Annotated in this window: 50 protein-coding genes and 1 tRNA gene; 29 read left to right on the top strand and 22 right to left on the bottom strand. The window is 61.9% G+C overall.

Annotated features, from left to right (window positions below; all coding sequences use genetic code 11):
* The 21 genes from dusB to ureC form a co-directional block, all read left to right on the top strand.
* The coding region (gene dusB / locus Q8M42_RS07190) for a tRNA dihydrouridine synthase DusB (RefSeq protein WP_305283877.1) at positions 1–715 on the top strand (715 nt) is incomplete at its 5' end.
* Entirely contained in the window at positions 712–1,032 is a 321-nt protein-coding gene (fis, locus tag Q8M42_RS07195; protein ID WP_160013071.1) for a DNA-binding transcriptional regulator Fis, read from the top strand. The genes dusB and fis, both read left to right, overlap by 4 nt.
* An 89-nt stretch (positions 1,033–1,121) precedes the next feature.
* Complete coding sequence (purH, locus tag Q8M42_RS07200; protein ID WP_304869455.1) at positions 1,122–2,729, top strand: bifunctional phosphoribosylaminoimidazolecarboxamide formyltransferase/IMP cyclohydrolase; 1,608 nt, start codon at positions 1,122–1,124, stop codon at positions 2,727–2,729.
* A gap of 175 nt (positions 2,730–2,904) precedes the next feature.
* Positions 2,905–4,194 carry a phosphoribosylamine--glycine ligase gene (gene purD / locus Q8M42_RS07205; RefSeq protein ID WP_304869453.1) on the top strand — a complete coding sequence of 430 codons (1,290 nt, stop codon included), beginning with the start codon at positions 2,905–2,907 and terminating at the stop codon, positions 4,192–4,194.
* A 150-nt stretch (positions 4,195–4,344) separates the two neighbouring features.
* Positions 4,345–7,077, top strand: coding sequence for a hybrid sensor histidine kinase/response regulator (locus tag Q8M42_RS07210; RefSeq protein ID WP_304869451.1), 2,733 nt, complete (start codon positions 4,345–4,347; stop codon positions 7,075–7,077).
* A 75-nt stretch (positions 7,078–7,152) separates the two neighbouring features.
* Positions 7,153–7,749 carry a MarC family protein gene (locus tag Q8M42_RS07215; RefSeq protein WP_090249576.1) on the top strand — a complete coding sequence of 199 codons (597 nt, stop codon included), beginning with the start codon at positions 7,153–7,155 and terminating at the stop codon, positions 7,747–7,749.
* 225 nt (positions 7,750–7,974) lie between these two features.
* Positions 7,975–9,789 carry an allophanate hydrolase gene (gene atzF / locus Q8M42_RS07220; protein ID WP_304869448.1) on the top strand — a complete coding sequence of 605 codons (1,815 nt, stop codon included), beginning with the start codon at positions 7,975–7,977 and terminating at the stop codon, positions 9,787–9,789.
* 9 nt (positions 9,790–9,798) lie between these two features.
* Positions 9,799–13,428 carry an urea carboxylase gene (uca, locus tag Q8M42_RS07225; protein ID WP_304869446.1) on the top strand — a complete coding sequence of 1,210 codons (3,630 nt, stop codon included), beginning with the start codon at positions 9,799–9,801 and terminating at the stop codon, positions 13,426–13,428.
* Between the two features lies 1 nt (position 13,429).
* On the top strand, positions 13,430–14,161 hold the full coding sequence (locus tag Q8M42_RS07230; RefSeq protein WP_304869444.1) for a GntR family transcriptional regulator: 732 nt from the start codon (positions 13,430–13,432) through the stop codon (positions 14,159–14,161).
* 95 nt (positions 14,162–14,256) lie between these two features.
* Positions 14,257–15,522 carry an urea ABC transporter substrate-binding protein gene (gene urtA / locus Q8M42_RS07235; protein WP_275960590.1) on the top strand — a complete coding sequence of 422 codons (1,266 nt, stop codon included), beginning with the start codon at positions 14,257–14,259 and terminating at the stop codon, positions 15,520–15,522.
* A gap of 175 nt (positions 15,523–15,697) precedes the next feature.
* Entirely contained in the window at positions 15,698–17,269 is a 1,572-nt protein-coding gene (gene urtB, locus Q8M42_RS07240; protein WP_304869442.1) for an urea ABC transporter permease subunit UrtB, read from the top strand.
* A 148-nt stretch (positions 17,270–17,417) separates the two neighbouring features.
* On the top strand, positions 17,418–18,509 hold the full coding sequence (gene urtC, locus Q8M42_RS07245; protein ID WP_304869440.1) for an urea ABC transporter permease subunit UrtC: 1,092 nt from the start codon (positions 17,418–17,420) through the stop codon (positions 18,507–18,509).
* The gene (gene urtD, locus Q8M42_RS07250) at positions 18,509–19,360 is read left to right on the top strand and encodes an urea ABC transporter ATP-binding protein UrtD (RefSeq protein ID WP_304869438.1); all 852 of its coding nucleotides are present in this window, start codon (positions 18,509–18,511) and stop codon (positions 19,358–19,360) included. Before urtC ends, urtD begins: the two co-directional genes overlap by 1 nt.
* 106 nt (positions 19,361–19,466) lie before the next feature.
* Entirely contained in the window at positions 19,467–20,165 is a 699-nt protein-coding gene (gene urtE, locus Q8M42_RS07255) for an urea ABC transporter ATP-binding subunit UrtE (RefSeq protein ID WP_304869437.1), read from the top strand.
* Positions 20,166–20,228: 63 nt separating this feature from the next.
* Complete coding sequence (locus Q8M42_RS07260; RefSeq protein WP_304869435.1) at positions 20,229–20,645, top strand: hypothetical protein; 417 nt, start codon at positions 20,229–20,231, stop codon at positions 20,643–20,645.
* Entirely contained in the window at positions 20,642–21,475 is an 834-nt protein-coding gene (locus tag Q8M42_RS07265; RefSeq protein WP_304869433.1) for an urease accessory protein UreD, read from the top strand. Before Q8M42_RS07260 ends, Q8M42_RS07265 begins: the two co-directional genes overlap by 4 nt.
* Before the next feature lie 3 nt (positions 21,476–21,478).
* A complete protein-coding gene (ureA, locus tag Q8M42_RS07270) occupies positions 21,479–21,781 on the top strand; it encodes an urease subunit gamma (protein WP_304869431.1) in 303 nt (100 codons plus the stop codon).
* Positions 21,782–21,936: 155 nt separating this feature from the next.
* Positions 21,937–22,449 (top strand): GNAT family N-acetyltransferase, encoded by a 513-nt coding sequence (locus Q8M42_RS07275; protein ID WP_304869430.1) that lies wholly within the window; start codon positions 21,937–21,939, stop codon positions 22,447–22,449.
* Positions 22,449–22,979 carry a GNAT family N-acetyltransferase gene (locus Q8M42_RS07280; protein WP_304869428.1) on the top strand — a complete coding sequence of 177 codons (531 nt, stop codon included), beginning with the start codon at positions 22,449–22,451 and terminating at the stop codon, positions 22,977–22,979. Before Q8M42_RS07275 ends, Q8M42_RS07280 begins: the two co-directional genes overlap by 1 nt.
* Positions 22,976–23,281 (top strand): urease subunit beta, encoded by a 306-nt coding sequence (locus Q8M42_RS07285; protein ID WP_304869426.1) that lies wholly within the window; start codon positions 22,976–22,978, stop codon positions 23,279–23,281. The genes Q8M42_RS07280 and Q8M42_RS07285 overlap by 4 nt, the downstream gene beginning before the upstream one ends.
* 221 nt (positions 23,282–23,502) lie before the next feature.
* Complete coding sequence (ureC, locus tag Q8M42_RS07290; protein WP_304869424.1) at positions 23,503–25,203, top strand: urease subunit alpha; 1,701 nt, start codon at positions 23,503–23,505, stop codon at positions 25,201–25,203.
* A gap of 99 nt (positions 25,204–25,302) precedes the next feature.
* On the opposite strand, the gene Q8M42_RS07295 is transcribed toward ureC, so the two are convergent.
* The 7 genes from Q8M42_RS07295 to Q8M42_RS07325 all read right to left on the bottom strand — a co-directional run bounded on the left by Q8M42_RS07295 (position 25,303) and on the right by Q8M42_RS07325 (position 30,961).
* A complete protein-coding gene (locus tag Q8M42_RS07295) occupies positions 25,303–25,845 on the bottom strand; it encodes a transposase (RefSeq protein WP_304869422.1) in 543 nt (180 codons plus the stop codon).
* Positions 25,846–25,931: 86 nt separating this feature from the next.
* The gene (locus Q8M42_RS07300; RefSeq protein ID WP_304869420.1) at positions 25,932–26,198 is read right to left on the bottom strand and encodes a DksA/TraR family C4-type zinc finger protein; all 267 of its coding nucleotides are present in this window, start codon (positions 26,196–26,198) and stop codon (positions 25,932–25,934) included.
* A gap of 74 nt (positions 26,199–26,272) precedes the next feature.
* Positions 26,273–27,136 carry an oxaloacetate decarboxylase gene (locus tag Q8M42_RS07305; RefSeq protein ID WP_304869418.1) on the bottom strand — a complete coding sequence of 288 codons (864 nt, stop codon included), beginning with the start codon at positions 27,134–27,136 and terminating at the stop codon, positions 26,273–26,275.
* 136 nt (positions 27,137–27,272) lie between these two features.
* On the bottom strand, positions 27,273–28,271 hold the full coding sequence (locus Q8M42_RS07310; RefSeq protein WP_304869416.1) for a type II secretion system F family protein: 999 nt from the start codon (positions 28,269–28,271) through the stop codon (positions 27,273–27,275).
* A gap of 72 nt (positions 28,272–28,343) precedes the next feature.
* Complete coding sequence (locus Q8M42_RS07315; RefSeq protein ID WP_304869414.1) at positions 28,344–29,099, bottom strand: ABC transporter substrate-binding protein; 756 nt, start codon at positions 29,097–29,099, stop codon at positions 28,344–28,346.
* 53 nt (positions 29,100–29,152) lie between these two features.
* Entirely contained in the window at positions 29,153–29,914 is a 762-nt protein-coding gene (locus tag Q8M42_RS07320) for an ABC transporter substrate-binding protein (protein ID WP_304869412.1), read from the bottom strand.
* A gap of 105 nt (positions 29,915–30,019) precedes the next feature.
* A complete protein-coding gene (locus tag Q8M42_RS07325; RefSeq protein ID WP_304869410.1) occupies positions 30,020–30,961 on the bottom strand; it encodes a substrate-binding domain-containing protein in 942 nt (313 codons plus the stop codon).
* A 337-nt stretch (positions 30,962–31,298) separates the two neighbouring features.
* Between Q8M42_RS07325 and Q8M42_RS07330 the strand changes: the two genes are divergently transcribed.
* From Q8M42_RS07330 to Q8M42_RS07340, 3 genes are all read left to right on the top strand, one after another.
* Positions 31,299–32,027, top strand: a complete 729-nt coding sequence (locus tag Q8M42_RS07330; protein ID WP_304869534.1) for a VC0807 family protein — start codon at positions 31,299–31,301, stop codon at positions 32,025–32,027.
* A gap of 24 nt (positions 32,028–32,051) precedes the next feature.
* Complete coding sequence (locus Q8M42_RS07335) at positions 32,052–32,504, top strand: YqaA family protein (RefSeq protein WP_304869408.1); 453 nt, start codon at positions 32,052–32,054, stop codon at positions 32,502–32,504.
* A gap of 140 nt (positions 32,505–32,644) precedes the next feature.
* On the top strand, positions 32,645–33,910 hold the full coding sequence (locus Q8M42_RS07340; RefSeq protein ID WP_304869407.1) for an Hsp70 family protein: 1,266 nt from the start codon (positions 32,645–32,647) through the stop codon (positions 33,908–33,910).
* Positions 33,911–34,179: 269 nt separating this feature from the next.
* Here Q8M42_RS07340 and Q8M42_RS07345 read toward each other — a convergent pair whose 3' ends face one another.
* Positions 34,180–36,495 carry a YgiQ family radical SAM protein gene (locus Q8M42_RS07345; protein ID WP_304869532.1) on the bottom strand — a complete coding sequence of 772 codons (2,316 nt, stop codon included), beginning with the start codon at positions 36,493–36,495 and terminating at the stop codon, positions 34,180–34,182.
* Positions 36,496–36,728: 233 nt separating this feature from the next.
* Between Q8M42_RS07345 and Q8M42_RS07350 the strand changes: the two genes are divergently transcribed.
* Positions 36,729–38,606 carry a diguanylate cyclase gene (locus Q8M42_RS07350; RefSeq protein WP_304869406.1) on the top strand — a complete coding sequence of 626 codons (1,878 nt, stop codon included), beginning with the start codon at positions 36,729–36,731 and terminating at the stop codon, positions 38,604–38,606.
* Positions 38,607–38,811: 205 nt separating this feature from the next.
* Positions 38,812–40,644, top strand: coding sequence for a diguanylate cyclase (locus Q8M42_RS07355; RefSeq protein ID WP_304869530.1), 1,833 nt, complete (start codon positions 38,812–38,814; stop codon positions 40,642–40,644).
* A gap of 1 nt (position 40,645) precedes the next feature.
* Here Q8M42_RS07355 and alr read toward each other — a convergent pair whose 3' ends face one another.
* Positions 40,646–41,725: an alanine racemase gene (alr, locus tag Q8M42_RS07360; protein WP_304869405.1), complete on the bottom strand. Its 1,080-nt coding sequence runs from the start codon at positions 41,723–41,725 to the stop codon at positions 40,646–40,648.
* Between the two features lie 250 nt (positions 41,726–41,975).
* On the opposite strand from alr, the gene Q8M42_RS07365 reads away from it, so the two are divergent.
* Both Q8M42_RS07365 and Q8M42_RS07370 read left to right on the top strand, forming a co-directional pair.
* Positions 41,976–42,341, top strand: coding sequence for a VOC family protein (locus tag Q8M42_RS07365; RefSeq protein WP_275960567.1), 366 nt, complete (start codon positions 41,976–41,978; stop codon positions 42,339–42,341).
* Between the two features lie 63 nt (positions 42,342–42,404).
* Positions 42,405–43,106, top strand: a complete 702-nt coding sequence (locus Q8M42_RS07370; protein WP_304869403.1) for a YafY family protein — start codon at positions 42,405–42,407, stop codon at positions 43,104–43,106.
* 33 nt (positions 43,107–43,139) lie between these two features.
* Here the strand turns inward: Q8M42_RS07370 and dnaB are convergent, their stop codons facing one another.
* The 7 genes from dnaB to rnr form a co-directional block, all read right to left on the bottom strand.
* Positions 43,140–44,534 carry a replicative DNA helicase gene (dnaB, locus tag Q8M42_RS07375; protein WP_304869401.1) on the bottom strand — a complete coding sequence of 465 codons (1,395 nt, stop codon included), beginning with the start codon at positions 44,532–44,534 and terminating at the stop codon, positions 43,140–43,142.
* A gap of 115 nt (positions 44,535–44,649) precedes the next feature.
* Positions 44,650–45,096, bottom strand: a complete 447-nt coding sequence (rplI, locus tag Q8M42_RS07380) for a 50S ribosomal protein L9 (RefSeq protein ID WP_275960565.1) — start codon at positions 45,094–45,096, stop codon at positions 44,650–44,652.
* Positions 45,097–45,117: 21 nt separating this feature from the next.
* Positions 45,118–46,011, bottom strand: coding sequence for a hypothetical protein (locus Q8M42_RS07385; protein ID WP_304869399.1), 894 nt, complete (start codon positions 46,009–46,011; stop codon positions 45,118–45,120).
* A 36-nt stretch (positions 46,012–46,047) separates the two neighbouring features.
* Positions 46,048–46,278, bottom strand: coding sequence for a 30S ribosomal protein S18 (rpsR, locus tag Q8M42_RS07390; RefSeq protein ID WP_069519637.1), 231 nt, complete (start codon positions 46,276–46,278; stop codon positions 46,048–46,050).
* A gap of 28 nt (positions 46,279–46,306) precedes the next feature.
* A complete protein-coding gene (gene rpsF / locus Q8M42_RS07395; RefSeq protein ID WP_090249650.1) occupies positions 46,307–46,729 on the bottom strand; it encodes a 30S ribosomal protein S6 in 423 nt (140 codons plus the stop codon).
* A 252-nt stretch (positions 46,730–46,981) separates the two neighbouring features.
* Positions 46,982–47,737, bottom strand: coding sequence for a 23S rRNA (guanosine(2251)-2'-O)-methyltransferase RlmB (rlmB, locus tag Q8M42_RS07400; protein WP_304864138.1), 756 nt, complete (start codon positions 47,735–47,737; stop codon positions 46,982–46,984).
* Positions 47,734–50,283 carry a ribonuclease R gene (rnr, locus tag Q8M42_RS07405; RefSeq protein ID WP_304864136.1) on the bottom strand — a complete coding sequence of 850 codons (2,550 nt, stop codon included), beginning with the start codon at positions 50,281–50,283 and terminating at the stop codon, positions 47,734–47,736. The genes rlmB and rnr overlap by 4 nt, the downstream gene beginning before the upstream one ends.
* 215 nt (positions 50,284–50,498) lie before the next feature.
* On the opposite strand from rnr, the gene Q8M42_RS07410 reads away from it, so the two are divergent.
* Positions 50,499–50,585 (top strand) — tRNA-Leu (locus Q8M42_RS07410).
* Positions 50,586–50,690: 105 nt separating this feature from the next.
* Here the strand turns inward: Q8M42_RS07410 and Q8M42_RS07415 are convergent.
* The 6 genes from Q8M42_RS07415 to hflK form a co-directional block, all read right to left on the bottom strand.
* Complete coding sequence (locus tag Q8M42_RS07415; protein ID WP_304864134.1) at positions 50,691–52,625, bottom strand: methyl-accepting chemotaxis protein; 1,935 nt, start codon at positions 52,623–52,625, stop codon at positions 50,691–50,693.
* 137 nt (positions 52,626–52,762) lie between these two features.
* On the bottom strand, positions 52,763–54,058 hold the full coding sequence (locus tag Q8M42_RS07420; RefSeq protein WP_167142979.1) for an adenylosuccinate synthase: 1,296 nt from the start codon (positions 54,056–54,058) through the stop codon (positions 52,763–52,765).
* Positions 54,059–54,122: 64 nt separating this feature from the next.
* Positions 54,123–55,310, bottom strand: coding sequence for an ATP phosphoribosyltransferase regulatory subunit (locus tag Q8M42_RS07425; protein WP_304864130.1), 1,188 nt, complete (start codon positions 55,308–55,310; stop codon positions 54,123–54,125).
* 37 nt (positions 55,311–55,347) lie between these two features.
* Positions 55,348–55,533 carry a DUF2065 domain-containing protein gene (locus Q8M42_RS07430; RefSeq protein WP_160016276.1) on the bottom strand — a complete coding sequence of 62 codons (186 nt, stop codon included), beginning with the start codon at positions 55,531–55,533 and terminating at the stop codon, positions 55,348–55,350.
* A gap of 100 nt (positions 55,534–55,633) precedes the next feature.
* The gene (hflC, locus tag Q8M42_RS07435) at positions 55,634–56,503 is read right to left on the bottom strand and encodes a protease modulator HflC (RefSeq protein ID WP_160013032.1); all 870 of its coding nucleotides are present in this window, start codon (positions 56,501–56,503) and stop codon (positions 55,634–55,636) included.
* The gene (hflK, locus tag Q8M42_RS07440) at positions 56,503–57,660 is read right to left on the bottom strand and encodes an FtsH protease activity modulator HflK (RefSeq protein WP_304864125.1); all 1,158 of its coding nucleotides are present in this window, start codon (positions 57,658–57,660) and stop codon (positions 56,503–56,505) included. The genes hflC and hflK overlap by 1 nt, the downstream gene beginning before the upstream one ends.
* Between the last annotated feature and the right edge of the window lie 11 nt (positions 57,661–57,671).

A 57,671-nucleotide genomic window follows, 5' to 3' on the forward strand; every position in this document is an offset into this window, starting at 1 on the left:
GATCATCGACATCAACATGGGCTGCCCGGCCAAGAAGGTCTGCAACAAGGCCGCCGGCTCCGCCCTATTGAAAGACGAAGTGTTAGTTCGCGAGATTCTTCAGGCCGTGGTCGCCGCCGTGAATGTGCCGGTGACCCTGAAGATCCGCACTGGCTGGGACCGTGAGAACAAGAACGGCATTGCCGTGGCGAAAATCGCCGAAGATGCCGGCATTGTCGCGCTGGCCGTGCATGGCCGCACCCGCGCCGACCTGTATATGGGTGAGGCCGAGTACGACACCATCGCCGCGATCAAGCAGGCGGTGTCGATTCCGGTGCTGGCCAACGGCGATATCGATTCGCCGCAGAAGGCCAAAGCCGTACTCGCCGCCACTGGCGCTGATGGCCTGTTGATCGGTCGCGCGGCACAGGGCCGGCCGTGGATATTCCGTGAGATCGAGCACTACCTGCGTACCGGTGAACAACTCCCGGCACCTAGCCTGCTCGAAGTGGAACGCATTCTGCTTGAACATCTGGCTGCACTGCACGCCTTCTACGGCGATGTAATGGGCGTTCGCATTGCCCGCAAGCATGTCAGTTGGTATCTCGCAACCTTGCCGGGCGCCAGGGAGTTCCGCGCCCAATTCAATCGTCTGGACAGTACGGACGCGCAGTGCACCAACGTTCGCGAGTTCTTCAGCGAACGTCATAACAATGGAGAAGGGGTGGCCGCATGACGATGTTGACTGAGACCTTAGAGAGTGGAATGGCTCCCGTGAGTGACAACAGCAGTTTGAAGCAGCATCTCAATACGCCAAGCGAAGAGGGGCAAACCCTGCGCGGCAGCGTTGAGAAGGCCCTGCACAATTATTTCGCCCATCTTGAGGGCGCCGACGTCAGTGACGTGTACAACCTGGTGCTCACCGAAGTGGAAGCGCCACTGCTGGAAACCGTGATGAACTACGTCAAGGGCAACCAGACCAAGGCCTCCGAGCTGCTCGGCCTGAATCGCGGCACCCTGCGCAAGAAGCTCAAGCAATACGACCTGCTGTAACCCCGAACTCCCGAATAGGGCGGCCCACATGAGCCGCCTTTTTTGCTGATAACGCCTTTGCCAATACTTCTGCTCTGATGGATTCTGAAATGACCGACCAGACCACCCGCCTCCCCGTTCGCCGTGCCTTGATCAGTGTTTCCGACAAGACCGGCATCCTTGAGTTTGCCCGCGAGCTCGTCGCCCTGAATGTGGAAATCCTCTCCACCGGCGGCACTTACAAGCTGCTCAAGGACAACGGCATCGCTGCTGTGGAAGTCGCCGACTACACCGGCTTCCCGGAAATGATGGACGGTCGTGTGAAGACCCTGCACCCGAAGATCCACGGTGGCATCCTCGGCCGTCGCGCCATCGACGGCGCGGTAATGGACGAGCACGGCATCAAGCCAATCGACCTGGTCGCGGTCAACCTCTACCCCTTCGCGGCAACCGTGGCCAAGCCGGGTTGTGACCTGGCCGACGCCATCGAGAACATCGACATCGGCGGCCCGACCATGGTCCGTTCTGCAGCGAAGAACCACAAAGACGTGGCCATCGTGGTCAACGCTGGCGACTACGCCAGCATAGTCGATAGCCTCAAGGCCGGTGGTCTGAGCTACGCCCAGCGCTTCGACCTGGCCCTGAAAGCTTTCGAGCACACTGCGGCCTACGACGGCATGATCGCCAACTACCTGGGCACCATCGACCAGAGCCGTGACACCCTGAGCACCGAAGAACGCGGCGCTTTCCCGCGCACTTTCAACAGCCAGTTCATCAAGGCCCAGGAAATGCGCTACGGCGAGAACCCGCACCAGAGCGCGGCGTTCTACGTGGAAGCGCAGAAGGGCGAGGCCAGCGTGGCCAGCGCCATCCAGCTGCAGGGTAAAGAACTGTCGTTCAACAACGTGGCCGACACCGACGCCGCGCTGGAATGCGTGAAGAGCTTCGTCAAACCCGCCTGCGTGATCGTCAAGCACGCCAACCCGTGCGGCGTGGCCGTGGCCCTGGACAGCGAAGGCGGCATCCGCCAGGCCTACGAGCTGGCCTACGCCACCGACACCGAATCCGCGTTTGGCGGCATCATCGCCTTCAACCGTGAGCTGGACGGTGCCACCGCCCAGGCCATCGTCGAGCGTCAGTTCGTCGAAGTAATTATCGCGCCGAAAATCAGTGCCGAAGCCCGCGCCATCGTCGCCGCCAAAGCCAACGTGCGCTTGCTGGAGTGCGGCGAATGGCCGGCCGAGCGCAGCGCCGGCTGGGACTTCAAGCGCGTCAATGGCGGCCTGCTAGTACAAAGCCGCGACATTGGCATGATCAAGGCAGAAGACCTGAAAATCGTCACCCAGCGCGCGCCGAGCGAGCAGGAAATCCATGACCTGATCTTCGCCTGGAAAGTAGCCAAGTTCGTTAAATCCAACGCCATCGTCTACGCCAAGGGCCGCCAGACCATCGGTGTCGGCGCCGGCCAGATGAGCCGCGTCAACTCGGCACGTATCGCCGCAATCAAGGCCGAGCACGCCGGCCTGCAGGTCGCCGGCTCGGTAATGGCCTCCGACGCCTTCTTCCCGTTCCGTGACGGCCTGGACAACGCTGCTGCCAATGGCATCACCGCAGTGATCCAGCCGGGTGGCTCGATGCGCGATGCGGAAGTGATTGCCGCAGCGGACGAGGCCAACATCGCGATGGTGTTTACCGGCATGCGTCATTTCCGTCATTGATTTGATGGGTATCGCTGCGCTCCACCCATCCTACGGGCAGCGCAGATTCGTAGGATGGGTGGAGCCGTAGGCGATACCCATCGCAACACGATTTCAGCACGTAGCCCGGATGAAATCCGGGAGCGCCCCATTTAAAAGCCCCGGATTGCATCCGGGCTACGCTCAGGAGAACCCCATGAACGTATTGATCATTGGCAGCGGCGGTCGTGAACACGCCCTAGCCTGGAAAGTGGCGCAGGACAAGCGCGTCGAGAAAGTCTTCGTTGCACCGGGCAACGCCGGCACTGCCGTTGAGCCCAAGTGCGAGAACGTCGCGATCGACGTACTGGCCATCGAGCAACTGGCTGATTTTGCCGAAAAGAACGTGCAATTGACCATCGTTGGCCCGGAAGCGCCGCTGGTAAAAGGCGTGGTTGATCTGTTCCGTTCGCGCAAGCTGGACATCTTCGGCCCAACCGCCGCCGCTGCGCAGCTGGAAGGCTCCAAGGCCTTTACCAAGGACTTCCTCGCCCGCCAGAACATCCCTACCGCCGACTACCAGAACTTCACCGAAGTCGAGCCGGCCCTGGCCTACCTGCAAAAGGTCGGCGCGCCGATCGTGATCAAGGCCGACGGCCTGGCCGCGGGTAAAGGCGTGATCGTCGCTATGACCCTGAGCGAGGCCGAAGACGCCGTGCGCGATATGCTCGCCGGCAATGCCTTTGGCGAAGCCGGTTCGCGCGTGGTGATCGAGGAATTCCTCGACGGCGAAGAAGCCAGCTTTATCGTCATGGTCGACGGCGAAAACGTGCTGCCAATGGCCACCAGCCAGGACCACAAGCGTGTCGGCGACGCCGACACCGGGCCGAACACCGGCGGCATGGGCGCCTACTCGCCAGCTCCAGTGGTCACCGCCGAGGTGCACCAGCGGGTGATGGACGAAGTGATCTACCCGACCGTGCGCGGCATGGCCAGCGAAGGCAACGTCTACACCGGCTTCCTCTACGCCGGGCTGATGATCGACAAGGCCGGCAAACCCAAGGTGATCGAGTTCAACTGCCGCTTCGGCGACCCGGAAACTCAGCCGATCATGTGCCGCCTGGAATCTTCTCTGGTGCTGCTGGTCGAAGCCGCACTGGCCAAGGCGCTGGATAAGGTCGAAGCCACCTGGGACCCACGTCCGACCGTGGGTGTAGTGATCGCCGCCGGGGGTTACCCGGCCGATTACGCCAAGGGCGATGTGATCGAAGGTCTGGATGCTGCAGCGCAACTGGACGGTAAAGTCTTCCATGCCGGCACCGCACTGAAGGACGGCCAGATCGTCACCGCTGGTGGTCGCGTACTCTGCGCCACCGCCATCGGCCGCACGGTTGAAGAAGCCCAACAACAGGCCTATCGCCTGGCCGAGAAGATCCGCTGGAGCGGCAGCTTCTACCGCAACGACATCGGTTACCGCGCCATTGCCCGTGAACGCGGGGATAAGTGAAGGTAATTAACGACAAAGGTGGCCAATTGGCCACCTTTGTCATATTTCCCTCGCGAACAGCTTGGCTATAATCCGACCACTTATTTCTGAAGGGACTTCACTGTGCGCCGGCTGAGGATTGCCACCTACCTGCTACTCAGCACGCTGCTGATGGCGCTCCCCCTAGCGTCGGCTCAGGCAGGGGCGCAGGCATCCTGGTCCAGCCTGACCGACCCGAGCGCCGCGCTGCAATTCAATGATGTACGCAGCCCCGAGCGCCTCGCGCAGTTCCGCTCCACCGATCTCACCCAGCTTTACACTCCCGGCGGCAACAGTGCGCTGTGGCTGCATCACCGCATGCCGGCCAACACCGATGCGCAAATGCTGCGGGTATTCGCGCCCTACCTGGCCTACCTCGACCTCTACGTGTTGCAAGGCGATACGCTGATTGAGCAGGCACACACCGGCAGCAACCTGCCGTTTTCCAGCCGGCCGCTGGCCAGCCGCGATTTCCTCCTGCCGCTGCCCAAGGCCGAACAGCCGCTGGATATCTACCTGCGCCTGGCCTCGGAACACTCGCTGCGCCCCAGCATTACCCTGCAAAGTGCGCAGGCGATGGTTGCCGATGACAACCGCCCGCTGCTGTTCGGCCTATTGCTCGGCTGCCTCGGCATGCTGGTGGCCTATAACCTTGTGCGTTTTGCCTACACCCGCGCCGTCAGCGGCCTGTGGCTGGCGGCTACTCAGGTCTGCCAGCTGATCGCGGTGGTCAGCCTACTCGGTATCAGCACGCCCTGGCTCAGTGAATGGCAAAGCCTGCAGCCGCAGATTGCCAACCTATCGATGCTGCTGGCCGCGCTCTGCGCCCTGTGTTTCACCGCCAGCTTCTTCCACAAGGTCTGTCCGAGTACGCCGCTGAACCACCTGCTCACCGGCGAAGTGGCAGTTATCAGCCTGGTCTGCGTGGCGCTGCTGGTGGCGACTAATCTGCAGTTCAATCAACTGGTCTATCTGCTCAACGCCGTCGCCGGCCTGAGCATTCTGCTGGTGTCGCTGACCCACTGGCGGCATGGCTACCAGCCGGCGCGGCTGTTCAGCCTGGCAGTGCTGCTGTTCTGCGCAGCCTTTATCGGCGCCCTGCCGATCCTCTTCGGTTACTGGGCGGTGCAGAGCGAATGGATGGCCTACGGCCTGCTCGCCGTCACCGCCGTCAGCGGTTTTATCCTCAGCATGGCGCTGAGCGAGCGACAGCGACGCATCATGCAGGACCAGTTCAGCACCAGCCGTGCCCTCGCTGCCAGCTCCGCCGAACTGAAAGCCAAAGCGGAATTTCTCGCCAAGATCAGCCACGAAATCCGCACGCCGATGAATGGCGTGCTGGGCATGACCGAGCTGCTGCTCGGCACCCCGCTATCCGCCAAACAGCGCGACTACGTACAAACCATCCACAGCTCGGGCAACGAGTTACTCACCCTGATCAACGAAATCCTCGATATCTCCAAGCTCGAATCCGGGCAGATCGAGCTGGATGACGTGCAGTTCGACCTCAACGCGCTAATCGAAGACTGCCTGGATATCTTCCGCGCCAAGGCCGAACAGCAGAAGGTCGAACTGATCAGTTTTATGCAGCCGCAAGTGCCACGGGTCATCAGCGGTGACCCCACACGCCTGCGCCAGACCCTGCTGAGCCTGCTGGACAACGCCTTCAAACAGACCGACGAAGGCGAAATTCTCCTGGTTGTGGCCCTGGACACCGCCGGCGAGCAACCGCGCCTGCGCATTGCCGTGCAGGACAGTGGCAAGCCGCTGGACGCCAGCGAACGCGACGCACTGCTGAATGCCGAATTGCACAGCAAGGACTTCCTCGCCGCGACCAAACTCGGCGGCCGCCTCGGCCTGGTCATCGCCCGCCAGCTGGTACGCCTGATGGACGGCGAGTTCGGCATCCAGAGCGGCGGCAGCCAGGGCTCCACCCTGTGGCTGACCCTGCCACTGGACACCACGCGCCTGGAGCAGCCCACCGCCGATCTCGACGCCTCGTTGCAAGGCGCGCGCCTGCTGGTGGTGGACGACAACGACACCTGCCGCAAAGTCCTGGTGCAGCAATGCAGCGCCTGGGGCATGCAGGTCAGCGCCGTGCCCTCGGGTAAAGAGGCCATGGCCCTGCTGCGCACCAAGGCGCATCTGCGTGAATACTTCGATGCCGTGCTGCTCGATCAGGACATGCCCGGCATGACCGGTATGCAGCTGGCCGCGCGGATCAAGGAAGACGCCAACCTCAATCACGATATCCTGGTGATCATGCTCACCGGCATCAGCAATGCGCCGAGCAAGATCATCGCGCGCAACGCCGGGATCAAGCGCATCCTGGCCAAGCCGGTGGCCGGCTACACCCTGAAAACCACCCTGGCCGATGAACTGGCGCAGCGCGGCAAGGGCGATTCGCCGATGTTCAGCCCGACGCCGGTCAGCGCACCGCTGAACGTGCCCGGCGACTTCCGCATCCTGGTGGCCGAGGACAACACCATCTCCACCAAGGTGATCCGCGGCATGCTCGGCAAGCTCAACCTGCAGCCCGACACCGCCAGCAACGGTGAAGAAGCCCTCAGTGCGATGAAGGCCCAACAGTACGACCTGGTGCTGATGGACTGCGAAATGCCGGTGCTCGACGGCTTCTCCGCCACCGAGCAGCTGCGCGCCTGGGAAGCCGCCGAACAGCGCGCGCGCACCCCGGTGGTGGCGCTCACTGCGCATATCCTCAATGAACACAAGGAGCGCGCACGCCAGGTCGGCATGGACGGGCACATGTCCAAGCCGGTGGAAATGTCGCAACTGCGCGAGCTGATCGAACACTGGGTTGCCGAGCGGGAAATCCGCCGTCAGCGCGACGCCCTGCCTTCCTGAAGATGCGGCCGGGATTGCCCGACGGCCGCTAGACTCTTACCCTGCCACCCTTCTTTATCGAGACGAGTCCTTTCCATGGCGTCCGCGCTGTTCAGCCTGTATTTGAAACTGCTGGTGCTCTATAGCCCGTTCTTCGTGCTGTCGTGTTTTATCGGCCTAAGCCGCGGCTACACGGTCAAGGAGCGCAAGCGCCTGGCCTGGAAGGTCGCCCTCGGCGTGTTGATCGCCAGCGTACTGCTGTATCTGTTCGGCAAGCACATCTTCACCCTGTTCGGCATCACCATCGACGCCTTCCGTATCGGCGCTGGCAGCGTACTGTTTATCTCGGCCCTCGGCATGGCCCAGGGCAAGTCGGCGGTGCAAAGCGATAACGTGCAGCAGGACGTGACCATCGTGCCGCTGACCATCCCGCTCACCGTCGGCCCCGGCACCATCGGTGCGTTGCTGTTGATGGGCGCCAGCCAACCGGATTGGGGCGACAAGGCCGTGGCGGTGCTGGGCATCGCCCTGGCCAGTCTCACAGTGGGCGTGGTGCTGTATATGTCCAACCAGTTCGAGCGCCTGCTCGGTGATCAGGGTCTGCAGATCGTCAGCCGCCTGATGGGCCTGTTTGTCTGCGCCCTGGCCGCGCAGATCATCTTTACCGGGGTCAAGAACTACCTCGCGCTGTAACCCCCTGCGCGGTCAATACGGTGCCGTAGCCCTTCCCGTGTAATACCCACAACCTTGCACCATCCGCATGCAGCACAGCCCTGCTGCGGTGCATGACGGCGTGAAAAAACCCTCGCGGCGCCCGCAAAATCAATCTAACTATTTGAAAATAAAGCACTTTAAATAACTGGCACTGACATTGCTCTAGGCATTCCATCACTTGGATACAAGATGGAATTTCAGAGCATGTCCAACGCCCCTATCGCCTTCACCCTCGCCGACTGGCAACAGACCTACCGCGATGGTCAATCGCCCGCCGAGCTGCTACATAGTCTGCGCCTCGAACTGAGCACAGAGGACAATGCCTGGATCGCCCTGGCCAGCGACTCTCAGCTCAACGCCCAGCTCGATAGCTTGTCAGCGCTACTCGACGCCTCCAACGGCGAGCTCAGCAAGCTGCCGCTGTACGGTGTGCCCTTTGCCATCAAGGACAATATCGACGCCGCCGGCTGGCCCACCACCGCTGCCTGCCCCGAGTTCGCCTACAGCGCGGCAGCCGACGCCACGGTGGTGGCCAAGCTGCGGGCGGCGGGCGCCATCCTGATCGGCAAGACCAACCTCGACCAGTTCGCCACCGGCCTGGTCGGCACCCGCTCACCCCACGGTGCGGTGTGCAACAGCTTTAACCCGGACTACGTCAGCGGCGGTTCCAGCTCCGGCTCGGCCAGTGTGGTCGCGCGCGGCCTGGTGCCTTTCTCGCTGGGCACCGACACCGCCGGCTCCGGCCGCGTGCCGGCTGGCTTCAACAATATTGTCGGGCTCAAGCCGAGCAAGGGCTGGCTGTCCAATAGCGGCCTGGTGCCGGCCTGCAAGACGCTTGATTGCATCTCGGTCTTTGCCCTGACCGTCAGCGATGCCCTGAGCGTGGCGCAGATTGCCGGCGGCTATGACGCAGCCGATCCCTACAGCCGCAAAAACCCAGGCAGCGCCAAAGTCGGTATGCCGGCCCGGCCGCGCCTGGCGATACCGAGCAACCCTGAGTTCTTTGGCGACACGCAGAACCAGGCCGTCTTCGAGGCAGCCCTGGGCACACTGCGCGAACTGGGCGCAGAGCTGGTGGACATCGATTTCACGCCCTTCCAGCAACTGGCTGAGCAGCTGTATTACGGCAGCTGGGTCGCCGAGCGCACGGTGGCGCTGGAAGGCGTCGACCCGGCACATATCAACCCGGTGGTGCGCGGCATCGTCGCGGGCGGCCATAAATACAGCGCCTGCGACGCTTACAAAGCCGAATATATTCGCGCCGAACTGAGCCGCACGATCAACGACATCCTGGCCGGTTTCGATGCTCTAGTCGTACCGACCTCGCCGACCCTTCGCAGCCTCGCTGAGATGGACGCAGAGCCGGTGCTGTTCAACAGCCAGTTCGGCACCTACACCAACTTCACCAACCTCGCCGACCTATCCGCGCTGGCCGTACCGGCGGGCTTGCGTGGCGACGGTTTGCCGGCCGGCATAACCCTGATCGCCCCAGCCTGGCACGACCAGGCCCTGGCTGCCTTCGGTCAACGCTGGCAGCAAGCGCTCAAGCTACCGCTGGGCGCCACGGGTAAAGCATTGCCCGAGCAGGCGCCGAGCAGCACGCCAGCCCCCGGCAGCGTGCGCGTCGCCGTGGTCGGCGCACACCTGACGGGCATGCCGCTGAACTTCCAGCTCACCACGCGCGACGCCGTGCTGGTCGAGCAAACCACCAGCGCCGCCACCTATCGCCTGTATGCCCTGCCCGGCACCGTGCCGCCGAAACCGGGGCTGGCGCGGGTGAGCGAGGACGGCGCGGCAATCATTGTCGAGCTCTGGGATATCCCCCAGGCGCGCTTTGGCGAATTTGTCGCGGAAATCCCCGCACCGCTGGGTATCGGCAATCTGCAGCTGGCCGATGGTCGCTGGGTCAAAGGCTTTATCTGCGAGCCCTACGCCCTGGATGGCGCCCGCGATATCACCAGCTTTGGCGGCTGGCGCGCGTTTATCGCCGCACAGAACGCCAACGCAGCTAAGGCTTAAGGAGAGAGCATGTTTACTACCGTACTGATTGCAAACCGTGGCGAGATCGCCGTCCGCGCCATGCGCACCCTCAAGCGTCTTGGGGTGAAGAGCGTCGCCGTCTACTCCGACGCCGACCGCAATGCCCAGCATGTGCGCGATGCTGATATCGCCATCGCCCTGGGCGGCGACAAGCCGGCCGACAGCTACCTGCGGATCGACAAGATTCTCGCCGCTGCCAAGGAAACCGGCGCCCAGGCGATCTACCCCGGTTACGGCTTTCTCTCGGAAAGCGCCGAGTTCGCCGATGCCTGCGAAGCCGCGGGCATCGCCTTTGTCGGCCCGACCGGCGAGCAGATCCGCGAGTTCGGCCTCAAGCACCGCGCCCGCGAGCTGGCAGGTGCAGCCGGCGTGCCCATGGCCCCCGGCACCGGTCTGCTCGACAGCCTGGAACAGGCGCTGGAATCTGCCGCACGCATCGGCTACCCGGTGATGCTCAAGACCACCGCCGGCGGTGGCGGCATCGGCCTGACCCGCTGCGACGATGCAGCCGCCCTGAGCGCCGCCTACGACAGCGTCAAGCGCATGGGCGAGCAGTTCTTCAGCGATGCCGGGGTGTTTCTCGAATGCTTTGTCGACCAGGCGCGGCATATCGAAGTGCAGATTTTCGGCGACGGCGCAGGCCGCGTCGCCGCCCTCGGTGAGCGCGACTGCTCGCTGCAGCGGCGCAACCAGAAAGTGGTCGAGGAAACCCCGGCGCCCAACCTGCCGCAAACCACCCGCGAGAAGCTGCATGCCGCCGCCGTGCAGCTGGGCGAGTCGGTCAACTACCGCAGCGCCGGCACCGTGGAATTTATCTACGACGGCGCCCGCGATGCTTTCTACTTCCTCGAAGTGAATACCCGCCTGCAGGTCGAGCACCCGGTTACCGAGCTGGTCACCGGCCTTGATCTGATCGAATGCATGCTGCGCGTGGCTGCCGCCGATAGCCTGGACTGGACCGCGCTGAATCGCGCCCCGCAAGGCGCCGCCATCGAGGTAAGGATCTACGCCGAAGACCCACTGAAGAACTTCCAGCCCAGCCCGGGCGTGCTTACCGACGTGCACTTCCCGGCGGATGTGCGCCTGGATGGCTGGGTCAGCACCGGCAGCGAGGTCTCGGCTTTTTACGATCCAATGATCGCCAAGCTGATCGTGCATGCCGACACCCGCGCTGATGCCATCGCCAAGCTGCAGAAGGCCTTGGGCGAAACCCGCCTGCATGGCATCGCCAGCAACCTCGACTACCTGCGCCAGGTGGTGGCCGAGCCGCGCTTTCATGCCGGCGCGGTGTGGACGCGCCTGCTCGACAGCTTCCAATTCAAGGCCAGCGTGATTGAGGTGCTGGAGCCCGGCACCTACTCCAGCGTGCAGGACTACCCAGGCCGCCTCGGCTACTGGGATGTCGGCGTGCCACCCTCGGGGCCCATGGACGACCTGGCCTTCCGCCTGGCCAACCGCATTGTCGGCAACCATAACGATGCCGCCGCCCTGGAATTCACCCTGCAAGGCCCAACCCTGCGCTTTCACAGTGACGCATTGATCGCCCTGACCGGCGCCGACTGCCCGGCCGAGCTGGACGGCGAAGCGGTTGCCTACTGGGCGCCGATCCGCGTCAGCGCCGGGCAAACGCTCAAGCTCGGCCGCGCCAGCAGCGGTTGCCGCACTTACCTGGCGGTACGCAATGGCCTGGACGTGCCGCTGTACCTGGGCAGCCGCTCGACCTTTGCTCTTGGTCAGTTCGGCGGGCATGCAGGACGCACCCTGCGCCCGGCGGATATGCTGGCCATCTCGCAACCCGAGCTTGCCGCCTGCACCACCCCGGCGCCAATCAACGCGCCGCAGGCGCTGGATGCCAGCCTGATTCCCAACTACGGCAGCACCTGGAATATCGGCGTGCTTTACGGCCCGCACGGCGCACCGGATTTCTTCACCGCGCAGTCCATCGAAGAGTTCTTCGCCGCCGAATGGCAGGTGCACTACAACTCCAACCGCCTCGGCGTGCGTCTCAGTGGCCCGAAGCCAAGCTGGGCGCGGGCCGATGGCGGCGAAGCTGGCCTGCACCCGTCCAACGTGCACGACTGCGAATACGCCATTGGCGCGATCAACTTCACCGGTGACTTCCCGGTAATCCTGACCAAGGACGGCCCCAGCCTCGGTGGTTTCGTCTGCCCGGTGACCATCGCCAAGGCCGAGCTGTGGAAGATCGGTCAGGTCAAACCCGGCGATACACTGCGTTTTCACCCCATCAGCTTTCAGCAGGCGCAGAGCCTGGAGCAGGCGCAGCTGGGCAGCATCGCCGCACTGGCGGCGATCAGCGCGGTCAGCCTGCCGGCGCCATCCTTGCTGCCATCGAACACTGTTTCCGCCACGGTATTGGCCGAACTGCCAGCCACGGCCAAGCGTCCGCATGTGGTCTACCGCCAGGCAGGGGATGCCTACATCCTGCTGGAGTACGGCGACAACGTGCTCGACCTGGCCCTGCGCCTGCGCGTGCACCTGCTGATGGAGGCACTCAAGGCCGAGCCGTTGGCTGGCCTGGAAGAACTCGCCCCCGGCGTGCGCTCACTGCAGCTGCGCTACGACAGCCGTGTGCTGCACCAGCGCGCGCTGCTTGAACACCTGCTGCGCCTGGAAGCACAGCTTGGCGACGTGGCCACCCTCAAGGTGCCGACGCGCATCGTTCACCTGCCCATGGCCTTCGAGGACAGCGCCACCCTCGCCGCCGTGCAGCGCTACCGGGAAACCGTGCGCAGCGAGGCGCCCTGGCTGCCGAACAACGTCGACTTTATCCAGCGCGCCAATGGCCTGGCCAGCCGCGATGAGGTCAAAGACATTCTGTTTGATGCCAGCTACCTGATCCTCGGCCTCGGCGATGTCTACCTCGACGCGCCCTGCGCCGTGCCGCTGGACCCGCGCCATCGCCTGCTCAGCTCCAAGTACAACCCGGCGCGTACCTACACCGCCGAAGGCACCGTGGGCATCGGCGGCATGTATATGTGCATCTACGGCATGGACTCGCCCGGCGGCTATCAACTGGTCGGCCGCACCCTGCCGATCTGGAACAAGTACGTGAAGAACCCGCAGTTCGAGAATGGTCAGCCCTGGCTGCTGCAGTTCTTCGATCAGGTGAAGTTCTACCCGGTCAGCGAGGCCGAGCTGGATGAGTTCCGCGAGGCCTTCCGCGAGGGCCGCGCGCAGGTGCGCATCGAGCACAGCGAGTTCGACTTTGCCGAGTACCAGCGCTTTCTCGCCGCCAACGCAGGCAGCATTCAAGCCTTCCAGAACCAGCAGAAAGCCGCCTTCGATGCCGAAGTGCAACTGTGGCGCGACGACGACCCCAGCGAGGCCGCCGCACTGATCAGCAGCCCGGATGAGGATGGCGACAACGACGGCCATATGGTCAACGCCGAGATGAGCGGCAGCGTGTGGAAGGTGCTGGTCGAGCCCGGCCAGCAGGTGGAAGCCGGTACGCCGCTGCTGGTGGTTGAGGCGATGAAGATGGAGCTGGCGGTCACCGCGCCATTCGCCGGCATGGTCAAGTCGGTGCGCTGCGCCCCCGGCAAGGCGGTTACCCCTGGCGATGCGCTGCTGTTGCTCGCCCCCACCGAGGCGGCCTGAGATGCAACTGGTCAGCGCGCCCGCACCTGGCAAGGAGCGCCCGGAGAACCTCGCCGAGCGCATCTATCAGCAGCTCAAGGACGACATCTTCGAGTTCCGCCTGCTGCCCGGTGATCGCTTCTCAGAAGGTGAGATCGCCGAGCGCATGGCGGTCAGCCGTACGCCGGTGCGCCAGGCGCTGTATCGCCTGCAACGCGAGGACTATCTGCAGGTGTATTTCCGCAGCGGCTGGCAGGTCAAGCCGTTCGACTTCGCGCATTTTGAGGAGCTGTACGAAGTGCGCATCGTCCTGGAACTGGAAGCCGTGCGGCGTTTGTGCGAACGCCCCCAAGACGAGCACAGCGACGCACTGGCGCAACTTCAACGCACCTGGCTGGTGCAACCCGAGCAGCGTTTACAGGACGGCCGCGAAGTCTCGCGCCTGGATGAGCGGTTTCACTGCCAGTTGGTGGAAGCCGCCGGCAACCGCGAAATGGCCCGCCTGCACGCCGAGGTGAGCGAGAAAATCCGCATTATCAGGCGCTTGGACTTCACCCAGGGCCCACGCGTAACGGCCACTTACGACGAACACGGAGAAATTCTCGCGGCGATTCTGTCGCGCCGGTGCGAAGAGGCACAGCTATTGCTCAAGACCCATATAGAGGTCAGCAAGGCGGAAGTGCGCAAGATCACCCTGCACATGCTGCATAGCGCGCGTCAGCGCACCATGCCGGCACCAGAGGTGAAGACCTGAAGTGAAGACCCAGGGCCCCGCCCTGTTTCAACTGCCAGACAAACAACTAAAAACCAGCAGCTCAAACACTTAAGTTCGTGAATGGAGATCGCACCATGCAACGTCGCAATCTGATCAAGGCCTTTACCCTATCCGCTTCCATCGCCGCCATGGGCATGACCTGGACCGTACAGGCCGCCGAGACCATCAAGGTCGGCATCCTGCACTCGCTGTCCGGCACCATGGCCATCTCGGAAACTTCGCTGAAAGACATGGCGTTGATGACCATCGACGAAATCAACGCCAAGGGCGGCGTACTCGGCAAGCAGCTGGAGCCGGTAGTGGTCGACCCCGCCTCGAACTGGCCGCTGTTCGCCGAACGCGGTCGTCAACTGCTGACCCAGGACAAAGTCGACGTCACCTTCGGCTGCTGGACTTCGGTGTCGCGCAAATCCGTGCTGCCGGTCTATGAAGAACTCAACGGCCTGCTGTTCTACCCCGTGCAGTACGAAGGCGAAGAGATGTCGCCGAACGTCTTCTACACCGGCGCCGCGCCAAACCAGCAGGCCATCCCGGCGGTCGAGTACCTGATGAGCGAAGACGGCGGCGCGGCCAAGCGCTACTTCCTGCTCGGCACCGACTACGTCTACCCGCGCACCACCAACAAGATCCTGCGAGCCTTCCTGATCAGCAAGGGCGTGGCCGAGAAAGACATCGAAGAGGTCTACACCCCGTTCGGTCACAGCGACTATCAAACCATCGTCGCCAACATCAAGAAGTTCTCTGCCGGCGGCAAGACTGCGGTGATCTCCACTGTAAACGGCGACTCCAACGTGCCGTTCTACAAGGAGCTGGCCAACCAGGGCCTGGAAGCCACCGACGTACCGGTGGTGGCCTTCTCCGTGGGTGAAGAAGAACTGCGCGGCATCGACACCAAGCCGCTGGTCGGTCACCTGGCCGCGTGGAACTACTTCCAGTCCGTGGAAAACCCGGTCAACAGCGAGTTCGTCGCCAAGTGGAAGGCCTACGCCAAAGCCAAGAACCTGCCAGGCGCCGACAAGGCCGTGACCAACGACCCGATGGAAGCCACCTACGTCGGCATTCATATGTGGGCCCAGGCCGTGGAAAAAGCCGGCACCACCGACGTCGATAAAGTGCGTACCGCCCTTTACGGCCAGACCTTCGCCGCGCCAAGCGGCTACACCCTGACCATGGACAAGACCAACCACCACCTGCACAAGCCGGTGATGATCGGTGAAATCCAGGAAGACGGTCAGTTCTCCGTGGTCTGGGAAACCAGCAGCCCGGTCCGCGCCCAGCCGTGGAGCCCGTATATCGAAGGCAACGACAAGAAGCCGGATTACGCGGTGAAGTCGAACTAAGGCAAAAGCCCCTCTCCCCCACCCCCTCTCCCGCACGCGGGAGAGGGGAGCGACAGCCACGCATCTTCAGTATGACGCGGTCAGCCCCCTCGCCCATTTATGGGAGAGGGTTGGGGAGAGGGCAAACGTGACCCGGATTAAGTCCGGGGCACGACCGTAATCGAAGGACTGCCCCATGCCCACTGCCTTTAGCCGAATTCTGCTGAGCCTGCTGTTGCTGCTGCCCCTGGCCGCACACGCCGGTGATGCCCAGGACTTTGTCGCCGCCAACCCAGCCAAGCAGGCCAGCCTGCTGGAAAGCTGGTCCGCCGCGCCGGATGCCGCGCGCCTGCCGCTGATCGAAGCCCTGCAACAAGGCCGCGTCGCGGCCGACAGCGCGAAAAATGCCTTTATCGAAGTAAGCGGCGCGTATCAGCCCGCCGAAGGCGCCACACAACCGCTCGAAACACCGAAGAAGCTGCGCCTAAATAACCGCCTGCGCGGGCTGACTGCCACTGCACTGGCCAGCCACCAACTGCTGGCCGACGACCCGGCGCTGCGTCTGGCCGCCGCCAAGCAACTGCAGAAGAGCGCCAAGCCGGCGCAGCTGCAACTGCTTAACGCCCAGGTCGCCAGCGAAACCGATGACGGCGTGCGTGATGCCCTGACCCTGGCGCTGGCCAACCTGCAACTGGTCGACAGCGACCTGGCCGTGCGCCTGGCTGCCGTGCGCCTGCTCGGTGAAACCGGCGACCCGCTGGCCCGCACCCGCCTGGAAACCCTGCTCGACCCGGCCGTGGAAAGCGACCCAACGGTACGCACCGCCGCCGAAACCAGCCTGGCCCAGGTCAAACGCAAACTGCTGATTGGTGAGCTGCTCGGTCAGGCCTTTAGCGGCCTGTCGCTCGGCTCGATTCTGCTGTTGGCCGCGCTCGGTCTGGCCATCACCTTCGGCCTGCTCGGGGTGATCAATATGGCCCACGGCGAGATGCTGATGCTCGGCGCCTACTCCACCTATATGGTGCAGGTGCTGTTCCAGCGTTTCGCCCCGGAAGCCCTGGCGCTGTATCCACTGGTGGCGCTGCCGGTGGCGTTCTTTGTCACCGCCGCCATCGGCATGGCGCTGGAACGCACGGTGATTCGCCACCTCTACGGGCGCCCTCTGGAAACCCTGCTCGCTACCTGGGGCATCAGCCTGATCCTGATCCAGCTGGTGCGGGTGATCTTCGGCGCGCAGAACGTTGAAGTGGCCAACCCTTACTGGTTGTCCGGTGGCATTCAAGTGCTGCCGAACCTGGTGCTGCCGTACAACCGCATCGTGATTATCGGCTTCGCCCTGTTTGTGGTGGTGCTGACCTGGCTGCTGCTGAACAAGACCCGCCTCGGCCTTAACGTCCGCGCCGTAACCCAGAACCGCAATATGGCTGCCTGCTGCGGTGTGCCGACCGGTCGGGTGGACATGCTGGCGTTCGGTTTGGGCTCCGGTATCGCCGGACTCGGCGGCGTGGCCTTGAGTCAGATCGGCAACGTCGGCCCCGACCTGGGGCAGAGCTACATCATCGATTCCTTCCTGGTGGTGGTGCTCGGCGGCGTCGGCCAGTTGGCCGGTAGCGTGATGGCAGCCTTCGGCCTAGGCATCGCCAACAAGATTCTCGAACCACAGATCGGTGCCGTGCTCGGCAAGATCCTGATCCTCGCGCTGATCATTCTGTTTATTCAGAAACGCCCGCAAGGTCTGTTTGCGTTGAAAGGACGGGTGATCGATTGAGCCAGATTAGCTGCAATGCAACCGTAGGAGCTGGCCATGCCTGCGACCGCGTCGCCACGATTGTTCGCGCGCATGGCGCGCTCCTACAGGCTGACGAACTCAGCCCAAACCAACAATCATTTGCCGCGACAGGATGGGTGATCAACTGATGACCATGCCACTCAACCAAACGCTATTGGCGCGCGCCAGCGCCAAGCTTGGCCCGCAAGTGTCGATTACCATCGGCCTGCTGGTACTGGCCGTGCTCGTGGCCATGCCCGTGCTGCACCTGCTACCAGCGGACAACGCCCTGCACGTCTCGGCCTATACCCTGACCCTGGTCGGCAAGATCCTCTGCTACTGCATCGTTGCCCTGGCGCTCGATCTGGTCTGGGGTTACGCCGGCCTGCTGTCGCTCGGCCACGGCCTGTTCTTCGCCCTCGGTGGTTACGCCATGGGCATGTACCTGATGCGCGAAGCGGCCGGCGACGGCCTGCCGGCCTTTATGAGCTTCCTCGCTTGGACCGAGCTGCCCTGGTACTGGTACGGCACCAGCAACTTCCTCTGGGCGCTGTGCCTGGTGGTGTTGGCGCCTGGCTTGCTGGCCCTGGTGTTCGGTTTCTTCGCCTTCCGCTCGCGGATCAAGGGCGTGTATTTCTCGATCATGACCCAGGCGCTGACCTTCGCCGGCATGCTCTTGTTCTTCCGCAACGAAACCGGTTTTGGCGGTAACAACGGCTTTACCAACTTCCGCACCATTCTCGGTTTCGATATCACCTCGGCGCACACCCGCGCGACGCTGTTCTTTGCCACCGTAGTGCTGCTGGTGGCCAGCCTGTACCTGGGCTGGCGGCTTGCGCGCAGCAAGTTCGGCCGGGTGCTGACTGCCCTGCGTGATGCAGAAAACCGCCTGATGTTCTGCGGCTACGACCCACGCGGCTACAAGCTGTTTATCTGGGTACTCAGCGCCGTGCTCTGCGGCCTGGCCGGTGCGCTGTATGTGCCGCAGGTGGGCATCATCAATCCCAGCGAAATGTCGCCGACCAACTCCATCGAGGCGGCCGTGTGGGTCGCCCTCGGCGGGCGCGGCACGCTGATCGGCCCGCTGCTCGGTGCAGGCCTGGTCAACGGCATGAAGAGCTGGTTCACCGTGGCCTTTCCCGAGTATTGGCTGTTCGCCCTGGGCTTTCTGTTTATCGTCGTGACGCTGTTTCTGCCCAAAGGCGTGATCGGCTTGTTACGCAAGAAAGGAGAGCAATGATGCGCGCCACTCCGGTACCCGAATTTATGCTCGAACCTGCCTTTGACCCGGCCGGCAGCGGCCGCGACCCGATTGGTGCCAGTGCGGCGGCAACCAAGGGCCTGAACATCCGCCATGGCACCATCCTGACGCTGGAAGACATCAACGTCAGCTTCGATGGCTTCAAGGCGCTGACCAACCTGACGCTGTATATCGGCGTCGGTGAGCTGCGTTGCATCATCGGCCCCAACGGTGCAGGCAAGACCACCATGATGGACGTGATCACCGGCAAAACCCGACCGGACAACGGCGTCGCCTACTTCGGTGAAACCCTCGACCTGACCCAGATGAGCGAAGTGGAAATTGCTCAGTCCGGTATCGGTCGCAAGTTCCAGAAGCCGACGGTGTTCGAGGCGCTGAGCGTGTTCGAGAACCTCGAACTGGCGCAGAAAACCAACAAGTCGGTGTGGGCCAGCCTGCGCGCCAAACTCAGCGGCGAGCAGCGTGACCGCATCGACGAAGTGCTGCAGACGATCAAGCTCGATGCCTCGCGCTCACGCCCGGCTGGGTTGCTCTCGCACGGGCAGAAACAGTTTCTGGAGATCGGCATGCTGCTGGTGCAAGACCCACAACTGCTGCTGCTCGATGAGCCGGTGGCGGGTATGACCGACGCCGAAACCGAGTTCACCGCCGAGCTGTTCAAGTCGCTGGCGCGCAAACACTCGCTGATGGTGGTGGAGCACGATATGGGCTTTGTCGGCAGCATTGCCGACCACGTCACCGTGCTGCACCAAGGCAGCGTGCTGGCCGAAGGCTCATTGGAGCAGGTGCAGGCCGATGAGCGGGTGATTGAGGTTTATCTCGGTCGGTAAGGGATTCGTAGGGTGGATGACGCCGTTTTCATCCACCAATGACATCGCACGGTGGATCGGTAAAACGCGAGCTACGCGCCCCGATCCACCCTACAAGGACACAACCATGCTGCAAGTTGAGCAACTGCATCAGTACTACGGCGGCAGCCATATCCTGCGTGGCCTGTCGTTCGACGTGAAGGTCGGCGAAGTCACCTGCCTGCTCGGCAGAAACGGCGTGGGTAAAACCACCCTGTTGAAATGCCTGATGGGCCTGATCCCGGCCAAAGAAGGCGCCGTGCAGTGGGAAGGCCAGCCCATCACCGGTTTCAAACCGCACCAGCGCGTGCACGCCGGTATCGCCTACGTGCCCCAGGGCCGGGAAATCTTTGGCCGCCTGACCGTGGAAGAAAACCTGCTGATGGGCCTGTCACGCTTCCCCGGTAACGAGGCCAAGGTGGTGCCGGAATTTATCTACGAGCTGTTCCCGGTGCTGCGCGAAATGAAGCTGCGCCGCGGCGGCGACCTGTCCGGCGGCCAGCAGCAACAGCTGGCCATCGGCCGCGCACTGGCGAGCAAGCCGCGCCTGCTGATACTCGACGAACCCACCGAAGGCATCCAGCCCTCGGTGATCAAGGAGATCGGCGTGGTGATCAAAAAGCTCGCCGAGCGCGGCGATATGGCCATCCTGCTGGTCGAGCAGTTCTATGACTTTGCCGCCGAGCTGGCCGACCAGTACCTGGTGATGAGCCGTGGCGAAATCGTCCAGCAGGGCCGTGGCGAAACCATGGAAGCCGATGGCGTGCGCGGACTGGTGGCAATCTGAATGGCGACGCTGGCACTGCACATTGCGCATAATCAGGCTTTCGACCATGGATTCGAGGCCCCCATGCCACCCTTGCGCACGCTCCTGCTCCCGCTGACCGCACTGGCCGGCATGGCATTGGTGATCTGGGCTGGCAGCCTGCCGGATTACTGGATGCTGCGCGCCATGCCGGTTGGCAGCGAAGCGGCCTATCCACTCAAGCCGGTGCTGATCTTCTGCGCCATCGTCCTGGCCGAATGCAGCATGCTGCTGGCGATGCTGCGTCCGCGCTCCTATTGCCGTTCCTGGGGCCGCGCCCTGTGCGCCTGCCTGCTGGCCCTGGGCCTGGCGTTGTTCTGGCTGCAAGGTGCGCTGCATGCCCCGCCCTACTACGGCCTGCACCTGCAATGGTGGCTGGCGGTCAGCCTGGGCCTCGTTCTGCTAAGTGTTTATTCCGCAGTGCAAGCCTGGCGCCAACGGCGTAACCGGGTCAGCGCATGAACGCCCCCGCCGCCGTCTTTACCCCCAGCTGGCAGGCCGAGCTGGAGCTAGGCTATGGCCGCGACGGCGACGCTACCCGGCCCACTATGCGCCGGCATAAAGGTCCGTTGCGGGTGCAAAAACATCTGTATGCAGAAGGGCCCGAGGTGTGTCAGCACATCATCGTGCATCCGCCCGGCGGAATTGCCGGCGGTGATCGCCTGGATATTTCCGCCACGGTCGGCGCCAACGCCTGGGCCCAATTGACTAGCCCCGGCGCAGCCAAGTGGTACCGTGCCGCCGGCCCGGCCTACCAGCACCTCCGGCTACGTGTCGAAGCCGGTGCCACCCTGGAATGGCTGCCGCAGGAAACCATCGTCTACGCCGGCGCCCAAGCGGAGATCACCACCGAGATCGACTTAGCGGGTGACGCCAAGCTGCTGTATTGGGACATCGTCGCCCTCGGCCGCCCGGCCAGTGGCGAACGCTTCGATAGCGGGCACTTTCAAGCGCAGCTGAATATCCGCCGCGATGGCCAACTGCTCTGGCATGAACGCCAGCGCGTGGCCGGCGACGATGGCCTGCTCGATTCGCCCATCGGCCTGAACGGCAAACCGGTGTTCGCCACCCTGCTGATCAGCGGCGAAATCGACAGCGACCTGCTGGAACACTGCCGCAACCTGAGCACACCCGTGCGCGGTGACCTGACTCAATTACCCGGCCTGCTGGTGGCCCGCTGCCTGGCCAGCGAGGCGCTACACGCCCGCGCCTGGCTGATCGAACTTTGGCGCTTATTGCGCCCTGAACTGCTTGGGCGCGCTGCCGTGCCCCCACGAATCTGGAGCACCTGACTGATGGACCTGACGCCCCGCGAAAAAGACAAACTGCTGATCTTCACCGCCGGCCTGGTGGCCGAACGCCGCCTGGCCCGTGGGGTGAAACTCAACTACCCGGAAGCCATGGCCTATATCTCCGCCGCCCTGCTCGAAGGCGCCCGCGACGGCAAGACCGTGGCCGAGCTGATGCACTTCGGCACCACCCTGCTAACCCGCAAGCAGGTAATGGAAGGCATACCGGAAATGATCCCGGAGATTCAGGTCGAGGCCACCTTCCCCGACGGTACCAAGCTGGTGACCGTCCATCAGCCGATTGCCTGAGGAAATCGCCCAATGCCTACTGCGCTTGCCCATGCTGCGTTGCAAGTCGTCTCGGATTGCTCATTGACAGACGTCAACTCCGCATCCTCTCCGACTTGCGCCTTGCCTGAGCTGCGCTCGCTACGGCCTTGGACGACTTCCTGGAGACACGAAGAATGATTATTCGCGATGCCCGCGACGACGACCTGGAAGCCATCCGCGCCATCTTCAATGACGCCGTGCTCAACACTACGGCGATCTGGATGGACGCCATCGTCGACCTGGCCAACCGCCAAGCCTGGTTGGCCGCACGCCGCCAGCAAGGCTACCCGGTGCTGGTGGCGGTAGACGCCGACGATAGCGTGCTCGGCTACGCCGCCTACGGCGACTGGCGGCCCTTCGACGGCTTCTGCAACACCGTGGAAAACTCCCTGTACGTGCGCGCCGACCAGCGCGGTCGTGGCCTCGGCGTGCTGCTGCTCGGCGCACTGATCGAGCGCGGCAAGGTCGGCGGCAAACACGTCATGGTCGCCGCCATCGAGAGCGGCAACCTCGCCTCCATCGGCCTGCACCAGCGCTTCGGTTTCAGCATTACCGGGCAAATGTCCCAGGTCGGCCGCAAGTTCGGTCGCTGGCTGGATCTGACCTTTATGCAGCTGATGCTGAGCCCCGAAAGGAGTGCGCCTTGATGCCGAGCATCGCGCGTCTCAACGCGGCTGACTTTGAGCCGTATCGCCAGGGCCTGCAGGCTCTGCTGCTCGACTGCGTGGCGCATGGCGCCTCGGTGGGTTTTCTCGCCGATCTCGATGCTGACGCGGCCAATGTCTATTTCAACCAGGTCCTGGCAGGCATACATGACGGCACTCACCTGCTCTGGCTGGCCTGTGAGCAGGGCCAGGTGCTGGGCAGCGTGCAACTGGTGCTGTGCCAGAAACCTAACGGCCTCAACCGCGCCGAAGTGCAGAAGCTCCTGGTACACAGCAACGCCCGCCGCCGTGGCATCGCCAACAGCCTGATGCAGCGCCTGGAAGGCGAAGCAGCCGAGCTGCAACGCGGCTTGCTGTACCTAGACACCGAAGCCGGCAGCGACGCCGAAGCCTTCTACCAAGCCCAAGGCTACACCTGCATCGGCGGGCTGCCTGACTACGCCTGCGGCCCTGACGGCCAGTACCGCGCAAACGCCATCTATTACAAAACCTTGTCGAGGCCACAGCCATGATTCCCGGCGAATACCAGATCCAGGACGGCGACATCGAACTCAATGCCGGCCGTCGCACCCTCAGCCTGAGCGTAGCCAATAGCGGCGACCGGCCCATCCAGGTCGGCTCGCACTACCACTTCTTCGAGACCAATGACGCGCTGACCTTTGACCGCAGCGCTGCGCGCGGTATGCGCCTGAATATTCCGGCCGGCACTGCGGTGCGCTTCGAACCCGGGCAGAGCCGCGAAGTGGAACTGGTGGACCTGGCCGGTCATCGCCGCGTGTTCGGCTTTGCCGGACGGGTGATGGGCGACCTCTGAGCTCACCGTGCATTTGTAGGATGGGTGGAGCGCAGCGATACCCATCGCCCACTACCCCCGATGGGTTAGGTCGCTACGCGCCTAACCCATCCTTGACCTTACCGCGCACACGTCGGATCGCCGCGCCTACATGTGATCGCATTCCCCTGTAGGAGCGGGCTTGCCCGCGATAGTGAGCGCAGCGAACGGTTGCAAACCCAATTGAATCTAAAGGCGAACCCATGAAAATATCCCGCCAAGCCTATGCCGATATGTTCGGCCCCACCGTCGGCGACAAGGTGCGCCTGGCCGATACCGAGCTGTGGATTGAAGTGGAAAAAGACTTCACCACCTACGGCGAAGAAGTGAAATTTGGCGGTGGCAAGGTCATCCGTGACGGCATGGGTCAGGGTCAGCTCTGCGCGGCAGACGTGGTCGACACGCTGATTACCAACGCACTGATCATCGACCATTGGGGCATCGTCAAGGCTGATGTGGGTCTCAAGGACGGCCGCATCGCCGCCATCGGCAAGGCCGGCAACCCGGATATCCAGCCCGATGTGACCATCGCCATCGGCGCCGGCACCGAGGTGATCGCCGGTGAAGGCATGATCCTCACCGCCGGCGGCATCGACAGCCACATTCACTTTATCTGCCCGCAGCAGATCGAAGAAGCGCTTATGAGCGGCGTCACCACCATGATCGGCGGCGGCACGGGACCGGCCACCGGCACCAACGCCACCACCTGCACCTCCGGCCCTTGGCATATGGCGCGCATGCTGCAGGCCGCCGATGCCTTCCCGATGAACCTGGGCTTTACCGGCAAAGGTAACGCTTCGCTGCCAGAGCCGTTGATCGAGCAGGTGAAAGCCGGCGCCATCGGCCTCAAGCTGCACGAGGATTGGGGCACCACCCCGGCGGCCATCGACAACTGCCTGAGCGTCGCCGACCAGTTTGATGTGCAGGTGGCGATTCATACGGACACGCTCAACGAGTCTGGTTTTGTCGAAACCACCCTGGCCGCGTTCAAGGGCCGCACCATCCACACCTATCACACCGAAGGTGCTGGCGGCGGCCACGCGCCGGATATCATCAAGGCCTGTGGCTTCCCCAATGTGCTGCCAAGTTCGACCAACCCGACCCGGCCTTTTACCCGCAACACCATCGACGAACACCTGGACATGCTGATGGTCTGCCACCACCTCGACCCGAGCATCGCCGAAGACGTGGCCTTTGCCGAAAGCCGTATTCGCCGCGAGACGATTGCCGCCGAAGATATTCTGCATGACCTCGGCGCGTTCTCGATGATCAGCTCCGACAGCCAGGCCATGGGCCGCGTTGGCGAAGTGATCACCCGCACCTGGCAGACCGCCGACAAGATGCACAAGCAGCGCGGCCCGCTGGACGGCGACGGCCCGGGCAACAGTAACTTCCGGGTTAAGCGCTATATCGCCAAGTACACCATCAACCCGGCGATCACCCACGGCATCAGCCATGAAGTGGGTTCCATCGAAGTGGGTAAGTGGGCCGACCTGGTGCTCTGGCGACCAGCGTTCTTTGGCGTGAAACCGACGCTGATCCTCAAGGGCGGCGCGATTGCCGCCAGTCTGATGGGCGACGCCAACGCCTCGATCCCAACGCCACAGCCTGTGCACTACCGGCCGATGTTCGCCAGCTATGGCGGCAGCCGTCACGCCACCAGTTTCACCTTTATCAGCCAGGCGGCGTTTGATGCAGGCGTACCTGAGCAGTTGGGGTTGAAGAAGAAAATTGGCGTGGTCAAAGGCTGCCGCGAGGTGCAGAAAACCGACCTGATCCACAACGATTACCTGCCAACTATCGAAGTGGACGCGCAGAACTATCAGGTCAAGGCCGATGGCCAGCTGCTCTGGTGCGAGCCGGCCGATGTGCTGCCGATGGCGCAGCGCTATTTCCTGTTCTGACATCCCCGGCTGAGACGACAATGGCGGGTTTCACCCGCCCTACGGGATAGGTGATTGCCCCGCCAGCACAAACTTGTAGGGCGGGTGCAACCCGCCAATTCATTCTCCGCCCCCCAGACCATTGACGCTTGTGTCCCCGCCCCAATCGTTGGGATAGACGCCCTGCCTCACCCAGCGATGAAACGATGACCAGGGCCAATCCTGTACACGTGAAACCAACCCATGTTTCAGTGGATTGCCATGCAGGTAATCGAAGTGCCGGGCATAGTCTTGCTCGTCACGAATCAGGTGTTCCCAGAATCGTTGCTGCCAGAGCGTGCCATGGCCTTTTGCCTGGCGTCGCTCGCTCATCAGGTCGATGCGGTTGTAGTCGCGACAGGCATGAGTAACGTGTCGCTTGATCAGCCGCCAGCGATTGGAAAAATCCGCATCTCCAGGCGGCAGGCGCCAGATGGCATGCAAGTGATCGGGCAACAATACCCAGGCATCGATGGCAAAGGGCTGGGTCAGGCGAACCGTCTCGATCGACTCGCGTAAAGCCTGGCGGATATCGGGACGGGTAAGAATCGGCTGGCGCCGCTCAGTGACGAGCGTAAAGAAATAGGTGCCACCAGGAACGGCGGCGCGGCGGTAATCGGGCATGACAACATCCTTGTTGCGATATCGCATCTTGGCGGGTTGCACCCGCCCTACGATCATTCGCCGGCCGGTGCGGCCCGCCATCAAGACTAGCGCAGCTGACTGTCCTTACTGCCCCGGCGGTTATAGCCGCTGAATTTAGCCTGCTCCTTGTCGTGCTCGGTCTGGCAGGCCACGCACAGGTGCACGCCGGGGATGGCCTGACGCCGCGCCTCGGGAATGGCGGCGGCGCATGCCTCGCAGTGGCTCAGGCTTTCGCCGCTCGGCAGCTGGCTGCGGGCGCGCTGGATAGCGTCCTCGATGCTGCTGTCGATCTGCTCCTGTACCGCGCCGTCATTCGCCCAACCACCGGCCATCGCAATTGCCCTCCGCTGTGTATGCCTCTAGATATGCGCCGTCTGCGGGCGAATCTCAAGCGCACGCGGTCGCCCTACTCCTTGACCTCCATAAACTCACGCGCCCAAACGATATAGTCCTCGGGCTGGGTGTAGGTGTGGGTCAGTTCGGTGGCGCTAAGGTCGCAGGCATCGACGCCGCGCTGTTCGCGCAGGCAGTCGTAGGTGGCCTTGATCGCCGCGAAATAGGCGGCATGGCCGTTGACCACGATGCGCACGCCCAGGCTGGCCAGGCGCGCATTGTCGCGCAGTTTGGGGTTACCGTAGGTGACCAGCATCAGCGGGATATTCAGGGCGGCGGCGATCTGCTCCAGGTGAGCAAAATCCTCGACCCCGACCAGGCAGATCGCATCGGCACCGGCCGCCTGATAGGCCTGGGTACGGCGAATCACCTCGCTGACATCCAGCACGCCGGCATGGGTGCGGGCGATGATCGCCAGGTCCGGGTCAACCCGAGCTTCCAGGGCCGCACGGATTTTGCCGACACCTTCGTCAACGCTGATCAGGTCGGTGGATTTACGCCCGAATTGCGCGGGCAGCAGGGTGTCCTCGATGGTCAGCGCAGCAATCCCGGCGCGCTCCAGCTCGACCACGGTGCGCATTACGTTGAGCGCATTGCCGTAGCCGTGGTCGGCATCGGCGATTACCGGCAGACGGCTGACCCGGCCAATCCGCGTGGCCTGCTCAACAAACTCGCTAAGGGTGATCAGGGCAAAATCCGGCGCGGCCAGAACTTGTAGTGAAGCTACAGAACCACCCAGAATCCCGACTTCAAAACCCAGGTCAGCGGCAATTCGCGCGGCCATGGGATCGAACACGGAAGCCGTGTGATAGCAGCTATTCGAAGCAAGAAGCGCACGAAATTGTGCGCGAAGGTCGTGATGCGAGGCTCTTTGCATAGGGTGCACCATCGTTCATAGTCGATTCTGAGCGAGGGATTATGTAGCAAAACTACAAAACCCGTCATGTAGTAAAACTACATAGTCGACCAACAACCTTGCACCCGCCTTTCAGTCTACCCAGCCATCCAGCGCACTAACCCAAGTCCGCCGGTAAACGTGGGCCAAAGCCGGCGCCGGTGAGCAGCCCATAGGCCATCCACAGCATCACGCCGGCATACAGCAAGCGTGGCAGCCAGGTGGCCAGCTGTTCGGTCAGGCTATCCAGCTTCTGGGTTTCCACCCCAGCGTAGTTGAGCAGGCTGGCCGGCAAGGTACCGCTGGCCTCCCCCGTACGAATCAGGCCAAGGGCCAGCCCCTGGCCGGGAAAGTCCAGACTGGCCAACGCCTGGGCCAGGCCCTGGCCGCGCTGAATAGCTATCTGCAGGCTGCTGAAGCGCTTGCGCAGCGGCGCATGGCTGATAACCGCGCAGGCCTTGGGCAAGGCCTCAAGCATAGGCATGCCGGCCTCCAGCATCAGCCCCAGACTGTCGAAAAAATCACGCAGATTACGCCGCAGCAGCGCTGGGCCGAGGATCGGCACACTCGCCAACAGGCCATCAAGGGGCGAAGCCGCACCAGCGGGCGCGTGCTCGCCGCGCCGATAAAGCCCACGCCCCAGACCATAGAGCGCCCCCAGCACCAGCAACGGCCAGAGCACGCCCCACAGATAACCGGCGATGCTCAGCTGGCCGCCGACCAACGTCGGCAGCGGCTGGATAAACAGCGCCAGCACTAACACCGCCGCCGGCATCAGCAGGCGTGATTTGACTGCAGCAGCCTGTTGCGCCCGGTGGTTATAACGCTCGGCCAGGCGCTGGTAGATCGCCGCCAGGCAGCCGCTGGCCTGAGCGGCGCGCAGCAGGGTGCTGTCCAGTGGGGTAAACAAACCACTGCGCAGCCCGGCACTGGCCATATCGCTACCGCCGGCTATCTGTGTTTGCAAGCTGGCCAGCGCAGCCTTGGCGCGCACTGGCACTTGCAGGCTGAGCAGCGCCCGCTCGACCGGCACACCGGCTTTCTCCATGGCCGCCAGATGGCCAAACAATTGTGCGCGCGCAGCAAGATCAAGCAGGGCAGGACGTGAGGTGGGCATAGGCAGGCTCAGCGAGATGGGAACGACACAACAGCCGCCAGGTTAGCAGGCCGCGCGACGCAGAGCAGCGGGCTATTCAGTGGCCGTCGGCAACTCGGCATGCGGCAGCCAGCGGCGGAATATCTGCGCGAAGCTGCCGTCCTCATGCATGGCGTCGAGGGCGCGCCGCCAGCGCTCAACCAACGCCTTATCGGTCTGCGGGGAAAAGGCGATGTAGTAGGCCGAGCGCATAAAGGGCAGGTGCGCCTGCACCTGCTCCGGGCGCAAACCGCCGCTGGCCAGTTCATCCTTGAGGGTCAGGTCTTCCGTGGCAATCAATTGCACCCGCCCGTGCTTGAGCATGGTCACCATATTCTTCGCACTGGTGACCCCGTAGAGATTGTTGAAGCCGCGCGCGCTCAGGGTTTCAAAGGTGTACCACTGTTTCGGCACGGCCAGCGGCCCGCTCTCGGCGGCCTGCTGCAGATTGTCGAAACGCAGGTGACGTGATTTCAGCGAGTAGAAGCTGGTGGTGCCGATCAGCAGCGGGCCGACCCACTGAAACTTCGCTTCACGCTCCGGCGTACGCACGGTGGAGAAGATCGCCGTATTCGGCTCGTGCTGAGCCAGGTGATAGCCGCGTGTCCAGGGCAACAGCTCGATCTTGCCGGGGTCGCCGGTGCGCTCAATCAGCGCGCGCACCACCTCTACGGCCAGGCCCTGCAGCTCGCCATCACGGCTAAAGCTGGTCGGCGGTGCTTCCTCGGTGAGCAAATGCAATTCAGCAAACGCCGCCCCGGCCAGACAGGCCAGCAGCAAGAGCAGCAGCGCGCAGCATCGTTTGAGCAAAGTGAGTTCTCCCAGCACTGGCTTCAGACTAGCTCAGAGCCGGGCCAGTCGCGTTATGGCAAGGAAGGGGTGGCTGGCATGCTGAACGGCTGGGCAAACCAGCGCTGGTGAATGCGCTCCAGGCTACCGTCACGCAGCAACTCATCAAGGGCCAGCTGCCATTGCCGCACCAGAGCCGGGTCGGTGTTGTTCGAGAAGGCGATATAGGAGTTGTTACCCATCAGGGTGAACTGCAACTCCACCTCATCACGGCGCATGCCTTGCTGCGCAAGCATGTCGTCCAGGGCCAGGTTGTTGGCCAGCAGCAGCTCGATACGACCGTGCTTGAACATCTTCATCATGTGTTGGGGTGTCGGTACGCCGTAGAGGTTTTTCAGGCCACGGTCGCTGAGGTATTCATAGGAGTACCACTGCTTGGGCACAGCCAAGGTGGTGAAGCGCTCTACATCGTTGAGCGTACGCACATTCAGCCCGGCGCCGCGCCGCGCATAGAAGCTGGTATGCCCGCGGGCAATCGGCCCGACCCACTGGAACAGCGCCTCGCGCCGGGCGGTACGCACCGTGGAGAACAAGCCGCTGTTGGCCTCACGCTGTACCTGATGGTAACCGCGGGTCCAGGGCACCAGCTCGATGCGGGTTTCCTGCCCGGTACGCTGAATCAGCAACTCGACCACTTCCACGGCCATGCCGGTCAGCTTGCCGTCCTCGGTATAGCTCAGCGGCCGGTATTCCTCGGTATACAGGTGCAGCTCGGCCGCCGGCGCCGATGTACAGCAGCCAAGCAACAACACAACCAACCAGAACTTCAACCGCATTGGGCAATACCTACAAAACATACGAACAATGGGCCGAAACGCAGAATGATAAACAGCCATTGATTCAGCAACCAGCACAGCTCTGCGGCAAATCAGCGCGAGGGGCTATGGATTGGCCGTCAGCTCCACCTCCCGCGCCCGCTGCCATTGCGCCAGGTTTTCGCGACTTACCTGCTGCACCTGCAGCGCGATATTCACCGGTTGCGCCGCTAGCTCGCCACGCAGGCTTTGCGCGGCCAGTTGCACGGCCTGATAGCCAATAGCGTGGGCTTGCTGAATCATCAGGCTGTGAATCTCGCCCTTGCTCAGCGCTTCAAGCAACAACGGATCAGCATCGAAGCCGATATGCAGTAACGCCCCGGCCTTACCGAGCCGCCGCAGGGCCGCCAGTGCGGCGCGTGAACTGGTGCTGTTGGGCGTGAACACGCCCGCCAGCTGCGGCAACTGCTCACGCAACGCCTCCACCGCGACCTGGCTGTCGTCGCCGATATAGGTATCCACCAGAATACTCAGACCACCCTGTTCCGCGCCCTGGCGAAAGCCTCGCTCGCGCTCGCTGGTTGAGGGCACGCCGGTTTTCAAGCGCAACAGCGCCACCTGGCCCTGCCCGCCGAGCGCCGCAGCCAAGGCCTGACCGGCCTGCACACCGGCGCGGAAGTTATCGGTGGCGACCACACCGCGCACTGCACTACCGGGCAAGTCACGGTCGAAATACACGGTATTGATGCCATGGGCCGCCAATTGCTGCACACGCGGCACAATTTCCAAGCCGCTGGGAGCGATAACCAGCGCCTTACAGCCATGCTCCAGCACCCAGTTGATCATCTGCAGCTGGGTTTCCACGCGCCCCTCGCGGCTGGGCCCGCGAAAATGCATGTCCAGGCCGTATTCTTTGGCAGCCTGCCGCGCACCAACCTCCACCTGCCCCCAGAAGGGCGTAGCCCCGGCTGCCACCACGCCGACACAGTCCTTTGCCAGGGCTTGAGCGGCCCAACTGGTCAACACAACGACTAGCAGCACATAGTTCGATTGGCATCGGCGGTGCATCAGCATCACTCCCAAAACGTGGCCGCATCCGGCAACACATAGAACAGGACGCAGGCGTCACCGTAGAGTTTCAATATCACTTTAGCATCAGGCTATTAGCCTCGCCGGGCGCAGGATTAGCGGTCACCTGCCAGAAAACCGTGGGTCAAAATAACAACACCCGCATCCGCTACTGCTTTTATGAACAATCCTTACTGAGCGCCATCCGCCGAACTGTTACGGCGCACCGTTAAAAATCACTCCGGGTAATTATTTTTCACACTCCAAGCGACGGCTGGGCTGGTAGCCGCCGCTCAGGCAGGCGATGATCGCGTCTCTTTCCTGCACCTTGAATGACATGACCGATACCACGCAAAGCACTCAGGCCACGCACAAACCCCGCCCGCTGATCGATTTGCTGGTCAGTATCCTGATTCCCTCCCTGATTCTGATGAAACTCAGTGGCGAGAGCCGCCTGGGTGCCGACGGTGCGCTGATGCTGGCGCTGGCCTTCCCGCTGGGCTGGGGCAGTTTCGAGCTGCTCAAGTACCGCAAATTCAACTTTATCGCCCTGCTCGGCCTGATCAGCGTGCTGCTTACCGGCGGCATCGGCCTGCTCAAACTGGATAACCAGTGGCTGGCGATCAAGGAAGCGGCGATCCCCGGCATCATCGGCATCGCTGTGCTGGTATCGACCCGCACCCGCTTCCCGCTGATCCGCACCATGCTGTTCAACAAGACCGTGCTCAACGTCGACAAGATCCATGAACGTCTGGAACAGGCCGGCAACACCGAGCGGTTCGAAGCACGCCTGCTCCGCGCCACCTACTGGCTGAGTGGCACCTTCTTCTTCTCCTCGGCGATGAACTACGTGCTGGCCAAATGGATTGTCATCAGCCCGGCCGGCAGCGAAGCCTTCAACGAAGAGCTGGGGCGGATGAACCTGCTCAGCTACCCGATGATCGCGATCCCGTCGATGATCATGCTGATGGCCATCTTCTATTACCTGTGGCGCACCATCCACGGCCTCACCGGCCTCAAGCTGGAAGACGTGATGGCCAATGCCGAGCAGGACAAGCAGCCCTAGGCGACGCTGCCTGGCGCGCCACGAATGCTGACGCTCTCCGTCTACCTGGGCCTGTTTTTTTCGGCTTTGGGCGCCGCCACCCTGCTGCCACTGCAATCGGAAAGCGTGCTGGTGGCGCTGCTGCTCAGCGGCGCCTATTCGTCCTGGGCGCTGCTGGCGGTGGCCAGTGTCGGCAATATCCTCGGTGCGCTGCTCAACTGGCTGCTCGGCCGTTACCTCGAACACTTTCGCCATAAATCCTGGTTCCCGGTCAGCGACGCGCGCCTGCAGCAGGCGCAGCGCGGCTACGCGCGCTATGGTCGCTGGTCCCTGCTGCTGAGCTGGGTGCCAATCATCGGCGACCCGCTGACCCTGGTCGCCGGGGTGATGCGCGAACGCCTATGGATTTTCCTGCTGATCGTCAGCCTGGCGAAAACCGCCCGCTATGCCGTGCTCGCAGGACTGACCCTGGGCTGGACAACGTTCGTCGCCGCATAGATCAATAAGCGCAGCATTCGCCCGGCGACTCGCATAGAATGCGCGGCCGTTTTTGCGACCACGCCCTCCATGACGGCCATCCCCCTGGCCATCAGGCAACGTCAGAACACCCCGGTACTTATTCAGGAACAGCGCGCCGCATGACTTTCTCCACTCCCGCCCGCGCCTGCGGCATCGACTTCGGCACCTCCAACTCCACCGTCGGCTGGCTGCGCCCCGACGCCGAGACCCTGATCCCCCTGGAAGACGGCAAAATCACCCTGCCCTCAGTGGTGTTCTTCAACCTCGAAGAACGTCGCCCGGTCTATGGCCGCCTGGCCCTACAGGAATACCTCGAAGGCTACGAAGGCCGCCTGATGCGCTCGCTGAAAAGCCTCTTGGGTAGCAAGCTGCTGAAAAGCGAAACCACGGTGTTGGGCAGCGCCCTGCCGTTTAAAGACCTGCTCGGCTTTTTTATCGGCGAGCTGAAAAGCCGTGCAGAAAACAACGCCGGCCGGCCATTCGAGGAAGTGGTCTTGGGGCGCCCGGTGTTCTTCGTCGACGATGATCCGGTGGCCGATCTGGAAGCGCAGAACACCCTGGTGGCCGTGGCGCATAAGCTCGGCTTCAAGGATGTGTCGTTCCAGTACGAGCCGATTGCCGCAGCCTTTGACTACGAGTCGGGCATCAGCCGCGAAGAGCTGGTGCTGATCGTCGATATCGGCGGCGGTACGTCGGACTTCTCCCTGGTGCGCCTGGCGCCCGAACGCCGCACAGTGGCGGATCGGCATACCGATATTCTCGCCACCGGCGGCGTGCATATCGGCGGTACCGACTTCGACAAACAGCTCTCCCTGGCCGGTGTGATGCCGCTGTTCGGCTACGGCAGCCGGATGAAGAGCGATGCGCCGATGCCCACCAGCACCCACCTCAACCTGGCCACCTGGCACACCATCAACGCGGTGTACTCGGCCCAATCGCAACGCCAGCTGCAGAGCATGCGTTACGACATCGTCGACCCCACCGGCATCGATCGGCTGTTCCAGCTGATCGAACGCCGCGACGGCCACTGGCTGGCCATGCAGGTGGAAGAAAGCAAGATCGCCCTGACCGAGCAGGCTGCACGGCCCATCGACCTTAGCCGCCTGGAAGACGGCCTGGTCGCCGAGCTGACCCGCGAGCTGTTTGAAAACGCCATCGAACCGCTACTGGAGCGTGTGCGCGCCAGCGTCAACCAGTTGCTCAGCGATGCCGGCGTCAGTGTCGAGCAGGTCGATACGGTGTTCTTTACCGGCGGTTCCAGCGGCATCCCAGCCTTGCGCCAGAGCGTCGCGGCGATGCTGCCCAATGCCCAGCACGTGGAAGGCAACACCTTCGGCAGCATCGGCAGCGGCCTGGCCATCGAGGCGAAAAAGCGCTACGGCTGATCTGTAGCCCGGATGAAATCCGGGGATAAGGTCTAATCGCTCCCGGATTGCATCCGGGCTACAACGGCACAGCCGTAGGATGGGTTGAGCAAAGCGATACCTATCAACACACCGCAGACCGCTCGATGGGTTACGCCGCTACAGCGACTAACCCAGCCTACAGCGGCGGTGGATAAGAAAGGCGTCATCCACCCTACGCAGCTAATTAGCCCCCTGCCTCCGCCATAAAAAACGCCAGCTCAAAGCTGGCATTTTTTATTCCTGCTTAATCAGCGCGGCACGGCCGGTTTCTTCACCGGCTTCTTGCCTTTGCCCTTGGCCGCGTCGGCACGCTCCTTGGCAGCCTGCTGGTTACGCACCTGCGCGGCCGCTTTGGCCTGCTCGCGCTTGTCCCAGGGGTTACCACCCGCAGCGCCGGTGTCACGCGGCGGCAAGCCGGTGTGCTGGGTCAGCATCGGCTTGCTCTTGGTGGTGTCCTTAGCCACTTTGTGGCTACCGGCCGGCGTCGAGTTCTTGCGGCGCGCGCTCTGGTAGCTGTCGGTAGCGGGTTGATGCAGCGGAATCAGCTGGTTCTTACCCGGCCCGATCAGGTCGGCACGACCCATACGGGTCAGCGCCTCGCGCAGCATCGGCCAGCCTTTCGGGTCGTGATAACGCAGGAAGGCCTTGTGCAGGCGGCGCTGCTCTTCGCTCTTGACGATGGTCACGCCATCGCTCTTGTAGCTGACCTTGCGCAGCGGGTTCTTACCCGAGTGGTACATAGCCGTGGCAGTGGCCATTGGCGACGGGTAGAAGGCCTGTACCTGGTCAGCACGGAAACCATTGCCCTTGAGCCACAGGGCCAGGTTCATCATGTCTTCGTCGGTGGTGCCTGGGTGCGCAGCGATAAAGTAGGGGATCAGATACTGCTCTTTGCCCGCCTCTTTCGAGTACTTCTCGAACATGCGCTTGAACTTGTCATAGCTGCCAATGCCCGGCTTCATCATCTGGTTGAGCGGACCTTCCTCGGTGTGCTCCGGGGCGATCTTCAGGTAGCCACCCACATGGTGGGTGACCAGCTCCTTGACATACTCCGGCGACTCCACGGCCAGGTCATAACGCAGCCCCGAGGCAATCAGAATCTTCTTCACGCCAGGCAAAGCCCGGGCGCTGCGGTACAGCTGAATCAAGGCCGAGTGATCGGTGTTCAGGTTCGGGCAGATGCCAGGGAATACGCACGACGGCTTGCGGCACGCGGATTCGATTTCCGGGCTCTTGCAGGCGATGCGGTACATGTTCGCGGTCGGCCCGCCGAGGTCGGAAATCACCCCGGTAAAGCCCGGCACCTTGTCGCGGATCTCTTCGATCTCACGAATGATCGACTCTTCCGAACGGTTCTGGATGATCCGCCCTTCGTGCTCAGTGATCGAGCAGAAGGTGCAGCCACCGAAGCAGCCACGCATAATGTTTACCGAGAAACGGATCATGTCGTAGGCCGGGATCTTCTCCTTGCCGTACGCCGGGTGCGGAACACGCGCGTAGGGCATGCCAAACACGTAGTCCATTTCTTCGGTGGTCATCGGGATGGGCGGTGGGTTGAACCACACATCTACTTCGCCATGCTTCTGCACCAGCGCGCGGGCGTTGCCCGGGTTGGTTTCCAGGTGCAGCACGCGGTTGGCGTGGGCATACAGGACGGGGTCGTTACGCACTTTCTCCATCGACGGCAAACGGATCACCGTCTTGTCGCGGGTCATGCGCGGGCTGGCAAGAAGCTGCACCACCTTCGCCTCGTTCGGATCGTCCTGCGGACCTTTCTCTTGCTCGATGGCGCAGGCCTGGGTGTCCTGAGTGTTCACATACGGGTTGATGATCTTGTCGACCTTGCCCGGCCGGTCGATACGCGTGGAGTCCACCTCGTACCAGCCCTGCGGCGTGTCGCGGCGGATAAACGCAGTGCCACGCACGTCGGTGATGTCTTCGATCTTGTGGCCATAGGACAGGCGCTGGGCCACTTCGACGATGGCGCGCTCGGCATTGCCATACAGCAGGATATCGGCGCTGGCGTCGATCAGGATCGAGTTACGCACACGGTCCTGCCAGTAGTCGTAATGGGCGATGCGGCGCAGCGAGGCTTCGATACCCCCGAGCACGATCGGCACGTTTTTGTAGGCTTCTTTGCAGCGCTGGCTGTACACCAGACTGGCGCGGTCCGGGCGTTTGCCGGCCATACCGCCTGGGGTGTAGGCGTCGTCGGAGCGAATTTTCTTGTCGGCGGTGTAGCGGTTGATCATCGAATCCATGTTGCCGGCCGCGACGCCGAAGAACAGGTTCGGCTCGCCGAGCTTCATAAAGTCGTCTTTCGACTGCCAGTTTGGCTGGGCGATGATGCCGACGCGAAAGCCCTGCGACTCCAGCAGGCGACCGATAATCGCCATGCCAAACGAGGGGTGATCCACATAAGCGTCACCGGTGACGATGATGATGTCGCAGCTGTCCCAGCCAAGCTGATCCATCTCTTCCCGGCTCATCGGCAGGAAAGGTGCTGGCCCGAAACACTCGGCCCAATACTTTGGATAATCGAACAACGGCTTGGCAGTTTGCATGGACATGGAAAGTGACCGGCGGTGGCGAACAGGGATGGAAAATCGCGGGCGCGGAATATAGCACAAATTTTAACCAAACCCGACTTAGACGCTAGGTTAAATGGCTGAAAGACCCATAGCACTGTAGCGGTATCGTAGTGGCTTACGGCTATACTCCGGGCAATAACATCGGTTGCTAATAGCCGGGAAAAGGGGTGAACGTGGTGCAACGCTTAGCTTTTTCAATCCTTACCATGCTGAGCCTAGCCCTCCTGCCTGGCCTGACGAGCGCTGCGCTCACGCTAACGCCTGATAGCAACGGCATTTCCCTAAACGCTGATATCGAGCTGCTGGAAGACAGCAGCGCGCAGTTGGGTATTGCCGACATGGCCGACCCTGCAGTGCAACGTCGCTTCAAACCTGCCAATGGCCGCGCCAGTGTTGGCCAGAGCACTAGCCCCTGGTGGATCAAGGTAACCGTGCAGCGTACGGCCGACGCACCAAGCCAATGGTGGTTGGAAATCAGCTCGGTCACCCAACATGACATGCGCCTGTACCTGCCTGACGAGAGCGGCAACTGGCAAGAGCGCGAATCGGGTGAGCGCGTTAACCACAAGGCTGGCCGCGACCATGACTTCCGGCACATATTGTTCAAACTGCCGGAGCTGGATCAGCAACCCCTGACCTTCTACCTGCGCAGCTATGACCCCGCGGGCAACTCATTCCCGATGCGCGCCTGGCAGCTGGACGACCTGACCCAAACGGCTGCGGAAGAGAACCTGGCGCTCGGTGTGGTCTACGGCATCATCGCCGCTCTGCTGCTGTACAACCTGTTTATCTTTTTCAGCCTGCGCGACTCGGCCTACTTCTGGTATGTGCTGACTACCGCTGGCGCCCTGCTGATGATTGTCAGCATGAGCGGCCATGGTTTCCAGTACCTGTGGCCGAACAACCCCGTTCCCTTCTGGCTGGACCGTGTGACCCTGCCATCAATCTGGGGCTTCTGCGCCTGCCGCTTCACCCAAAGCCTTATGCAAACCCGCACGCACGTGCGCTGGGCGCATCACCTACTGAGCTTTGCCTGCGTCTGCTATGTCATTGCAGTCACCCTAGAAGGTTTCGGCCAACGTCATACGGCGGCTTGGATCATTGCCCTGCTCTCACTGACTAGCATCCCGGCGGCCTTGGGCTCGGCGCTGATTCGCTGGCGTCAGGGCTATTTTCCGGCGCTGCTTTACCTCTGCGGCTACGGCCTGATCCTCGGCAGCATCAGCCTGGCCCTTCTGCGCGCCACGGGGGTCGTGCAGCCGGCTACCTGGAACGCTTATGTGTTCCCACTTTCCGTGGCCGCTGAGTCGATCTTGTTCTCCTTTGCCCTGGCGTATCGCATCCAAACGCTCAAACAGGAAAAAGCCGAAGCACTGGAACAAGCCGACCGCGAAAAGACTGCGCGCCTGGCACAGATGCAGGGCAGCGCCGACGAGCTGCAAAGTGCAGTCAAACTGCGCACTGCAGAGCTGGCACTGGCCAATCAGCAGCTTTGCGAGCGCGAACGCGAACTGCAGCATGCCGCCTTCCATGACCCCCTGACCGAACTACCCAACCGGCGTTTTCTGGTTGAGCGCTGCGAAGCGGCGCTGGCCAATGCCCGCCGACACAGTGAAGCCACCGCCCTGCTGCTGATCGACCTCGACCACTTCAAGCCGATCAACGACAAATACGGCCACGACGCAGGGGACCTGATGCTGCAAACCATCGCCCAGCGCCTGCGCGAGCATGTACGCTCGGGGGATGCTGTCGCGCGCCTGGGCGGCGACGAATTTGCTGTGCTGATCGGCGGTGCGGATGCTGAACAGCACGCCCGCGACATCGCTCGCCGCCTGCTGGACGAGCTGGCCAAACCGGTGGCCTACGGCGCTGACCGTCTGACCGTGACTATCAGCATCGGCGTGGCGCTGTACCCGCGCCACGCCAGCAACTTCACCACCCTGTACAAGGCTGCCGATGAAATGCTCTACAAGGTCAAGAGCCGCGGCCGCTCTGGCTCGGCCGTTTGCGGGGAAGACGGCGAGCTAAGCAGCAGCGCCCGCCTGCAACTGGATGTGCTGAATGTACCCAGCGGGCTGAGCTGAGTTCGACGAGGCTGCGCACACCATGCGCCGCTCGAACAAAACGCCAAACCAACGAACAGCCTGCAATTTCGGCGATCTGCCGTGCTTGTGCCTATACTCGCGAAAAACGTCACTCGACATCGGGAAGTCCGCAGTGCAGCGCATAAGCCTTTCGATCCTTCTGCTGCTGAGCCTATTCAGCGGTACGTCCTACGCGACCCCAATTATGCTGAGCGCCTCCAGCAGCGGCAGCGCATTGAATGAACAGATCGAACTGCTCGAGGATGTCAGTGGAAAACTGACGATTACCGACATGGCCGACCCGGCGGTGCAACGCCGCTTTCAACCCGCCGAAGGACGCGCCACCGTTGGTCAGAGCCGCCACCCCTGGTGGGTCAAGATAACCCTGCAACGCGCAGCAGGTGCACCCAGCCAGTGGTGGCTGGAAAACGCAGGCATCACCATCTTTAACCTGCAACTCTACCTACCCAACGGCCAGAGCGGCTGGAGCATTCGCGAAACGGGGGATGCGGTGCCTTATATGGAGGGCCGCGACCACGCTTACCGGCGCATGGTGTTCAAACTGCCAGCATTGGGCGAAGAGCCGACAACCCTGTATTTCCGCAGCTTCGACCCAGCAGGCAACTCCTTTCCGCTGAAAATCTGGCAACTCTCCGATCTCGAACAGCTGACTGCTAACGAAAACATCGGTTTCGGCCTGATCTACGGAATGATCCTTGCCCTACTGCTGTACAACCTGTTCATCCTGGCGGCCCTGCGCGACCGCGCCTACTTCTGGTACGTGATGGCCACCGCCTGCGTACTGGTGTTTATCCTCAGCATGACCGGCCATGGCTTTCAGTACCTGTGGCCGGACAACCCTGTGCCCTTCTGGCTAGACCGCATCACCCTGCCGTCGCTCTGGGGCATCTTCGTCATGCGTTTCACCCAGGAGTTGCTCTACACCAAGCGTGGCCTGATCTGGCCACACCGCCTGCTCAACGTCGGCTGCGCGCTTTATGTCATCGCCATCGTCATCAACATCTTCGGCTACCGCGCTGAAGGCGCCCTAATGATTGCCCTGACGCCCATCGTCACTGTACCCACCGCACTGTTCAGTGCCGGCGTGCGCTGCTTCCAGGGTTTTGTTCCAGCGCGGTTCTATCTGCTCGGCTACGGCGCAGTGCTGATCAGCACCGTCGTGCTGGTCATGCGCGCAGCCGGCTTGATCGAACCGAGTAACTTCACTGCCTACCTGTTCCCGCTCTCGATTGCCGCCGAAACCATCCTGTTCTCGTTTGCCCTGGCGTATCGCATTCAAATGCTCAAGCAGGAGAAAGCCGAAGCGCTGCAACAAGCCGACCGCGAAAAAACCGCACGCCTGGCCCAGGCCCAGGCCAATGCCGCAGAACTGCAGCACTCGGTTGAACTGCGCACCGCAGAGCTGGCCGCCACCAATGAACGCCTGCGCCAGCGTGAACAGGCGCTGCAACACGCGGCGTTTCACGACCCGCTGACCGAGTTGCCAAACCGCCGCTACCTGGTCGAGCGCTGCGAAACTGCACTGGCCAACGCCCGCCGGCACAGCGAAGCGATTGCCCTGCTGCTGATCGACCTCGATCACTTCAAGCCAATCAACGACAAACACGGCCACGATGCCGGTGACCTGATGTTGCAGCAGATCGCCCTGCGCCTGCGCGAGCATGTGCGCTCGGGCGACGCCGTAGCGCGCCTGGGCGGCGATGAGTTTGCCGTACTGGTGTGCGGTGCCGATGCCGAAGAGCACGCCCGGGAAATCGCCAATCGCCTGCTCGCCGAGCTGGCCAAACCGGTGATGTACGGCGCCGAACGGCTGACCGTGACCATCAGCATCGGCGTGGCGCTGTATCCGCAACACGCCGGCACCTTTACCGCGCTGTACAAGGCGGCCGACGAGATGCTCTACCGGGTCAAGACCCGTGGTCGCTCAGGCTCGGCGGTATGCGGCGAAGACGGCGAGCTGAGCACCAGCGCGCGCCTGCACCTGGATGTGCTCAGCGTGCCCAGCGGCCTGCTCTGACTCAGCTGTTGCGATAGCGCCGTGGCACCCGCACAGTGACCTTGCTGAGCAGCTCGTAGCCAATGGTGCCCGCAGCCTGCGCCACTTCATCCACCGGTAATTGCGCACCCCATAGTTCGACCGCATCACCCACGGCGGCATCGGGCAGATCCGTCAGATCAACTGTCAGCATATCCATGGACACCCGTCCGACCAGCGCCACTCGCTGACCACGGACGATAACCGGCGTGCCGGCCGGGGCATGGCGCGGGTAGCCATCGGCATAGCCACAACTCACAGTGCCTATACGCGACGGCCGCTCGGCGCGCCAGGTGCCGCCATAGCCAACCGCGTCACCCACCGCCACATCGCGGCAGGCAATCAGCTGCGCGGTCAGACTCATGGCCGGGCGCAGGCCCAGCTCAGCCGCGCACAGATCAGCAAAAGGCGTGGCGCCATAGAGCATGATGCCGGGACGCAGCCAATCCATATGTGCAGCCGGGATGGTCAGAATCGCCGCCGAGTTGGCCAGCGAGCGCTGGGCAAAATCCAGATCCAGCAGATCGAGAAACTGCTCAAGCTGTAGCTCGGTGGTTTCACTGCCGCGCTCATCGGCGCAGGCAAAGTGGCTAAGCAGATTCAGCTCGGCCACCTGCGTTGCACCCTGCAAACGGCCGTGCCATTCACGTACGGCAGCGGCGCTAAAACCCAGCCGGTGCATGCCGCTGTCCAGCTTCAGCCACAGATTCAGCGGCCGCACCAGGCTGGCGGCGAGCAAATGCTGCGCCTGCTGCTCGCTGTGCAGCACCACATCCAGGCCCAGCTGCGCGGCAAACTGATACTCCGCCGCCTCGAAGCAGCCTTCAAGCAACAGAATCCGCGCTTCGCCGTGCAAAGCACGTACCTCGGCGGCTTCCTCCAGGCTGGCCACGGCAAAACCATCGGCCAGATCGTGCAGCGCCGTCACCACCTCGCGCACGCCATGCCCGTAGGCATTTGCCTTGACCACCGCAAACGCCTGCCGCCCCGGCGCGCAACGCTTGGCCACCGCGTAGTTATGGGCGATGGCTGACAGATCGATGGTGGCAACAAGAGGACGCATGACAGGGCTCCACGGCAGGCTAAAGCCGAGCATCTTAACCCTCAGCTCCTGGGCTGCAAGCGCCAGGTAGCCCAGCACAAGCCATACACTTGCGGTGCCGCTGCGCGCGACGCAAATTTAATCGCAGCGAGGCAAAAGCTACTGACAATAAGCTGTCAGTAGCCCTCCCCTAGAGTGGGTTCCACAGGCTAAAACGCGCCGTCAGATACTGCCGTGGCCTGTCGCACCCCAACCTTCAAGGAGAGAGAACATGAATGCGATCAACTGGTTCGAGCTATTTGTCAGCAACTTCGAGCGTGCCCGTGGTTTCTATGAACGCGCCCTGGCCACACCGCTGGAGGTTATGGAGGGCATGGGCGGCCGTATGGCACTGTTCCCCCACGCACTGGAAAGCGGTGTCGGCGGCTGCCTGAGCGAGTCTGCCGAGCAACAGAGTGGCATTGGCGGCACCCGCGTCTACCTCAATGTCGAGGGCCAACTGGATGCCGTGGTAAACCGGGTGCCCTCGGCAGGCGGTGTGATTATCCACAGCAAGATGTCCATCGCGCCGCATGGCTTTATCGCTGTGATAAAAGACAGCGAAGGCAATGAAGTGGGCCTGCACAGCATGTCCTAAACCCAGCATTCCGGGCGTGCGCCAGCGCGCCCGGTAATCCAGAGCGAGAACAGCTGAGACCACATGAGACGCGCCGACCGCCTGTTTCAAATCGTGCAGTTCCTGCGCAGCCGTCGCCTGACCACCGCCCAGTGGCTGGCCGAGCGCCTGCAGGTATCGGTGCGCACTATTTATCGCGACATCCAGGACCTCTCCCTTTCCGGAGTGCCGTTGGAAGGTGAAGCAGGCGTCGGCTACGTGCTGCGCCAACCGATGGATTTGCCGCCCTTGATGTTCGAGCGCGAGGAGATTGAGGCGTTGCTCGTGGGCGCGCGCATGGTCAAGGCCTGGGCGGACCCACAACTGCAACGGGCGGCCGAATCGGCACTGGCGAAGATCCACAGCGTGCTGCCCAACGAGCTGCGCGATGAGCTCAATCGCAACCAGCTGTTTGCCCCCGAAACCAATCCGTATCCGTTGCACTGGCTCGGCCAGCTGCGCCAAGCCATACGCCAGCGCCACAAACTGCTGCTCAGCTACCGCGATGAACGCGGAGAAAGCAGCCAGCGCTGCGTCTGGCCGCTAGGGCTGTTCTTCTGGGGACAAACCTGGACCCTGTGCAGCTGGTGTGAGCTGCGCAACGACTTTCGCAACTTCCGCATCGACCGCGTGGAACAGCTGCAGGACCGTGCGGAGACCTTTGAAGCGGTACAGGGCCAACGCCTGGAGGACTACCTCAAACCGTATCTAGGTGAACACGCCACCGCGCCGTCGTACAAAAGCTAAACGCCTGAAGAGCGCGGCTTAGAGTAAGCCAGATCACTCGTCGTCGAACTGATAGCTACCCGGGGCGAGGTTTTCGAAACGCGAGAACTTGCCAAGAAACGCCAGCCGCGCCGTACCCAATGGACCGTTACGCTGCTTGCCGATGATGATTTCGGCCACGCCCTTGTACTCGGTCTCGGGGTGATACACCTCGTCGCGGTAAACGAACATGATGATGTCGGCGTCCTGCTCGATGGCCCCGGATTCACGCAAGTCAGAGTTGATCGGGCGTTTGTTCGGGCGCTGCTCCAGGCCACGGTTAAGCTGCGACAGGGCGATCACCGGGCAGTTGAATTCCTTGGCCAGGGCCTTGAGCGAGCGGGAGATCTCGGAAATCTCGTTCACTCGGCTGTCGCCGCTGGAGCCGGGAATCTGCATCAGCTGCAGGTAGTCGACCATGATCAGGCCGATCTCGCCGTGCTCACGGGCCAGGCGGCGAGTACGCGCGCGCATTTCCGAGGGCGAGATACCGGCGGTATCGTCGATAAACAGCTTGCGGTCATTCAACAGGTTGACCGCCGAGGTCAGGCGCGGCCAATCGTCGTCGTCCAGGCGACCGGCGCGCACCTTGGTCTGGTCGATACGGCCGAGCGAGGCGAGCATACGCATAACGATGGAGTCGGACGGCATCTCCAGCGAGTACACCATCACCACCTTGTCACTGCGCATCAAGGCGTTTTCCACCAGGTTCATGGCGAAGGTGGTCTTACCCATCGACGGTCGACCGGCGACGATGATCAGGTCGGCCGGCTGCAGGCCGCTGGTCAGGTCGTCCAGATCGGTAAAGCCGGTGGACAGACCGGTGATCGCGTCACCAGCATTGAACAGGGTATCGATACGGTCGATGGCCTTGACCAGAATATCGTTGATGCCCACAGGGCCACCGGTCTTAGGTCGCGCCTCGGCGATCTGGAAGATCAGTCGCTCGGCTTCATCGAGAATCTCGGCGCCGGTTCGGCCTTGCGGCATATAGGCGCTGTCGGCGATTTCACCGCTGATGCCAATCAACTGGCGCAGTGTGGCGCGCTCACGAATGATCTGCGCATAGGCCTTGATGTTAGCCACCGAGGGCGTGTTCTTTGCCAGTTCACCGAGGTAGGCCAGGCCACCGACTTGCGACAGCTGCCCTTCCTGGTCCAGCTGCTCGGACACAGTGACCACATCGAAGGGGTGGTTGCGCTCGGCCAGCTTGAAGATCGCGCGGAAGATCAGGCGGTGGTCGTGCCTATAGAAGTCGCCATCGGACACCGCATCGAGCACCCGCTCCCAGGCATTGTTATCGAGCATCAGGCCACCCAGCACGGCTTGCTCCGCCTCGATCGAGTGCGGCGGCACCTTCAGGGCTGAGGTTTGCAGGTCGTACTGTTCGGGCAGGCTGATGTCGTTCATAAGGCTCGGGCAAAGAATTCTGTGTTGGAAAAACAAAGGGCACGGAATCGCTTTCGCAATGCCGTGCCCGATGTTAGCGAGCCTGCACTCAAGTGCAAGCCCGTTGAGCAGCCAGTTAGGCGGCTACAACAACAACCTTAACGGTTGCTTCAACGTCGCTGTGCAGGTGCACGGCTACGTCGTATTCGCCGAGTTGACGAATGGTGCCGTTCGGCAGACGCACTTCAGCTTTGGCCACTTCAACGCCGGAGGCGGTCAGGGCTTCAGCGATGTCGTGAGTACCGATGGAGCCGAACAGTTTGCCTTCATCGCCCGCAGTAGCGGTGATGGTGACTTCCAGTTCAGCCAACTGAGCAGCGCGGGATTCAGCGTACGCTTTCTTCTCGGCAGCCAGTTTTTCCAGCTCGGCGCGACGCGCTTCGAACGCAGCAACGTTTGCGGCGGTAGCAGCGGTAGCTTTGCCTTGCGGCAGCAGGAAGTTACGACCGTAACCGGCCTTAACATTCACTTTATCGCCCAGGTTGCCCAGGTTGGCGATTTTTTCCAGCAGGATCAGTTCCATTTGGTAATAACCTCTTAACTTTTAACCTTCACCGTTCGCGGGGCCCGAGCCTTGTTTGCGCTCAAAGCGACCACGAAAATCAAGCAGACTGTCGACAATGGCCAAAACCACCAGTAACGGATAAGTCAGCTGCATAAACAGCAACAGCGTGATGTACAACCCGACCAGCCAGAACTTACCTAGCCGACCTTGCGCCACCATCCCATGCAACAGGGCGATGCCCGCAAACGCCAACGGCACACTGCACAACGGCGTCAGCATGGCCATTTGCGGACCCAGATTGGGCCCCAACAGCATGCCAACCAGCAGCAACATCGCCAGCGGGGTCGGGAGGCGTAGCGCGCGAAACTCGCGACCAAAACCACCCGGGTTATACAACTGCGCCTGCCAGAAGCGCCCAAGCATCAGGCTCAACAAGCTGACTATCTGCAACAACGCCGCGATCAATCCGGTCAGTACCGGTGCAATCAGGCTATCCAGACGCGCTCGCTCATCCACCGACAGCTGTTGGTGAATCCCATCGAGCATTTGCGGCATCAGCTTTTGCAGCTCAAGCGCCATTGCCTCGATGGGTTCGCGGAACACCGCACCCAAGACCAACCCATACACCAGGCCCAATGCCACGCTGCACAGCAGCACACGATTCCAGGACAGGTTGGCGCGTAACAACAACGCCAATCCCAGCGCACCGAGCAACACCAACAGGGTGCGCGGCTCACCGAAATACCACCAGCCAATGGCCGGCAGCAGGGCCCAGGCGAGGATGCCAATGGCATCACTCCAACCGCGCCGCAGAAGCACCAAGCTTCCAGCGGCAGCACTCAACCAGAACAACAGCGGCAACGCCGCAGAAACCACCACTACGAGAGTGGCCTGCATACGGCCGCGCATAATGAATTCAGCTAAGGCGCGCATGCGATCTATCCCTTACTTCTTGTCGAACATCCGGTCTCAGCGGCCGTGGCTGTCGGTGTAAGGCAGCAGGGCCAGGAAGCGGGCGCGCTTGATAGCGGTAGCCAGCTGACGCTGATAACGAGCCTTAGTACCGGTGATACGGCTAGGAACGATCTTGCCGGTTTCCGAGATGTAAGCTTTCAGCGTGTTGAGATCTTTGAAATCGATCTCTTTCACTTCTTCTGCAGTAAAACGGCAGAATTTACGACGACGGAAGAAACGTGCCATGAGAGTGGCTCCTCAATAGATCCGTGGATTACTCGTCAGCGTTGTCGCTGTCGTTGTTGTCGCTGTCATCGCCATCAACAGAATCGGCGTTGTCAGGACGGTCACGACGCTCACGGCGCTCACTGCGGTTTTCTTCGGCCTTGAGCATCTCGGACTGGTCAGTAACGGCCTCGTCGCGACGGATGACCAGGTTACGGATCACGGCATCGTTGTAACGGAAGTTGTCTTCCAGCTCAGCCAGGGCTTTGCCGGTGCACTCAACGTTAAGCATCACGTAGTGAGCCTTGTGGACGTTGTTGATGGCGTAAGCCAGCTGACGACGACCCCAATCTTCCAGGCGGTGAATCTTGCCGCCGTCTTCTTCGATCAGCTTGGTGTAACGCTCAACCATGCCGCCGACTTGCTCGCTCTGGTCCGGGTGAACCAGAAAGATGATTTCGTAATGACGCATAAATGCTCCTTACGGGTTGTAGCCTGCCGCTAAATGCGGTCAGGCAAGGAGTGAATTTCACTTGTTTGTCTTGCTGAAACAGAAAGGCGCAAAAGCGCCTGCCGTCGCGGCAAGGGGCGACATTCTAGTGAAGCCCCCCGCTACACGCAAGGTGAACTGGTGATTATTTGAACAACTCGACGCGAATGCTCGAGCAGGGAAGCCACTGCTGCAGCGCCACAGCAGCGAGCGCCCGCAGGCACCCGCACCGTGCTACTTCTTGCCGCCAGCCTTGCGCTGACGCAATGCCTCAAACAGGCACACACCTGTTGCCACCGACACATTGAGGCTGCTGACGCTGCCTGCCATCGGCAGCTTGACCAGGTAATCACAGTGCTCACGGGTCAGCCGCCGCATGCCTTTACCTTCGGCGCCCATGATCAGCACGGTCGGCCCGGTCAGATCATGCTCGTACAACTCCATCTCAGCCTCGCCGGCCGTGCCAACAACCCACAGGCCGCGCTGCTGGAGCTTCTCCAGGCTGCGCGCCAGGTTGGTCACCGCCACCAGCGGAATCACCTCCGCCGCACCGCAGGCAACTTTGCGCACAGTGGCATTGAGCGTGGCGGATTTGTCCTTCGGCACGATCACCGCCAGCGCACCGGCCGCATCGGCGGTGCGCAGGCAAGCACCGAGATTGTGCGGGTCGGTCACGCCGTCGAGCACCAGCAACAAAGGTGCGCCCTCGGTGCGGTCAAGCAGCTCATCGAGCATCGCCTCGCCCCAGACCTGACTAGGGCTGACATCGGCGACTACACCCTGATGCACACCACCCTCTACCCAGGCATCCATCTCACGACGCTCGCACTGGCCGACCGCGACTCGTGCATCCGCTGCCAGCGCCAGCAGCACCTGCACTCGCGGGTCATTACGCCCCTCGGCCAGCCAAATCTGCTTGACCCGCTTCGGGTGATGACGCAGCAACGCCTCTACGGAATGCACACCATAGATCTTTTCCAGCTGACTCATGACTTCGCCTTACGCTTGCGTGCACCGCCAGGTGCCGGCGCCCCACCTGCAGGCGCGCCCTTGCGATGCGCGCCCGGCTTGCCAGCCTTGCTGGTCGGCTTGACCGACTCCCCCTTGGCGGACGAGCTTTTACTGGTTTTGCCCTTTGAATCACTGAGCAGCGATTTTTTCAGCGCGCGACTCTTTTCAACGTCGGTATTGCCTGGCGCGGCACGTTCGCCGCGACGCCCGGTTTTACCCGCCGCCGATTCAAAACCACCGCGGCGCTGACCGGCCGGCACTGCCGTTTTACCTTCAGCCAGCTCGAAATCGATCTTGCGCTCGTCCAGATCGACGCGCATGACCTTGACCTCAACGCTATCGCCCAGACGGAAGCTGCGACCACTGCGCTCGCCCGCCAGACGGTGATGCACGGGGTCGAAGTGGTAGTAGTCGCCCGGCAGGGCGGTGACGTGCACTAGACCTTCGACGTAGATGTCCTTCAGCTCGACGAACAGACCAAAGCCCGTCACCGCCGTGATCACACCCGGAAAGGTTTCGCCGACGCGATCCTTCATAAACTCGCACTTGAGCCAGTTCACCACATCGCGGGTGGCCTCATCGGCGCGACGCTCGGACATCGAACATTGCTCGCCGAGCTGCTCGAGAATCGCATCATCGTAGGGGTAGATCCGCGCACGCGGCATGATCGTCGCGCCGGCACGCTTGACGTGCGGGGTATCAAGCTTGGAACGGACCACACTGCGAATTGCCCGATGAATCAACAGATCCGGGTAGCGACGAATTGGCGAGGTGAAGTGCGCATACGCCTCGTAATTCAGACCAAAGTGACCCTGATTGTCCGCGCTGTACACCGCCTGACTGAGCGAGCGCAGCATTACGGTCTGGATCAGGTGGTAATCCGGACGTTCACGAATGCTTTCCAGCAGCAGCTGGTAGTCCTTGGGCGACGGACCGTCCTTGGACTTGCCACGGTGCAACGACAGGCCCAGCTCGGTGAGGAATGCTTTGAGCTTCTCCACGCGCTCCGGCGGCGGGCAATCATGCACGCGATACAGAGCCGGAATTTCATGCTTCTGCATAAACGCAGCCGTGGCTACGTTGGCGGCCAGCATGCATTCTTCGATCAACTTGTGCGCATCGTTGCGCTGGGTTGGGCGAATCTCGGCGATCTTGCGACCGGCACCGAAGATGATCCGAGTTTCCTGGGTTTCAAAATCGATGGCGCCGCGCTCATGGCGCGCAGCCAACAGCACCTGATACAGCGAATACAGCTGCTTGAGGTGCGGCAGTACTTCTTTGTATTCGCCACGCAGTGCCTTGCCTTCACTACCCTTGGGCTGCTCAAGCATGGCGCTGACTTTGTTGTAGGTCAGACGCGCGTGGGAATGGATAACCGCTTCGTAGAACTGGTAATCGGTCATCTTGCCGGTCTTCGAGATACTGATCTCGCACACCATGGCCAGGCGATCGACGTGCGGGTTCAGCGAGCACAGTCCGTTGGACAACTCCTCCGGCAGCATCGGGATAACCCGCTCCGGGAAGTACACCGAGTTGCCACGCACCTGAGCCTCGGCGTCCAGCGCAGAATCGATCTTCACATAATGGGAAACGTCGGCGATGGCGACATAGAGCTTCCAGCCGCCGGAGAACAGCCGCCAGTTACTGCCGTTTTTCTCGCAATACACCGCGTCATCGAAGTCGCGGGCATCTTCACCGTCGATGGTAACGAACGGCAGATGGCGCAGATCGATGCGCTTCTCTTTGTCCTTCTCTTCGACTTCTGGCTTGAGCTTGCGCGCTTCTTTCACTACAGCTTCGGGCCAGACGTGGGGAATGTCGTAGCTGCGCAGGGCAACGTCGATTTCCATGCCCGGCGCCATATAGTTGCCAACCACTTCAACCACATCGCCCTGGGGCTGGAAGCGTGTAGTCGGCCAGTGGGTGATTTTCACCTCAACAAACTGCCCCTGCTTGGCGCCGGCGTTACGCCCTGGCGTTACCAGCACTTCCTGCTGAATTTTCGGGTTATCGGCGACTACAAAGCCGACACCGCTTTCTTCGTAATAACGACCAACAATGCTTTCGTGGGCGCGGGAGATCACTTCAACCACGGCACCTTCACGACGACCACGACGGTCAAGGCCGGAAACCCGCGCCAGCGCACGGTCGCCATCGAACACCAGGCGCATTTGCGCAGGGCTCAGGAACAGGTCATCGCTGCCGTCATCCGGCACCAGAAAGCCAAAGCCATCGCGATGCCCGCTGACGCGACCCAGGATCAGGTCAAGCTTGTCGACCGGGGCATAGGTGCCGCGACGGGTATAGATCAGTTGACCATCGCGCTCCATGGCGCGCAGACGACGACGCAGCGCTTCGAGCTGCTCTTCAGTGGCCATGCCAAACTCATCGGCCAGCTCTTCACGGCTCGCCGGGGAGCCACGGTCAGACAAGTGCTGCAGGATCAGCTCGCGACTTGGAATGGGGTTTTCGTATTTTTCCGCTTCACGAGCGGCCTCGGGATCGAGGGATTGCCAATCGGCCATTAGAGGTAATTCACCTTATCTACACAAATTCGGTTTGCCATGTGCCTATTGAAGCGCGAAACCACTGTCCAGGTCAGCCCGGCACACAGAATAAAATTTTTTAACAACAGGGGTTTACAAGTAAAAACGTGATCCGTATTATGCGCGCCACAACGACGGGAAACGAAGTTAACCGAGTTGTAGTTGATAGCAAATAAGCAAGTTTTGCAATCAATGCCCAGGTGGTGAAATTGGTAGACACGCCAGCTTCAGGTGCTGGTGACCTTACGGTCGTGGAAGTTCGAGTCTTCTCCTGGGCACCAATTCAAAAAACCGAGCCACTGGCTCGGTTTTTTATTACCTGCGATTTAACCCGTCGCAGCGCAACCAATCCGGCGGGCACTTACGCATGCCCGCCCTGATCCAGCTTAAACGCGAAACTGCCCCAGGCTGGCCTTGAGCTTCTTCGCCAAGCCGTCCAACACCCGACCACTATTCGCCGTCGCGGCCACAGCCTCCGCTGCCCGCTGCGCCTCGCGATGAATCACCTCGACACGGCCACGCACAGCATCCGCCCCCTCGGCCTGATGCGCAGCTGCTTCGGTCGCGGTATTGATTGCGCCATGCACCTCCTCCACCGCCTCACGCACCGACTGCTGCACCCGCGCACTTTCACGTAATGCAGCCAAGCCCTGATCCGCCTGCTTACCTGCCTGACCAATCGCCTCAACCGCTTCGCGCGCGCCCTGTTGCAGCGCGCCGATATGGGTCTGGATATCGCCGGTGGACTGCTGCGTTTTGCTGGCCAGCGCACGCACTTCATCCGCCACCACAGCAAAACCGCGACCGCTTTCACCCGCACGCGCAGCCTCAATTGCCGCATTCAGGGCCAACAGGTTGGTTTGCTCGGCAATTGAGCGAATTACCGTCAGCACCACTTCAATCTGCTCGCTCTGCTTAGCCAGCCGCTCGATGACTGCCGAACCGGTCTCCACACGCCGCACCAATTCTTCGATCGAACCACCCACACGCAGCGCAATCGCGGCATTGTCATCCGCGGCCTGACGAATCGCCCCGACGCGCTGCAACGCCTCGCGCATGGCATGACTTTCCGCCTGCGCCTCACCGGCCATTTCCGCCAGCGCCTGCAGACTGCCCGCCACCTCATCGCGCTGACGCTCAGCCGCCGACTCGGCCGCCGCACTGCGCGAGGCCAGATTGCCGATTTCCTGCCCGGTGAGCGATGCCACTTCTCCCGCCTCGCGCACAATCGGCTGCAACTTGGCGACGAAGCGATTGACTGCCGCCGCCATATCGCCAATTTCATCACGACTATTGAGCTCGACCCGACGCGTCAAATCCCCCTCACCCGCCGCCCAGTCATTCAGTACCGCGATCAAGGTATGCAGCTTGCTGACCACTCGCCGCCCCAGCACCAGCGCCAACACCAACAAAATCACCAGCGCCACCAGCGCCAGGCCCATACTGATATTCCAACGCAAACCGGCTGCGGCTTGCTGCACCACCTTGCGACTGCTCTGCTCCATACCGCCGGCAGCCTCACGCGCAACGCTCAAGCGCGCCGCCAGGGCATCCGCACTGCTGCTGGCCGCACCACTCAAACTGTCGGAAACCAGCTGCCCACTACTGTCGATCAGGCTGACGAAACGCTGATCCAACTTCGCCAGCTCCTCGTCCACCGACGCAGTAGAAACCCCCAGCAGAACCTTGCCGATGTCCGAACCCATCGGGCTGATCGTCGCTTCAGCGATATACACACCCGGATCACTGGCGGCAGCCTGCAGCACCTTATCCAGCGCGCCATCACCCTCGCCTTTGGCCATCAGCGCACGCACACGGGAGTCCTGCCGATTGAGGTGACGCGTCAGGCGCTCGCCTTGCGCATCGAGGTACACCGCAAATAGCACTGCCGGATTGCGATGAGCACCGCGCACCAACTCGGTCAACGCCGGCACATCAGCGTCCCAGATCGCCTTCGGCGCAACCGCCGAGAGCAGCTGCGCCAACTCATCCGCCGAACGCTTGAGGTTGCTATCCAGAACCCCACGAATCTGCGCCTGCTCCTCGGCCAATCTGCTGGATAGGCCTTTAGCCAACTGCGCCTGAGTACTGGCAGAAAGGCTGTCCAGGCCGCCACGCACCTCATCTCCGGCCTTGGTCAGCTCACCCACCAGGCGCGCTGTATCGGCCTGCATGCCTTTGGCCAAATCCGCCTCCAGCGTCGCCACCGTAGTGCGGGTCAAGGCCACAGCCACAACCACCTGCACCAACAGGGCCACGCCCAGCGCGAGAAACACCGGCAATAGCAAGCGACTGCGCAACACAGAAATAATGGCAAACACGGCAGACACTCCTGACAACGGTAATGCCTATAACGGCGGGAAAGCTGATTTATAAAGGCTAGCCCGGATATTTTTACGTGGGCCAGAAACGACAAAGGGCCGCCAATTGGCGACCCCCTGTGCACTGCCTGTGACTATCAGGCAAACGGATGACGCAACACAATAGTCTCGTTGCGGTCCGGGCCGGTGGAAACGATGTCAATCGGCGCACCGACCAACTCTTCCACACGTTTGATGTAGGCACGCGCCGCTGCGGGCAGCTCTTCCAGGGTTTTCGCACCCAGGGTCGATTCGCTCCAACCCGGCAGCTCTTCGTAAACCGGCTGCAGACCCAGATAGCTGTCAGCATCCGTCGGCGCATCAACCAGCACATCACCATTCTGGTCTTTGTAGCCCACGCAGATACGGATGGTTTCCAGGCCGTCGAGCACGTCGAGCTTGGTCAGGCACAGACCGGAGATGCTGTTGATTTCGATGGCGCGACGCAGGATCACCGCATCAAACCAACCGCAGCGACGGGCGCGACCGGTGGTGGAACCGAACTCATGGCCACGCTTGGCGAGGAACGCGCCGGTTTCATCAAACAGCTCGGTCGGGAACGGACCCGAGCCAACACGGGTGGTGTAGGCCTTGGTGATACCGAGGATGTAATCCAGATACATCGGACCAAAACCGGAACCGGTGGCAATACCGCCAGCAGTGGTGTTGGAACTGGTGACGTAGGGGTAAGTGCCGTGGTCAATATCCAGCAGCGAGCCCTGGGCGCCTTCGAACATGATGTCCTTGCCCTCACGACGCATGTCGTGCAGCACGGCGGTCACGTCGGTCATCATCGGCTTGAGCAGCTCGGCGTATTCCATGCACTCGTCGAGTGTCTTCTGGAAGTCGATGGCCGGCTCTTTGTAGTAATTGACCAGTACGAAGTTGTGGTAATCCAGCAGTTCGCCGAGTTTGGCGGCGAAACGCTCACGGTGGAACAGATCACCAATGCGCAGACCACGGCGCGCCACCTTGTCCTCGTAAGCCGGGCCGATACCACGGCCGGTAGTGCCGATCTTGGCATCACCGCGAGCTTTCTCACGCGCCTGATCGAGGGCCACGTGATACGGCAGGATCAGCGGGCAGGATGGACTGATACGCAGACGCTCACGCACCGGCACGCCCTTCTCTTCCAGCTTGATGATTTCACGCATCAACGCATCGGGCGCAACCACCACGCCGTTGCCGATCAGGCACTGCACATTTTCGCGCAGAATGCCGGAGGGGATCAGGTGCAGAACGGTCTTCTCGCCGTCGATCACCAGGGTGTGGCCAGCATTATGACCGCCCTGATAACGCACAACAGCTGCAGCCTGTTCGGTCAGCAGGTCGACGATCTTGCCCTTGCCTTCATCGCCCCACTGGGTGCCCAGGACTACGACATTCTTACCCATAACACTAACCCTCTTCGCAAACTTGATGCCGGCCACAGCCGACGGAAACTTTTCGCACGACCACTCAGGCTGTCAGCGCAGCCAACTGCCAGCGGCCATCACGCAACAGCAGCAGACGATCACAGCCTGCCGCCTCGGCATCAGCCGCGACCTGCCCAGGCAATGCCTGAACTACGCGCTGACCGTCCTGACGCAAACGCACAATCGCCTGCCACAAAAACACATCATGGTTGTCCGGCGCCCATATTCCGGCCGGCTCTTCACCCAACTGCATCTGCCCCAGGCTTACCAGGGTTTTCAGGTCGGTGGAGAAGCCTGTCGCCGGACGCGCTCGGCCAAAGTCGGCACCGATGTCGTCATAGCGGCCGCCCTGGGCGATGGCATAGCCCACGCCCGGGACGAAGGCCGCGAACACCACACCGGTGTGGTAGTGATAGCCGCGCAGCTCGCCAAGATCGAAGTACAGCGGTAATTCCGGGTAGCGCAAGCTCAGTGCGTCGGCAATCGCCATCAGATCATCCAGCGCCGCATGTACGTCATCAGGCGCATCGACCAGGCAAGCCTGAGCCAGATCCAACACCTCACGTCCACCGCACAGCTCACTGAGCGCACGCAGCATCTTGCGCAGGTCATCCGGCAGGGTTTCGGTAAGCTCGATAACCTCATCCATCGCCTTACGCTGCAGCGCATCGAACAGCTGCTGCTCGACCTCGCCAGACAGCTCGGCGGCGCGCGCCAGGCCACGATAGATACCGACATGACCAAGATCCATGTGCACATCCGGCACCGCCGCCAGCTCAAGGGTGTTGACCAGCAGACTGATCACTTCCACATCGCTGGCCGGGCTGGCGTCGCCATACAGCTCGGCACCTAGCTGAATCGGGCTGCGCGACGTAGTCAGCGCACGCGGCTGGGCATGCACCACGCTACCGGCGTAGCACAGACGGCTCGGCCCTTCGCGGCGCAGGGTATGCGCATCGATGCGCGCCACCTGCGGCGTGATATCGGCACGAAAGCCCATCTGCCGGCCGGACAGCGGGTCGGTCACCTTGAAGGTGCGCAGATCCAGATCCTGGCCCGCGCCAGTCAGCAGCGATTCCAGGTACTCGATATGCGGGGTCACCACAAATTCATAGCCCCAGCGCTGGAACAGATCCAGCACCTGACGGCGCGCCACCTCAATACGCCCTGCGTACGGTGGCAGTACTTCTTCGATGCCATCTGGCAGCAGCCAGCGGTCTACCGTTGCCATTTCGCCATTCCCCTCTTGAACCGGGCGGCACAAGCCTTCAGTGAAGCCAATAAAGGACGGTTGTGCCCAGCAGCATGCTGGCCAACCCCAGCAGACGCAGCTGCCTGTCTGACAGCTGCGTCAGTTGTAAAAGCGTGTCACGCCAATGGCGCGGACACAGGAAGGGCAGGATGCCTTCCAGCACCAGCACGAGACACAACGCGATGCCTAATTCCTGCCACATGCTTCCCACAGACGCAAAAAAGCCGGGATTTTCCCGGCTGCCGCATGATACCACGTTTTCCACAAGGATCACCCCGGCGGCTGCCCGCCGGGGTGATGACTTAAGGCTTGGACTTCTCCAGATAGCGGAAGAAGTCGCTGCTCGGATCTAGCACCAGCACGTCACGCTTATCGGCGAAGCTCTCGCGATAAGCCCTCAGGCTGCGATAGAACGAGTAGAACTCCTGGTCCATGCCATAAGCCTTGGAATAGATCGCCGCGGCCTGGGCATCACCCTCACCGCGCAGCTCTTCAGCCTGACGGTAGGCATCGGCCAGCAACACACGGCGCTGACGGTCGGCGTCGGCGCGAATACCCTCGGCCAGCTCCTTACCCTTGGCGCGGTGCTCGCGAGCCTCACGCTCACGCTCGGAGCTCATGCGATCAAACACGCTGCGGTTGACTTCCTTCGGCAGGTCGATGGCCTTGACGCGCACGTCCACCACCTCGATGCCCAGCTCTTTCTGCGCAGCACGATTCAATGAGGCGGTCACATCTGCCATCAGCGCATCGCGCTCACCCGACACCGACTCATGCAAGGTGCGCTTACCGAACTGGTCACGCAGCGACGCCTCAAGGCGACGCGCCAAACGCTCGTCGGCAATCTGCTTCATACCGGAAGTCGCGGTGTAGAAACGCTCGGCGTCCAGCACTCGCCACTTGGCGAAGGCGTCAACCATCAGCGCTTTCTTTTCCAGCGTAAGGAAACGCGAGCTGGTGGAGTCCAGAGTCAGCAGACGCGCATCGAACTTACGCACCTGGTTAACGTACGGAATCTTCACATGCAGGCCCGGCTGCACGTCCGGCTGCACGATACGACCGAACTGCAACAGCACCGCACGCTCAGTCTGCGAGACGATATAGAAGCTGTTCCAGGCGACCAGCGCCAGCACCACGCCAACAATAAGGGCGATCAGCGATTTATTGCTCATCAACGGCTCTCCCTTGTACGCAGCTCAACCTGACGCGGATCGATGGTGACCCGCGAGCCGGCGTCTGCAGTACTCGCAGAGCCAGATATCGAGCTAGGCGCAGACGAGCTGCGACCATCAATCATCTTGTCCAGCGGCAGATAAAGCAGGTTGTTCTGCCCCTTGTCGCCCGTCACCAGCACCTTGCTGGTATTGGTCATCAGCTCTTGCATGGTATCCAGATACAGACGCTCGCGAGTGACCTCAGGCGCCTTGCGGTACTCGGTGACCAATGCAGTGAAGCGATCCGCCTCACCCTGTGCGCGAGAAACCACTTCATCACGGTAACCGTTGGCATCCTCAATCAGGCGCTGTGCCTGACCACGGGCTTCCGGCACCACGCCATTGGCGTAGGTTTCCGCCTGATTCTTCTCACGCTGCTCGTCTTCACGGGCGCGGATCACGTCGTCGAAGGCTTCCTGTACTTCGCGCGGCGCCGCCGCACTCTGCAGGTTGACCTGAGTAACCGTGATGCCGGTACGGTAGTTGTCGAGGAAACGCTGCAAGCGATCCTTGACCTCACTGGCCATCAGCTCACGACCTTCGGTCAGCACCTGATCCATCTCGGTGGAACCCACCACGTGACGCACGGCACTGTCAGTCGCATGCTGCAGACTGACTTCCGGCTGATCAACGTTGAGGACGAAATCCTGCAAGTTGCTGACCCGGTATTGCACGGTCAACGGCACTTCGATGATGTTCTCGTCCTCGGTCAACATCTGCCCCTGTTTGCTGTACGCACGCTCGCGGGTGACGTTTTCCTGGAACTTGCGATCAATCGGCGGGAAATAGATATTCAGGCCCGGACCGACTGTTTCGTAGTATTTGCCGAAGCGCAGCACCACGGCCTGCTCCTGCTCATCAACGACATAGATCGCGCTGTACAGCCAGACTGCAGCCAACAGCCCCAGGCCCACAAACAGCAAACCGAAGCCGCCGCCATTGCCCGAGCCAGTCTCGCTGCCTCGTTTCTTGCCGCCACCGAACAGCCCATTCAGGCTCTCCTGCAGCTTGCGGAAGGCCTCATCGATATCCGGCGGCCCCTTGCGATCACCGTTCTTACGGCCACCCCATGGATCCTGATTATTCGAGTTGCCACCCGGCTCATTCCAAGCCATAGCGCTCTCCA

The organism is Pseudomonas sp. (assembly GCF_030684895.1).
GTDB lineage: Bacteria > Pseudomonadota > Gammaproteobacteria > Pseudomonadales > Pseudomonadaceae > Aquipseudomonas.

Coding starts and splice junctions, on each gene's coding strand:
- Q8M42_RS07345 (WP_304869532.1), bottom strand. CDS start 36,495: ATGCAAACTGCCAAGCCGTTGTTCGATTATCCAAAGTATTGGGCCGAG.
- urtA (WP_275960590.1), top strand. CDS start 14,257: ATGCAACGTCGCAATCTGATCAAGGCCTTTACCCTATCCGCTTCCATC.
- Q8M42_RS07215 (WP_090249576.1), top strand. CDS start 7,153: ATGGCGTCCGCGCTGTTCAGCCTGTATTTGAAACTGCTGGTGCTCTAT.
- Q8M42_RS07265 (WP_304869433.1), top strand. CDS start 20,642: ATGAACGCCCCCGCCGCCGTCTTTACCCCCAGCTGGCAGGCCGAGCTG.
- rpsR (WP_069519637.1), bottom strand. CDS start 46,278: ATGGCACGTTTCTTCCGTCGTCGTAAATTCTGCCGTTTTACTGCAGAA.
- Q8M42_RS07280 (WP_304869428.1), top strand. CDS start 22,449: ATGCCGAGCATCGCGCGTCTCAACGCGGCTGACTTTGAGCCGTATCGC.
- Q8M42_RS07355 (WP_304869530.1), top strand. CDS start 38,812: ATGCTGAGCGCCTCCAGCAGCGGCAGCGCATTGAATGAACAGATCGAA.
- Q8M42_RS07275 (WP_304869430.1), top strand. CDS start 21,937: ATGATTATTCGCGATGCCCGCGACGACGACCTGGAAGCCATCCGCGCC.
- Q8M42_RS07305 (WP_304869418.1), bottom strand. CDS start 27,136: ATGCAAAGAGCCTCGCATCACGACCTTCGCGCACAATTTCGTGCGCTT.
- ureA (WP_304869431.1), top strand. CDS start 21,479: ATGGACCTGACGCCCCGCGAAAAAGACAAACTGCTGATCTTCACCGCC.
- Q8M42_RS07430 (WP_160016276.1), bottom strand. CDS start 55,533: ATGTGGCAGGAATTAGGCATCGCGTTGTGTCTCGTGCTGGTGCTGGAA.
- purH (WP_304869455.1), top strand. CDS start 1,122: ATGACCGACCAGACCACCCGCCTCCCCGTTCGCCGTGCCTTGATCAGT.
- urtE (WP_304869437.1), top strand. CDS start 19,467: ATGCTGCAAGTTGAGCAACTGCATCAGTACTACGGCGGCAGCCATATC.
- rpsF (WP_090249650.1), bottom strand. CDS start 46,729: ATGCGTCATTACGAAATCATCTTTCTGGTTCACCCGGACCAGAGCGAG.
- Q8M42_RS07320 (WP_304869412.1), bottom strand. CDS start 29,914: ATGCGGTTGAAGTTCTGGTTGGTTGTGTTGTTGCTTGGCTGCTGTACA.
- hflK (WP_304864125.1), bottom strand. CDS start 57,660: ATGGCTTGGAATGAGCCGGGTGGCAACTCGAATAATCAGGATCCATGG.
- Q8M42_RS07370 (WP_304869403.1), top strand. CDS start 42,405: ATGAGACGCGCCGACCGCCTGTTTCAAATCGTGCAGTTCCTGCGCAGC.
- urtD (WP_304869438.1), top strand. CDS start 18,509: ATGCGCGCCACTCCGGTACCCGAATTTATGCTCGAACCTGCCTTTGAC.
- urtB (WP_304869442.1), top strand. CDS start 15,698: ATGCCCACTGCCTTTAGCCGAATTCTGCTGAGCCTGCTGTTGCTGCTG.
- rlmB (WP_304864138.1), bottom strand. CDS start 47,737: ATGAGTCAGCTGGAAAAGATCTATGGTGTGCATTCCGTAGAGGCGTTG.
- hflC (WP_160013032.1), bottom strand. CDS start 56,503: ATGAGCAATAAATCGCTGATCGCCCTTATTGTTGGCGTGGTGCTGGCG.
- Q8M42_RS07385 (WP_304869399.1), bottom strand. CDS start 46,011: ATGCGCGCCTTAGCTGAATTCATTATGCGCGGCCGTATGCAGGCCACT.
- Q8M42_RS07300 (WP_304869420.1), bottom strand. CDS start 26,198: ATGGCCGGTGGTTGGGCGAATGACGGCGCGGTACAGGAGCAGATCGAC.
- dnaB (WP_304869401.1), bottom strand. CDS start 44,534: ATGAACGACATCAGCCTGCCCGAACAGTACGACCTGCAAACCTCAGCC.
- alr (WP_304869405.1), bottom strand. CDS start 41,725: ATGCGTCCTCTTGTTGCCACCATCGATCTGTCAGCCATCGCCCATAAC.
- fis (WP_160013071.1), top strand. CDS start 712: ATGACGATGTTGACTGAGACCTTAGAGAGTGGAATGGCTCCCGTGAGT.
- Q8M42_RS07260 (WP_304869435.1), top strand. CDS start 20,229: ATGCCACCCTTGCGCACGCTCCTGCTCCCGCTGACCGCACTGGCCGGC.
- purD (WP_304869453.1), top strand. CDS start 2,905: ATGAACGTATTGATCATTGGCAGCGGCGGTCGTGAACACGCCCTAGCC.
- rplI (WP_275960565.1), bottom strand. CDS start 45,096: ATGGAACTGATCCTGCTGGAAAAAATCGCCAACCTGGGCAACCTGGGC.
- Q8M42_RS07330 (WP_304869534.1), top strand. CDS start 31,299: ATGACCGATACCACGCAAAGCACTCAGGCCACGCACAAACCCCGCCCG.
- Q8M42_RS07365 (WP_275960567.1), top strand. CDS start 41,976: ATGAATGCGATCAACTGGTTCGAGCTATTTGTCAGCAACTTCGAGCGT.
- uca (WP_304869446.1), top strand. CDS start 9,799: ATGTTTACTACCGTACTGATTGCAAACCGTGGCGAGATCGCCGTCCGC.
- urtC (WP_304869440.1), top strand. CDS start 17,418: ATGACCATGCCACTCAACCAAACGCTATTGGCGCGCGCCAGCGCCAAG.
- Q8M42_RS07285 (WP_304869426.1), top strand. CDS start 22,976: ATGATTCCCGGCGAATACCAGATCCAGGACGGCGACATCGAACTCAAT.
- Q8M42_RS07230 (WP_304869444.1), top strand. CDS start 13,430: ATGCAACTGGTCAGCGCGCCCGCACCTGGCAAGGAGCGCCCGGAGAAC.
- Q8M42_RS07420 (WP_167142979.1), bottom strand. CDS start 54,058: ATGGGTAAGAATGTCGTAGTCCTGGGCACCCAGTGGGGCGATGAAGGC.
- Q8M42_RS07325 (WP_304869410.1), bottom strand. CDS start 30,961: ATGCACCGCCGATGCCAATCGAACTATGTGCTGCTAGTCGTTGTGTTG.
- Q8M42_RS07340 (WP_304869407.1), top strand. CDS start 32,645: ATGACTTTCTCCACTCCCGCCCGCGCCTGCGGCATCGACTTCGGCACC.
- Q8M42_RS07335 (WP_304869408.1), top strand. CDS start 32,052: ATGCTGACGCTCTCCGTCTACCTGGGCCTGTTTTTTTCGGCTTTGGGC.
- atzF (WP_304869448.1), top strand. CDS start 7,975: ATGTCCAACGCCCCTATCGCCTTCACCCTCGCCGACTGGCAACAGACC.
- Q8M42_RS07295 (WP_304869422.1), bottom strand. CDS start 25,845: ATGCCCGATTACCGCCGCGCCGCCGTTCCTGGTGGCACCTATTTCTTT.
- ureC (WP_304869424.1), top strand. CDS start 23,503: ATGAAAATATCCCGCCAAGCCTATGCCGATATGTTCGGCCCCACCGTC.
- Q8M42_RS07425 (WP_304864130.1), bottom strand. CDS start 55,310: ATGGCAACGGTAGACCGCTGGCTGCTGCCAGATGGCATCGAAGAAGTA.
- Q8M42_RS07210 (WP_304869451.1), top strand. CDS start 4,345: ATGGCGCTCCCCCTAGCGTCGGCTCAGGCAGGGGCGCAGGCATCCTGG.
- Q8M42_RS07350 (WP_304869406.1), top strand. CDS start 36,729: ATGCTGAGCCTAGCCCTCCTGCCTGGCCTGACGAGCGCTGCGCTCACG.
- Q8M42_RS07310 (WP_304869416.1), bottom strand. CDS start 28,271: ATGCCCACCTCACGTCCTGCCCTGCTTGATCTTGCTGCGCGCGCACAA.
- rnr (WP_304864136.1), bottom strand. CDS start 50,283: ATGGCCGATTGGCAATCCCTCGATCCCGAGGCCGCTCGTGAAGCGGAA.